Origin of the sequence: Candidatus Methylobacter favarea, from assembly GCF_902806695.1 — a bacterium.
Classification (GTDB): Bacteria; Pseudomonadota; Gammaproteobacteria; order Methylococcales; family Methylomonadaceae; genus Methylobacter_B; species Methylobacter_B favarea.
Genome location: NZ_CADCXN010000080.1, coordinates 1 through 57,671, shown reverse-complemented (window position 1 = coordinate 57,671; position 57,671 = coordinate 1). Strand labels below are relative to the sequence as shown.

General features: G+C 47.3%; 57 protein-coding genes, 1 tRNA gene and 2 pseudogenes (1 of these 60 running past the window's edge). 34 read left to right on the top strand and 26 right to left on the bottom strand.

Annotated elements, in window-relative coordinates; genetic code table 11:
* Positions 1-1,331 carry the 5' portion of a multicopper oxidase family protein gene (locus HUX64_RS12810; protein WP_174626616.1) on the bottom strand. It extends 259 nt beyond the left edge of the window, so only the first 1,331 of its 1,590 coding nucleotides appear in the window; its start codon is at positions 1,329-1,331; its stop codon lies beyond the left edge, outside the window.
* A 115-nt stretch (positions 1,332-1,446) separates the two neighbouring features.
* Between HUX64_RS12810 and HUX64_RS12805 the strand changes: the two genes are divergently transcribed.
* On the top strand, positions 1,447-1,731 hold the full coding sequence (locus tag HUX64_RS12805) for a DUF4158 domain-containing protein (RefSeq protein WP_174626615.1): 285 nt from the start codon (positions 1,447-1,449) through the stop codon (positions 1,729-1,731).
* Positions 1,709-2,368: pseudogene (locus tag HUX64_RS12800) on the top strand (Tn3 family transposase); the annotation flags it as partial. The gene HUX64_RS12805 and the pseudogene HUX64_RS12800, both read left to right, overlap by 23 nt.
* An 855-nt stretch (positions 2,369-3,223) precedes the next feature.
* Here HUX64_RS12800 and HUX64_RS12795 read toward each other — a convergent pair.
* From HUX64_RS12795 to HUX64_RS12775, 5 genes are all read right to left on the bottom strand, one after another.
* The gene (locus tag HUX64_RS12795) at positions 3,224-3,460 is read right to left on the bottom strand and encodes a hypothetical protein (protein WP_174626614.1); all 237 of its coding nucleotides are present in this window, start codon (positions 3,458-3,460) and stop codon (positions 3,224-3,226) included.
* Between the two features lie 249 nt (positions 3,461-3,709).
* Complete coding sequence (locus HUX64_RS12790; RefSeq protein ID WP_174626613.1) at positions 3,710-5,431, bottom strand: multicopper oxidase domain-containing protein; 1,722 nt, start codon at positions 5,429-5,431, stop codon at positions 3,710-3,712.
* 86 nt (positions 5,432-5,517) lie between these two features.
* Positions 5,518-5,937, bottom strand: a complete 420-nt coding sequence (locus HUX64_RS12785) for a VOC family protein (protein WP_217426529.1) — start codon at positions 5,935-5,937, stop codon at positions 5,518-5,520.
* A gap of 50 nt (positions 5,938-5,987) precedes the next feature.
* Complete coding sequence (locus tag HUX64_RS12780) at positions 5,988-6,185, bottom strand: hypothetical protein (RefSeq protein WP_174626612.1); 198 nt, start codon at positions 6,183-6,185, stop codon at positions 5,988-5,990.
* Entirely contained in the window at positions 6,182-6,445 is a 264-nt protein-coding gene (locus HUX64_RS12775) for a hypothetical protein (RefSeq protein WP_174626611.1), read from the bottom strand. The genes HUX64_RS12780 and HUX64_RS12775 overlap by 4 nt, the downstream gene beginning before the upstream one ends.
* A gap of 306 nt (positions 6,446-6,751) precedes the next feature.
* On the opposite strand from HUX64_RS12775, the gene HUX64_RS12770 reads away from it, so the two are divergent.
* On the top strand, positions 6,752-7,105 hold the full coding sequence (locus tag HUX64_RS12770) for a tyrosine-type recombinase/integrase (protein ID WP_343034405.1): 354 nt from the start codon (positions 6,752-6,754) through the stop codon (positions 7,103-7,105).
* Positions 7,106-7,226: 121 nt separating this feature from the next.
* Here HUX64_RS12770 and HUX64_RS12765 read toward each other — a convergent pair whose 3' ends face one another.
* The 6 genes from HUX64_RS12765 to HUX64_RS12740 form a co-directional block, all read right to left on the bottom strand.
* A complete protein-coding gene (locus HUX64_RS12765; RefSeq protein WP_174626610.1) occupies positions 7,227-7,703 on the bottom strand; it encodes a hypothetical protein in 477 nt (158 codons plus the stop codon).
* A gap of 240 nt (positions 7,704-7,943) precedes the next feature.
* Positions 7,944-8,936, bottom strand: coding sequence for a permease-like cell division protein FtsX (ftsX, locus tag HUX64_RS12760; RefSeq protein WP_174626609.1), 993 nt, complete (start codon positions 8,934-8,936; stop codon positions 7,944-7,946).
* A 2-nt stretch (positions 8,937-8,938) separates the two neighbouring features.
* Positions 8,939-9,595, bottom strand: a complete 657-nt coding sequence (ftsE, locus tag HUX64_RS12755) for a cell division ATP-binding protein FtsE (protein WP_174626608.1) — start codon at positions 9,593-9,595, stop codon at positions 8,939-8,941.
* Positions 9,596-9,602: 7 nt separating this feature from the next.
* On the bottom strand, positions 9,603-11,627 hold the full coding sequence (ftsY, locus tag HUX64_RS12750) for a signal recognition particle-docking protein FtsY (RefSeq protein ID WP_174626607.1): 2,025 nt from the start codon (positions 11,625-11,627) through the stop codon (positions 9,603-9,605).
* A gap of 8 nt (positions 11,628-11,635) precedes the next feature.
* Positions 11,636-12,232: a hypothetical protein gene (locus tag HUX64_RS12745; protein ID WP_174626606.1), complete on the bottom strand. Its 597-nt coding sequence runs from the start codon at positions 12,230-12,232 to the stop codon at positions 11,636-11,638.
* Complete coding sequence (locus HUX64_RS12740; protein ID WP_174626605.1) at positions 12,225-12,935, bottom strand: SURF1 family protein; 711 nt, start codon at positions 12,933-12,935, stop codon at positions 12,225-12,227. Before HUX64_RS12740 ends, HUX64_RS12745 begins: the two co-directional genes overlap by 8 nt.
* Positions 12,936-13,045: 110 nt before the next feature.
* Between HUX64_RS12740 and HUX64_RS12735 the strand changes: the two genes are divergently transcribed.
* Complete coding sequence (locus HUX64_RS12735; RefSeq protein ID WP_174626661.1) at positions 13,046-13,297, top strand: twin transmembrane helix small protein; 252 nt, start codon at positions 13,046-13,048, stop codon at positions 13,295-13,297.
* A gap of 77 nt (positions 13,298-13,374) precedes the next feature.
* Here the strand turns inward: HUX64_RS12735 and HUX64_RS12730 are convergent, their stop codons facing one another.
* From HUX64_RS12730 to HUX64_RS12695, 8 genes are all read right to left on the bottom strand, one after another.
* Positions 13,375-14,226 carry a cytochrome c oxidase subunit 3 gene (locus HUX64_RS12730; protein ID WP_174626604.1) on the bottom strand — a complete coding sequence of 284 codons (852 nt, stop codon included), beginning with the start codon at positions 14,224-14,226 and terminating at the stop codon, positions 13,375-13,377.
* Positions 14,227-14,240: 14 nt separating this feature from the next.
* Positions 14,241-14,786 (bottom strand): cytochrome c oxidase assembly protein, encoded by a 546-nt coding sequence (locus tag HUX64_RS12725; protein ID WP_174626603.1) that lies wholly within the window; start codon positions 14,784-14,786, stop codon positions 14,241-14,243.
* A 178-nt stretch (positions 14,787-14,964) separates the two neighbouring features.
* Entirely contained in the window at positions 14,965-16,575 is a 1,611-nt protein-coding gene (gene ctaD / locus HUX64_RS12720; RefSeq protein WP_174626602.1) for a cytochrome c oxidase subunit I, read from the bottom strand.
* 65 nt (positions 16,576-16,640) lie between these two features.
* Positions 16,641-18,209 (bottom strand): cytochrome c oxidase subunit II, encoded by a 1,569-nt coding sequence (gene coxB / locus HUX64_RS12715; RefSeq protein ID WP_174626601.1) that lies wholly within the window; start codon positions 18,207-18,209, stop codon positions 16,641-16,643.
* A 912-nt stretch (positions 18,210-19,121) separates the two neighbouring features.
* The gene (locus HUX64_RS12710) at positions 19,122-19,295 is read right to left on the bottom strand and encodes a hypothetical protein (protein WP_174626600.1); all 174 of its coding nucleotides are present in this window, start codon (positions 19,293-19,295) and stop codon (positions 19,122-19,124) included.
* 393 nt (positions 19,296-19,688) lie between these two features.
* Positions 19,689-20,192 carry a hemerythrin domain-containing protein gene (locus HUX64_RS12705; protein ID WP_174626599.1) on the bottom strand — a complete coding sequence of 168 codons (504 nt, stop codon included), beginning with the start codon at positions 20,190-20,192 and terminating at the stop codon, positions 19,689-19,691.
* A gap of 25 nt (positions 20,193-20,217) precedes the next feature.
* Positions 20,218-20,487 (bottom strand): GlsB/YeaQ/YmgE family stress response membrane protein, encoded by a 270-nt coding sequence (locus HUX64_RS12700; RefSeq protein ID WP_174626598.1) that lies wholly within the window; start codon positions 20,485-20,487, stop codon positions 20,218-20,220.
* A 1,414-nt stretch (positions 20,488-21,901) separates the two neighbouring features.
* On the bottom strand, positions 21,902-22,273 hold the full coding sequence (locus tag HUX64_RS12695; RefSeq protein WP_174626597.1) for a hypothetical protein: 372 nt from the start codon (positions 22,271-22,273) through the stop codon (positions 21,902-21,904).
* Between the two features lie 367 nt (positions 22,274-22,640).
* Between HUX64_RS12695 and amoC the strand changes: the two genes are divergently transcribed.
* The 3 genes from amoC to amoB all read left to right on the top strand — a co-directional run bounded on the left by amoC (position 22,641) and on the right by amoB (position 25,620).
* Positions 22,641-23,393, top strand: a complete 753-nt coding sequence (gene amoC / locus HUX64_RS12690) for a bacterial ammonia monooxygenase, subunit AmoC (protein ID WP_174626596.1) — start codon at positions 22,641-22,643, stop codon at positions 23,391-23,393.
* Between the two features lie 128 nt (positions 23,394-23,521).
* The gene (gene amoA / locus HUX64_RS12685) at positions 23,522-24,265 is read left to right on the top strand and encodes a bacterial ammonia monooxygenase, subunit AmoA (protein WP_174626595.1); all 744 of its coding nucleotides are present in this window, start codon (positions 23,522-23,524) and stop codon (positions 24,263-24,265) included.
* Between the two features lie 110 nt (positions 24,266-24,375).
* Entirely contained in the window at positions 24,376-25,620 is a 1,245-nt protein-coding gene (amoB, locus tag HUX64_RS12680; RefSeq protein WP_174626594.1) for a bacterial ammonia monooxygenase, subunit AmoB, read from the top strand.
* Positions 25,621-26,516: 896 nt separating this feature from the next.
* Here the strand turns inward: amoB and HUX64_RS12675 are convergent.
* On the bottom strand, positions 26,517-26,741 hold the full coding sequence (locus HUX64_RS12675) for a hypothetical protein (RefSeq protein WP_174626593.1): 225 nt from the start codon (positions 26,739-26,741) through the stop codon (positions 26,517-26,519).
* Between the two features lie 705 nt (positions 26,742-27,446).
* Here HUX64_RS12675 and speE point away from each other — a divergent pair.
* From speE to HUX64_RS19280, 19 genes and pseudogenes are all read left to right on the top strand, one after another.
* On the top strand, positions 27,447-28,298 hold the full coding sequence (gene speE, locus HUX64_RS12670) for a polyamine aminopropyltransferase (protein WP_174626592.1): 852 nt from the start codon (positions 27,447-27,449) through the stop codon (positions 28,296-28,298).
* Positions 28,299-28,420: 122 nt separating this feature from the next.
* On the top strand, positions 28,421-28,681 hold the full coding sequence (locus tag HUX64_RS12665) for an accessory factor UbiK family protein (RefSeq protein ID WP_174626591.1): 261 nt from the start codon (positions 28,421-28,423) through the stop codon (positions 28,679-28,681).
* A 68-nt stretch (positions 28,682-28,749) separates the two neighbouring features.
* Positions 28,750-30,258 (top strand): YifB family Mg chelatase-like AAA ATPase, encoded by a 1,509-nt coding sequence (locus tag HUX64_RS12660; RefSeq protein WP_174626590.1) that lies wholly within the window; start codon positions 28,750-28,752, stop codon positions 30,256-30,258.
* Positions 30,259-30,342: 84 nt separating this feature from the next.
* A complete protein-coding gene (locus HUX64_RS12655) occupies positions 30,343-30,582 on the top strand; it encodes a hypothetical protein (protein WP_174626589.1) in 240 nt (79 codons plus the stop codon).
* 107 nt (positions 30,583-30,689) lie between these two features.
* A pseudogene (locus tag HUX64_RS12650) lies at positions 30,690-30,983 on the top strand (type II toxin-antitoxin system VapC family toxin); the annotation flags it as partial.
* Between the two features lie 130 nt (positions 30,984-31,113).
* Positions 31,114-33,117: a DNA helicase Rep gene (gene rep / locus HUX64_RS12645; protein WP_174626587.1), complete on the top strand. Its 2,004-nt coding sequence runs from the start codon at positions 31,114-31,116 to the stop codon at positions 33,115-33,117.
* Positions 33,118-33,149: 32 nt separating this feature from the next.
* Positions 33,150-33,226 (top strand) — tRNA-Arg (locus HUX64_RS12640).
* A gap of 164 nt (positions 33,227-33,390) precedes the next feature.
* On the top strand, positions 33,391-33,609 hold the full coding sequence (locus HUX64_RS12635) for an Arm DNA-binding domain-containing protein (protein ID WP_174626586.1): 219 nt from the start codon (positions 33,391-33,393) through the stop codon (positions 33,607-33,609).
* Between the two features lie 172 nt (positions 33,610-33,781).
* Positions 33,782-35,308 carry an IS21 family transposase gene (gene istA / locus HUX64_RS12630; RefSeq protein WP_174626585.1) on the top strand — a complete coding sequence of 509 codons (1,527 nt, stop codon included), beginning with the start codon at positions 33,782-33,784 and terminating at the stop codon, positions 35,306-35,308.
* An 84-nt stretch (positions 35,309-35,392) separates the two neighbouring features.
* The gene (gene istB, locus HUX64_RS12625; protein WP_174626584.1) at positions 35,393-36,148 is read left to right on the top strand and encodes an IS21-like element helper ATPase IstB; all 756 of its coding nucleotides are present in this window, start codon (positions 35,393-35,395) and stop codon (positions 36,146-36,148) included.
* 55 nt (positions 36,149-36,203) lie between these two features.
* Positions 36,204-37,256: a tyrosine-type recombinase/integrase gene (locus HUX64_RS12620; RefSeq protein ID WP_174626583.1), complete on the top strand. Its 1,053-nt coding sequence runs from the start codon at positions 36,204-36,206 to the stop codon at positions 37,254-37,256.
* Positions 37,257-37,849: 593 nt separating this feature from the next.
* Positions 37,850-38,047 carry a helix-turn-helix transcriptional regulator gene (locus HUX64_RS12615; RefSeq protein ID WP_217426528.1) on the top strand — a complete coding sequence of 66 codons (198 nt, stop codon included), beginning with the start codon at positions 37,850-37,852 and terminating at the stop codon, positions 38,045-38,047.
* On the top strand, positions 38,007-38,435 hold the full coding sequence (locus HUX64_RS12610; RefSeq protein WP_174626581.1) for a CHC2 zinc finger domain-containing protein: 429 nt from the start codon (positions 38,007-38,009) through the stop codon (positions 38,433-38,435). Before HUX64_RS12615 ends, HUX64_RS12610 begins: the two co-directional genes overlap by 41 nt.
* Positions 38,436-38,582: 147 nt before the next feature.
* Positions 38,583-38,945 carry a hypothetical protein gene (locus HUX64_RS12605; protein ID WP_174626580.1) on the top strand — a complete coding sequence of 121 codons (363 nt, stop codon included), beginning with the start codon at positions 38,583-38,585 and terminating at the stop codon, positions 38,943-38,945.
* A complete protein-coding gene (locus HUX64_RS12600; RefSeq protein ID WP_174626579.1) occupies positions 38,837-40,078 on the top strand; it encodes a DUF927 domain-containing protein in 1,242 nt (413 codons plus the stop codon). Before HUX64_RS12605 ends, HUX64_RS12600 begins: the two co-directional genes overlap by 109 nt.
* The gene (locus HUX64_RS12595) at positions 40,075-40,269 is read left to right on the top strand and encodes a hypothetical protein (RefSeq protein WP_174626578.1); all 195 of its coding nucleotides are present in this window, start codon (positions 40,075-40,077) and stop codon (positions 40,267-40,269) included. The genes HUX64_RS12600 and HUX64_RS12595 overlap by 4 nt, the downstream gene beginning before the upstream one ends.
* Before the next feature lie 10 nt (positions 40,270-40,279).
* Positions 40,280-40,411: a hypothetical protein gene (locus HUX64_RS20130; protein ID WP_281355333.1), complete on the top strand. Its 132-nt coding sequence runs from the start codon at positions 40,280-40,282 to the stop codon at positions 40,409-40,411.
* A complete protein-coding gene (locus tag HUX64_RS12590) occupies positions 40,408-40,722 on the top strand; it encodes a hypothetical protein (protein WP_174626577.1) in 315 nt (104 codons plus the stop codon). Before HUX64_RS20130 ends, HUX64_RS12590 begins: the two co-directional genes overlap by 4 nt.
* Before the next feature lie 1,053 nt (positions 40,723-41,775).
* Positions 41,776-42,090, top strand: coding sequence for an HGGxSTG domain-containing protein (locus HUX64_RS19280; RefSeq protein ID WP_217426527.1), 315 nt, complete (start codon positions 41,776-41,778; stop codon positions 42,088-42,090).
* A gap of 436 nt (positions 42,091-42,526) precedes the next feature.
* On the opposite strand, the gene HUX64_RS12580 is transcribed toward HUX64_RS19280, so the two are convergent.
* The 3 genes from HUX64_RS12580 to HUX64_RS12570 form a co-directional block, all read right to left on the bottom strand.
* Positions 42,527-42,679, bottom strand: a complete 153-nt coding sequence (locus HUX64_RS12580; protein ID WP_174626576.1) for a hypothetical protein — start codon at positions 42,677-42,679, stop codon at positions 42,527-42,529.
* 226 nt (positions 42,680-42,905) lie between these two features.
* Positions 42,906-43,106, bottom strand: coding sequence for a hypothetical protein (locus HUX64_RS12575; RefSeq protein ID WP_174626575.1), 201 nt, complete (start codon positions 43,104-43,106; stop codon positions 42,906-42,908).
* A 17-nt stretch (positions 43,107-43,123) separates the two neighbouring features.
* Positions 43,124-43,594 (bottom strand): CRISPR-associated endonuclease Cas3'', encoded by a 471-nt coding sequence (locus tag HUX64_RS12570; RefSeq protein WP_174626574.1) that lies wholly within the window; start codon positions 43,592-43,594, stop codon positions 43,124-43,126.
* A 497-nt stretch (positions 43,595-44,091) separates the two neighbouring features.
* Here HUX64_RS12570 and HUX64_RS12565 point away from each other — a divergent pair, with 497 nt between their 5' ends.
* From HUX64_RS12565 to HUX64_RS12535, 7 genes are all read left to right on the top strand, one after another.
* Positions 44,092-44,475, top strand: a complete 384-nt coding sequence (locus tag HUX64_RS12565) for a hypothetical protein (protein WP_174626573.1) — start codon at positions 44,092-44,094, stop codon at positions 44,473-44,475.
* Positions 44,476-44,895: 420 nt separating this feature from the next.
* On the top strand, positions 44,896-45,537 hold the full coding sequence (locus HUX64_RS12560) for a hypothetical protein (protein ID WP_174626572.1): 642 nt from the start codon (positions 44,896-44,898) through the stop codon (positions 45,535-45,537).
* A 38-nt stretch (positions 45,538-45,575) separates the two neighbouring features.
* The gene (locus HUX64_RS12555; RefSeq protein ID WP_174626571.1) at positions 45,576-46,874 is read left to right on the top strand and encodes a TolC family protein; all 1,299 of its coding nucleotides are present in this window, start codon (positions 45,576-45,578) and stop codon (positions 46,872-46,874) included.
* Positions 46,871-48,028, top strand: a complete 1,158-nt coding sequence (locus tag HUX64_RS12550; RefSeq protein WP_174626570.1) for an efflux RND transporter periplasmic adaptor subunit — start codon at positions 46,871-46,873, stop codon at positions 48,026-48,028. Before HUX64_RS12555 ends, HUX64_RS12550 begins: the two co-directional genes overlap by 4 nt.
* Entirely contained in the window at positions 48,025-51,093 is a 3,069-nt protein-coding gene (locus HUX64_RS12545; RefSeq protein WP_174626569.1) for an efflux RND transporter permease subunit, read from the top strand. Before HUX64_RS12550 ends, HUX64_RS12545 begins: the two co-directional genes overlap by 4 nt.
* A gap of 9 nt (positions 51,094-51,102) precedes the next feature.
* A complete protein-coding gene (locus HUX64_RS12540; RefSeq protein WP_174626568.1) occupies positions 51,103-51,429 on the top strand; it encodes a P-II family nitrogen regulator in 327 nt (108 codons plus the stop codon).
* A 132-nt stretch (positions 51,430-51,561) separates the two neighbouring features.
* Positions 51,562-54,315: an Hsp70 family protein gene (locus tag HUX64_RS12535; RefSeq protein ID WP_174626567.1), complete on the top strand. Its 2,754-nt coding sequence runs from the start codon at positions 51,562-51,564 to the stop codon at positions 54,313-54,315.
* Between the two features lie 44 nt (positions 54,316-54,359).
* Here the strand turns inward: HUX64_RS12535 and HUX64_RS12530 are convergent, their stop codons facing one another.
* The gene (locus HUX64_RS12530) at positions 54,360-55,253 is read right to left on the bottom strand and encodes a hypothetical protein (protein WP_174626566.1); all 894 of its coding nucleotides are present in this window, start codon (positions 55,251-55,253) and stop codon (positions 54,360-54,362) included.
* A gap of 1,553 nt (positions 55,254-56,806) precedes the next feature.
* On the opposite strand from HUX64_RS12530, the gene HUX64_RS12525 reads away from it, so the two are divergent.
* Positions 56,807-57,193, top strand: coding sequence for a hypothetical protein (locus tag HUX64_RS12525; RefSeq protein WP_174626565.1), 387 nt, complete (start codon positions 56,807-56,809; stop codon positions 57,191-57,193).
* 204 nt (positions 57,194-57,397) lie between these two features.
* Here HUX64_RS12525 and HUX64_RS19275 read toward each other — a convergent pair.
* Positions 57,398-57,671 (bottom strand): hypothetical protein (locus tag HUX64_RS19275; protein WP_217426526.1); only part of this gene is annotated, 274 nt, incomplete at its 5' end.

Sequence of the window (57,671 nt, the reverse complement as noted above, 5' to 3'; positions counted from 1 at the left end):
GACATCATCATGCCCTGCATGCCGCCGTCAAAACCATTATCGAATTCGATTAATTGCAGGCTGTTGACCGGAATAATTTCATCCGGCTGAATATCGTTCATTTTATAAGAACGGCCATTTAGCAAGGCTGACATGTGCTGCATGGATAAGGCGATGGTTCTGGGATTAGCTGCATTTTCCGCATGCTTGACCTGCAGTGCAGTGATTGGGGTCAGAACCTCCGGCAAGATGTTGTGGCCTTGCTCCTTTTTGGCGACGCGGATTTTTAAGAGGGGATAGTCCGATCCTGACGGCAGGCTGCTGACAGCCATCATTCCGCCCCGCATCATGCCCATGCCCATCATACCCATGCCGCCATGTGCGGCAATATCAAACTTTAGACTGCGCAAGCTCAGCTCGGCTCCTGGCGCCCGTTTGCTAAAGTCCATCCATACTTCCAGGCGCTCTCCCGGAGCCAGCATCACATACGCATGTTGCTCGGGCTTTTCCAGCAAGCCGCCGTCAACGCCTATTACGGTAAGGGGCGTATCGTCATCCCAGGCGAGTTTATAAATGCGGGAATTAGACCCGTTTACCAGCCGAAGCCGATAAGCGCGCGTGGCCACCGGCAGGACATAATCAGGCCGCCCATTGACCATGATCCGGTCGCCCAGAAAGCCTTGCATGCGCTGCATCATGTGAGCCGAATAGAGCAGTTGGTTTTGATCGTCAAAACTGCGATCCTGAATTACCAGCGGAACGTCAAGGTCGCCGCTCGGTAAATTCAGCGCCTGCTCCTGATCATCGCTGACGATCAACAGACCCGCCAGACCGGAATAGACCTGTCTGGCGGTAACGCTGTGAGTATGGGCGTGATAAAAGTAGGTGCCGGCCCGGTTGAGTATCTCAAATTCATAGACATAGGTTTCGCCTTGATTGATTGCATACATGGGATTGCCATCCATGTTGGCGGGTACATGCAAGCCATGCCAGTGCAGAATCGATTGCGCCGGTAAATTATTATTAAGAGTTAGCCTGACTTTCTGGCCTTTTTTAAAGCGCAGGGTAGGGGCCAGATAAGTGCCTTCATTATTATCAAGCACGCCTGAAGGACCTTTTATGACCTTGCCGGTAATTTTCCAAATGCGTGTTGTTTCACCCGGGAAAATGGCTGCTTCAGCCGTGTTCTGGATCAGATCAATCTCAACGTCAGGATAAAAACCGGCAGAGGGCGCATTGACCCTGACAAATCCGCCTGGCTTCGCCGAGGCCGGAGACGTGACCGCTCCGGCGATACCCAATGCGGCATATTTTAATAGTTTTCGGCGTTGCAAATTAGTCGTCGTTTTCATCTGATTTCCCTTGATTCAATGGATATTTATGTATGGTTGCAGGTGACTTTTTATCATAATTTCCGCAACTGATGTTAACTCAAGGCGCGTTATTAAATAAGGTAATCCCTCGGCTATGCCGGGGAATTTCCAAAGGTTTGGCTATCGGCTGTGGACTTTTGACTTTCTGCCGCAGTTCGCGCGTCAGGCCGGGTCTATTGTGCGGCGTGACGTCTCGCCGGGATTTGTTGCCGTCGAGCTGCTCGCATGGCTTAACGGTCACAAAATCATTCGGCTAGGCTACACCACTCTGCAAGAATTGATCAGCAAAACGCTATCCGCCGAACGCCCGCGACTTGGCGGACTACTTGCGGAAATACTGTATGAGGAAGCCCAGCATTTTCGATATCTGGTATCGTAACATATCCGATATGGTGCCGACCGCGATGACTGGCGATATGCACAGTATTAACAAGGCGAACCTCGCTATTCTGCAATGGTTTGGATTAGGTTTTGAATCGTGATTTACCGACCTTAAAGATCAATTGCAAGTACTGTATTGCCCCGATAATCCGGCCTTGTACGAGAAGTTTTTGATTAAACCGAGCAGCGAAATCGAAATTGAAGGCATTGCCAACCAAAAACCGAATATCGATCAGGTCGCCGCTACGCTTGGTTTGAAAGAAAGGATACAAGGTAGATTGATAGCTAAGTTATGCATTTATATCCCACCAAATCCGATGCGGCGTGCAATCTTTGAGTTCGACAAGCTAATACGCAGCATCTATACACGGGGTTATCTGCGCTCCGCAAATGGAACGCAAAGTTCACCGCTCCCAAAACCGTATTGAATCCTATCCAGCTAAGCGCTGCCATCTCGTAAGTCGGGGGCAAAAAGGAATTGACTGGACACACCGCCAACGAAATCGAAAGCAGTAACCACGGCGCGGTTGATTGCCAATGCGATCATCTACTACAACTCGGCGATTTTGTCGCGACTGCTGACCCAGTACGAAGCGGGCAGCAATGTCGATGAAAGTGCTTCAGTCATTGCCATTCCTCTCGTGAAAAGCGATCGGCTGAGCTTTACGCTGGGCACTTTACATAAACTTAATGTGCTATGGCCATCACGGGATCGAAAAGTCGATACGCCCAAAATTGGTCTTACCAGCGTCGTAGCTGTCAATCATTACCCAGAACCCGTCCCAGCTATCAAAGCCCGGCTTAGAGCGGAGTGTATATGTGACTCTCCAGGTTTCTTTTGCATAGCGGAGGTTGCCTTTCCCTCACATACCAGATAAACATATCCCATGAAAATACTGTCGTCTCCTTTCGGAAAATATTTTCCCCGGCCACGCAGCTTTCCTTTCTACGGTCTCTGATTTGCGGTCCGAGGTATGTCGCACCTGAGAAGTGCGTCTTTGTTTCTCTTGGTTTGAAGGCCAACATCTGTGATCTGCTACACCTAACTGCCCGGCGGTGACTGCCGGTCTAGAAAATAGCGCTCCGAGATTTTCAATGGTTCCGGTACCGGTGGCTAAAGATTTGCCATTTAGGCCGAAAATCCGAGTGCCCGTCCCGCTAAGCCGTACACCATGCTTGGGGGAGTAGAATAATAGTTTGTACCAGTACTCCCCAAATATTTAACCGATGATAAAAAAAGCAGTTACTAGGGCGCTGCCGAGTCTCTCATACCCCACTCCTAGCCAGAGATCTGTGTTACGGGCTTCTGTCCATAGCCGTTCTTTGCCCGCCAGCCTATACCAACTTTCAAATTGAGAGCGGTACCCTCAAAAGGCTCGGGTAGCTTTGGAGGGGATCTTCCCTGAGAGAATACGCCATCCCCTCCATGAGTCATTTTGGTTCACGCCATGCTTTTATCATGCCCAGTTTTTCATTCTGAAGGTGGTGAATCATTTATGGCGCACATAGTAGGGTTGCCATGCGCGAGGACTGATAACAATGCCAAAAGTGCCGATAGTCGCGCCCGCATGTTTTCCTAATCCGAAGGATTGAAAGCAGGTGTCAGAATTCCAGAAAATAATGCGTGGTTTGTTCTCCATTGAGCCGACCGAGGCGTCGACAAAATGCAAAGCCTCGTCGTACAGCTTGGCTGCTTCCTGGAAGCGGGACACATCATCTGTACACAATCGAACCTCTTAAGGATGCATAATGGCTCAGATAAGGAGCGCGCGTGCGTCTGCTTGATTGGATTAGGGCGTAATGTTTGAATTTGTAACAAAGTTTAACAAGGCTTACACCCCTCTCCACCGAATTGTTAGGCGCGGCAGAGACATGGAACTCCCTTTTCAGCCGCATAGATCTAGCGCTCCGCCGCGCCGCATTTTGGCCAGAGCAAAAGCCCATCTTTGCCGGGAATTTGACTCGACCCCGATTTTCTACCGCTTTTTAGCAAGACCATCCCCTTTCGGGTCGCCATCCCCTGCCTCGACCAGGCCAAGTGCTCCACGGCCCACGAAGTTGAAGGCATGAGTGACGATAGGATAGAGACCGTCTTCGGCTGTGGTGAATTCGATGATTGCTCCTTGCGCGGGCGCTAGATCAACCGCCTGAGCACCATAGTGCCCACGGTTATGCGGGGTAAGGAGAACCCCTTCTTTGATCACCGTATCGAAGATGGTGCCGACAATGTGGAATGAGCTATCGACGTTGGGGCCGGTGTTCAGCACAAAGAGCCGTACCCTTTTACCGGTGTCGACCTGAAGCGGGTGATCCTTGTATTGATTGGCCACGCCATTGAAGACGACGAAGTCAGGGGCAGGCGCACCGGCCGCGGCTTTGGCAAGGTCAGTGGGTTGTCCCTGGGGTCCGAGATACCATTCGCTCTGGACCAGGGCAAACTCGTGATCTGCTTTCGGCAATCCCTCTTTGGGTTCGACGATGACCATGCCGTACAGCCCATTGGCGATATGATGCAGGGCTGGATTGCTGCCACAGTGGTACATCCAGACCCCGGCATAATCCGCATGCCATTCATAGAGCTTCTCCTCACCGGGGCTGATCGTGGTCATTTGGTCGTTCCAGGCCGTCTGACTCGCATGGAAATCGATTGAATGTCCCAACTTATTTGTAGATGGATTCTTGAGGTGGGCACGGATGGTATCCCCGACCCGCACCCGGATGACCGGCGCAGGCACCGTGCCGTTGTAAGTCCAGACATTCTGGACGAAACCCGTGGCCACCGTCATCATCTTCTCTTGGACTACGAGATCAATGTCGTGGACATTGCCGGGGAGCGCCTCAGGTGCAGTAACCTCGGAGGGACTGTAGGGCGGCGCCTTGGGATCAGGCTCGACGCTAATGGCTGCGGCCGGGCCGCTATGAGCCTCCTTTGACCCGCTGCCTGCAACCCAGATCTCCCCCTTCATCCCTGAGGGGAAATGGCCTGGCACCGAACAGATGAAGCTCATCCCGTCCGCCGGCACCTCGATCTCGGCTGAGGCGGTCTCGCCTGGAGCCGCCAGGATGACCTTGCCGTCCGGGAAGGTCATGTTGTGGGGCATGCTCCCAGTATTGATGAGTTTGATGAGGTAGCGCCCTGGCTTGGCAACGGTCAGGGTACTCGCCTGGAAGGCGAGGTCGACGGCGCGCACCTCAAGTGTTTTGAGAGGCGTTATTGGCTCACGAGCTGACGCCGCAGTGGCCGATTGAACAGGCTCAAGGGAATTGGCTTCATTAGGTTCCAGGGACTGGCAGCCAGTTAGTCTGAGAGACAGAACTGAAAGCATCAACGTTGCGAGGGTAGTACTGTGCAGGGCCTTATTGAATGCATGCAGCGCCCCGTGAAACCTTTGTCCGCGATCCGGACACACCGAATCCGGAGCCGGTCGCTTGTACACAAATGCCTGTCGTACTTTATGGTAGCTTGGGTCAGGGCCGAAAAAATTGGCGGGCATCTTGACGAGCGTCTTCACATGCTCATTAGCGATTCGCCGCCACTGTTTGTCTGCCAGCCACTTAGCAAAGCTGGGATGGCAGGTGAAGCTCTCAGCACGGACGGTGACCTCTGTGCGAAATTCAGTGAAATTTCCACCCCGGGCCTCGTCGAGAAACCAGTAATTCCCGTCCATATATGTGCTACTTTTTGTTATCACAGCCATAATAGTTACTCCGGCAACTTCGTATCGCGACCTAACGTGGAGCAAAGGAGCTGCGCGCTTTTGCGCAGTCCCGCTTGAGCGTAGGGTTATGCCTCACTCCTTGATTTCCCACTGTGGGTTCCATACGACCTCCCAGAGGTGTTGGTCAGGGTCTTGAAAGTAACCCGCGTAGCCTCCCAGAAAGTATCTTGAGCAGGTTTTACTATGACCGCATCGACCTCGACCTTGGAAGAAACATTATGTCCAAGTGGTAGCTCAGTAGCACCCGGCTTGCCAAGAGGAAGGCCGGAATCATGAGCAAGACTTTTGCGTGGCCAGATAGCAAGCTTGAGTCCGGCTTGTAGCTCAAAGAAAGCAACCGTACCATGCGCGAATTCTTTTCCGATAATGCCCTCGGTCTTGAGTTCAAGACCTTCTTCGTAGAACCTGACTGATTTTTCCAAGTCATCAACACAGACCGTGGTAACAGTACTCGTGGCTTCATGTACAAATCCTCCATTATGCATAACGCCTGAATTAAGCCGAGCCGCGAAGCGGCTTCGGCTTGAATGAATTGTTAGGCTTCGTGCGGCCGAGCAAGCAAAACCACTGAGGCGAAGAGTAGTGGTACCCCAAGTAGGCCGCAGAATAGGGCTCCGACAATGTAGTCCTTATCCTCTGCGATGTTCATAGCTGAAACCACGCTCAGGATTGTCAGCACCAAGCCAAGAGCAAGTGGTATGGCGCGGAAGAAATTATTGATGAAAGTTTTCACCAGGACCTCTTTAGTTGTTGAGATTCAACATTGTCCAGTCGGTTCTCGTGATCTTCGGATGTGTCTGACAAATCATTAATTGTGCTTTCTGCGTCAGATAGCCGGCCATCTACATCCCTTGCAACATCGAATGCTTCGGACGCCGTACTCTCTGCTGCCGCCAAGCGATTTGACAGCCGTGTTGCGCCAGAAAACACAACGGTAAGAGCGGCGACTACCAGAACTGCTGCAACCGCGGTTCTTTCAGGGGGGAATCTCATGGAACTTTCCTCCGAGGCCTAACAAATTATTATCCAGGTCTGTATATTTACACTTGAACTGTCTTGGTTGCAAACTAAAATATAGTGAAATAGACGAAGAACTTGATTGACTAGGCGGGATAACATACATTTTTGACATGATAAACAGATAGGGATAACGCATCTCGTGCTCCTACTACCTAAGGAGTTAGCTCATCAGATCAGCCGGGTAGGGTGGGCAAACAGCCTCATCGTTTGCCCACCGTTTGAATCAAAGCCGGTGGGTAGCTTAGCGCTGCCCACCCACTGGGCTGCCGGACCAGTTAGATCGCAAATATAAGAACGCCGCCAAGGAAATTTATCTGGCAGTGGTTTTTCCCTGCTCAATCGCTGACTTTTCTGCGGGAACCGCAGGAATATAAACGCTACCATATTCACGCATCGGTAGGGCAAAAAGCGATCAAACAAGCGGTAAACCATGCCAAGCTTACCAAACGCGCTTCGGCGCATTCATTCCGGCATTCCTTTGCAAGTCATATATTGCAGGCAAATTATTATATTCGCACGATTCAGGAGTTGTTGGGCCACAGCGATTTAAGAACAACGATGATTTATACCCATACCGTGCAAAGTGTTACTATTAAGCAGGCTAAGAGTGCGCTTGTTTTTGATTCCGCATGAGGCATTGATTAGAGAACTAAAAAAGTTACCTTGCGGCTAGTTGAATAGTTGTTCTTGACCGACTATAGCTATTCAAAACTTTTGAGGCTGTTTTACAGTTGAAATTGAGTGCATTAATGATTCATGGCGTCGAGTCAGATGACTTATCATACCAGCCCGACAAAGTTTTTAAAAACAGCCCGGTCCCAACACCCCAAGCGCCATTAATCAGGAAGGCGGTCAGTAGCAGAGTAGGCTGCCAGTTACCGCCAATGGGCTTGCCTTTGAGCGGCAAGACTATCAAAAGCGCGACCAGCGACGGCAGGATTGCGCCGAATAGAAATGCTGTTATCCAGTAGCTATTGCCGCGTGGAAAATTATCGTCGACTACTGCGAACAGGATACCCCAGATTCCGCCCCAGAATGCCAGCGAGAATACTGCCGGCACGCCGAATGGCTGCGTAGCTGCAAGTGAAAAAGGTGCAAATGGCGCTATGCCGGCGTTCCAGAGTAAAGCCAGCGTCAACTGATGAAAAATCAGCGTGGCAAGAAAACCGGCGGCAAAACCCTCAAACAGAGCCGATGTTGGAAGCGTCTTAAATATGTTGGTGTTAGCCATAAAAGTATCTCCCGGAAAATAAAATAGAAAATTTAAGGCTCTGCTTCTGATTAGCCGCGGCTTTAATCACAACGCATGTTACATTTATTTTTACCGGGAAAGCCGCAGTAACTGATCACTAACCAAAGCCTGTTTCCGCATTCACTATGATACGGCGCTATTTCAAGTCTATTAGATTTAATAAGGTGTTTCTAATACTTCACTAAATAATTTACACAACTCTGTTTAAATAGCAAACATTTACTCTGGTTTTAACTGCTGGAGCTGAAAACTAACCACAATCCATGAACCCGATATACTCAATAAGGATGAAATGAATAACATTGCCAGCGTTTCGGTAAAACTTAAAAACAGCATATGGAATGCGCCGTCATAAAGCTCGGAAAGTTTTTCTACAGATTGCCTTAAAATCAGCATCATTATTGTGACAATAAACCATGCTGCTACGCCCGAGAAAAAGCCTATCCAAAAACCGCTATATAAAAAAGGTCTCCGGATAAATGCGTTTGTAGCGCCTACCAGTTTGGCAATCACTACTTCCTCGCGGCGATTATACAATTCAAGCCGGATGGTATTGCCGGTAATAAACAGTACTCCCACACCCAGCAATACACTCAATAACATACCGCCGCGCCTTGCCATATCCATAAAGGATTGCAGGCGTTTAACCCACTGCATGTCCATTTGGGCAAAATCAACATCAGGTTCCTGTCTGAAATTTTCAAGCAGGTTTTCAAACTCCTGCCGGTCTTCCAGGATATTTTGCGGAATAACCTCTAGGACGATGGGCAGAGGATTTTTTTCCAGTGCATTAATTGCTGAGCCGAATCCACTGTATGTCTGAAATTCTTTCAAGGCCTGGTCTTTGGTAATTAATTTGACTTCCTGAACATCTGCCTTCTTTCTGATACTGTCTGCAAATTTACTGGCTTTTGCAGCAGATACATTATCCTTGAGAAACAGGGATATCCGGTTGCTGGTTTCCAAGTTGCCGGTCAATTGCTGAAGATTTGCCACCAGAAGATAAAAACCGCTGGCCAGGGAAATTGCAATCGCCAGCACGGTTATGGTCATTATCGAGGTGAATTTCGATGCTGCTAATCGGCCAAGGCTTGAAAACAAGGCATGGGCATGTAAATCCCGATAGGCATGCAGCTTATCAACAAAATCACCTCCTGAGGTCTGGGTTTGCCGGACCTCCTGTCTGGCTGGAGTTTTTTTAATCTGTCTCATAGTTAGCTGGCCACCAGTTGACCATGATCAAGCTTTAGGACTCTACGATTCATTTTGGTAACTAGCAAGATGTCGTGAGATGCGATTAATACCGTCACACCAACCTGCTGGAACTGTTCAAACAAAAGCATTATTTCTGCTGACAGCTCGGGATCGAGATTGCCGGTAGGTTCATCAGCCAGAATCATCGGCGGCTTGTTAACTACGGCTCTGGCAATGCCGACGCGCTGCTGCTCGCCGCCTGATAACGACGGAGGATATTTTTTTTCCTTGCCTAACAAGCCGACTTTATCGAGGGATGCCCGTACTCTGCGAGCGATTTCCGGATGCCCGTAGCCTGCTATCACTAAAGGCAGTGCTATATTATCGAAAACGGTTCTATCCTGAAGCAGTTTATAGTCCTGAAAAATTAACCCGACTTTTCTTCTTAGAAAAGGTATCTGTCTTTCTTTGGCCTGGTTCAGATTTTGACCATCCAACCATATCTGACCGCGACTGCAACGCTCAATGATAGCTATCAGTTTCAATAAGGTGCTTTTTCCAGCCCCGGAATGTCCCGTAACAAAGGCCATTTCGCCATGTTTCAGATAAAAGCTGACATTGAGCAATACATCGCCTGCATCCGGATAATACTTGCTGACATTTTCAAACTTTAACATCAGGTTTTTAGTCTTTGACAAATAAGGCGTCTATAAAGGTTTCTGCATCAAAATCCTGCAAATCATCAATACTTTCGCCAACGCCTATGTAACGAATGGGAATGCCGAACTGTTTGGCCAAGGCAAAAATGACGCCGCCTTTTGCCGTGCCGTCGAGCTTGGTTACTACCAGCCCTGTTAACGTTACGGCTTCATTAAACAGCTTTGCCTGGGACAACGCATTTTGTCCCGTACCGGCATCTAATACCAGCAACACTTCATGGGGCGCAGTTTCATCCAGTTTGCCCATGATCCGCTTTATTTTTCTCAATTCATCCATCAGGCTGGATTTTGTGTGCAGGCGTCCGGCTGTATCGGCAATCAGGACATCTGCGCCTTTTGCCTGCGCAGACTGTATGCCGTCATAAATAACCGATGCCGAATCGGCGCCGGTATGCTGGGCTACTACATGAATATTGTTGCGTTCACCCCAGACCTGCAATTGCTCCACCGCCGCCGCTCTGAAAGTGTCGCCGGCGGCCAGCATGACCTTATATCCTTGCGCCTGCAAGCGTTTGGCCAATTTACCTATGGTTGTTGTTTTACCTGCCCCGTTAACACCGACCACCAAGATTACAAAAGGCTTGTCCTGCCTTGGAATCAGCAAAGGCTTGCTGCAGGGCTTGAGTATACTCAACAATTCCTGCTTTAAGGCATTTGTTAAAGCTGCCCTGTCATTCAGTTGCTGCCGCTCTACATTTTGGGTCAGGCGCCTGATTATTTCAGTAGTCGCTTCCAAACCGATATCAGCCATTAGCAGACTGGCTTCAATTTCCTCCAGCAAGTCCTTTTTAATTTCCTTTTGACCTAAAGGAATAGCAGCAAGTGCAGCACCAAGCCCTGAGCGGGTCCGCTTTAGCTGCGATTTAAGGCGTAAGTAAAGAGATTCGGCCGTTGGCTCAACATAGATTTCTTCTGCAACTGTACTGACTGGCGCTGTTACTGTGCCGGATTTAAAAATTTCCTGGGCCGGTTCAACCCGTATGGCAGGCTGTTGTATCTCGATACCGGCATATCGGCTATAAAAACTGATGGCAATCAATGGCAGCATTAACAATGCTGAAACGGCACTATGCGCTACTACAGCCCATAACGGCATATCCAGTTTGATGCTGATAACACTGATGGCTACCTGTAAAAACAACAGGATGCTTAACCATAAACCGGCTTTTCGTACAGGTTTTGAATAGTTTGCCGAGCTTGCGTTCAGCATCACCAGTCCCAGCAGAATAAAGCTGGCCAGGGCTCCGACTCTATGCAGCGAATTTGCCGCAACCTGAGCGTCGAAGGATAATACGCCAGTGTAGCCCGTGATCAATCCATGAAATAAATCCAGGGCGCTTTGATAATCGGCTTCAGGCCACCACATGCCATTGCATTGGGGAAAGCCTGAACATGCCAGGCCGGCATGGTTTGTGCTGACCCAAATCCCCAAGGCTATTTGTAAGAATAAAATCAGTATGGCAAAAACAGTGAAATTTTTGAGGCCTGTAGTCTGCCGATTTATGTCACTGCCTGCAACTTTCTGACCAGGCAACAGAAATAGCCGGAAAAGCAGCCAGAAAATAGCCATTCCAGCTAAAAAATGACCGGTTACGATGACAGGCATGAGATTGGTTTTCACTGCTAACATACTCAAAACAGCCTGCAAACCGATTAATATAACCAAGCTCAAAGTAGCGGTTATTGCCGCGCCGCGGAATTGTTTTTGCCGCCATGAAAGCAAGCCCAGCAATAGGACAAATATAGCCAGGAGCGCCCTCAAATACCGGTAGCTCATCTGCTTCCAGGCTTTGGCAATATCGAAAGGCTGATCAGGAAATGCCAAAGCAGCATGAGTTCTAAAGTCTGCGTTATCAGTAATAATAAGCTGACCATAACAACCTGGCCAATCAGGACAGCCTGCTCCGGCTCCTGATAAACGGACATAGGAACCGAACACGACAACGATGAACGCTAAAACAACACTAAAGAGAGTTATTTTCCTAAACATTTTTTCCATTATCCGATTTGTGAAACTCTCAGCAGATGCGTAAGGTCGCTTTTAACTTTATAAGGATCGAACCCCGATTCATACTGCATCATTAAATTGCCCAACGGGTCCATTAGAAAAAGCATTCCGTCAGGGATAGCTCCTTGTCTTATTTCAGTTATTTTTTCAACCAGCGCGTCACTGGGCTTTACTTTCAATAAGAATCTGTCTTCTGGCCACCAGTGATCTGCAATTTCAGGGTCAACCTCTTTGAAAATTAAGACTATACGGCGAGTCCTGGTTAAATCCTTGCTCATCATTAATTGCAATTGTCTGGTTTTATAAATGGCTTCCTGGCATTTATCATTACAATCAGTATCAGTTATCACATTGACTATCAGCCAGTGTCCGAAAAGTTCAGCCATATTATCGGCTGAAAATTGATCAAAACCTGTTAAATCATTACGCTCAGTAGGCACCGGCGGTGTTATTAGCTGTCCCTTATTGGTTCTGCCTGTTAAAATTTCAGGGTTTTGTCTTATACCCCAGGCAATTAGAAAAGGGATAATGGACATGCCAAAAATACCCAGAATCAATAGGCGGTTTTTTTTCTGTTGATTAGCCATCTTTCTTTTTAAAACTGTACCAAATAAAAATTATCGTTAGCGTCAAAGCCAATGCAAACCATTGAATCGCATAGGCAATATGTTGTTCCGGCAGCATGAGGGTGGTTGTGCGCCATTCGCGTTTAAAGCCGTTGGGCAAGTGTTTGTCAAGCTCAACCTGAAATTGAAATAAGGGGTAACCCAACTTACGGGCCAGAATATTACTGTCAACTACCTGTACTACTGACGGCCAGGTAGAGGTTGGTATTCCAGCCCCTGCCAATTTAATACCTACGCGAGGAAAACTATTAATTCTTCCGGTGATAGTTGCTTGCAACTTTTTTACCTCCACATTTGGTAAAACCGATCGATCCCGGTTTAAAGGAATCCAGCCTCTGTTCACCAGAACTGCCTTGTCTGCGCCCTCCAATACCAAAGGCGTCATAACAAAATAGCCAGGCTTTCCTTCGCTGACCTGGTTGTCTATTAAAAACTGATGGGCATTATCATAATGTCCCTTAACTTCTACTTTTCTATATCTTAGCGTTTCGGGATTATCTTCAGAAACCGGCGATAAATGTAAGACTTCAGATGCAGCCTGCCGCTGTTCCAGTTCCAGAAATTCACGCTTTTCTTCCGAACGTCCCAACTGCCAGATTCCCAAGGCGATCAGCAAAGGCAGTAGGCACAGATAAGCTACAGTTGGAACTAATTGAAATTTCATAAGGCAGTGTGTGAATTTAATAAAGTATGCATTTTTTTTCTTTAATCTCTTGGCACAACGGCATGAATAACCGAGAATACAGAGAAAATCTTCTTTTACGCTTATTTTTCATGATAGTTAAAATCATCGTTATTATTACTTTTTTTCTGATAATTATCAGCCTTGGCTCGGCGCTGTTTCATCTGGTAAAACACAAGAGTCAGGAGCACTCTGAAAAAACAGTCAAGGCGCTGACTTTGCGTATCACTCTCTCCCTTCTTTTATTTATTTTTATTATTATTGCATTGGCTACGGGGCTTCTTAAACCTCATGGGCTGGGTGTGCATATGCAAAGACCAGTATCCACTGACAGGACTAAATAACTTGGAATTATGCTGCACAGTGACAAAAAAAAAGCGCTGCCTGTCAGGCAGCGCTTTTTTGGGAATTACTTAAAAGTTTACATTATATAAACAAAAATAAACAAGCCTAACCATACTACGTCAACAAAATGCCAGTACCAGGTTGCCGCTTCAAAGGCAAAATGGTTTTCCGGTTTAAAGTGACCTTTCCAGCTGCGGAATAGAATAACACTGAGAATTATAGCTCCTACACAGACATGAAAGCCATGGAAGCCGGTTAGCATAAAGAACGTAGATCCATAAATACCGGAACCTAAAGTCAGGCCCATTTCCGTATAAGCTTCATGATACTCATAGGCCTGAAAAGATACGAACAAAAAGCCCAATATTACCGTCGCAATTAATCCTTTAATTAATTGATCACGTTTATTGGCAAGCAAGCCATGATGCGCCCAAGTAACTGTAACACCGCTGCTGAGCAGGATTAAGGTGTTCAGAAAGGGTATGCCCCATGCTCCCATAGGCTCAAAATCACCGCCTACCTTGCCGGGCCCATTAGTGGGCCAGGTTGCATCAAACGCAGGCCATAACAACTCTTTAGTGGCGCCGCCGCCCAGCCATGGCACCGAATAAGTCCGCGTATACCAAAGTGTGCCAAAGAAGATGCCAAAAAACATGATTTCGGAAAAAATGAACCATAACATGCCCATACGGTAGGAAACACCGACTTGAGCATTGTACATACCGGACTCACTTTCAGTTGATTGCAGCGAGAACCATCCGGCCAGCATAATCACAAATATTATCAGGCCAGTAATCATCATGGTTGTACCCGCGGATGAACCATTTAAATAATTGGCAAATCCAGCCAACAGTATTACTAAACCACCGGTTCCAATGATTGGCCAGGTGGCTTTAGGCGGAATGTAGTAAGTTTCATTTGTAGACATAACCTTCCTCTTAATTATTTTTTCACTGATCTTTCAGTATTGTCAAAAAACGTATAGGCGAGCGTAATTGTTTTATATTGTTTCGGTAAATCAGGATGCACCACGAAACGCACGGGCATGGTTTTACCTTCCCGTGCTTTAAATTTCTGCTCTGTAAAGCAAAAACACTCGGTCTTTCTAAAATATTCGGCGGCTACTCCGGGAGAAATACTTGGAATAGCCTGAGACACCATACTCTTATCAGTCCTGTTTTCTGCATAAAAATTCACGGTATAATATTCGCCCGGATGAATTTTCATTTTTTTCGTTTCTGCACGAAACTCCATAGGTGCTGAATTATTCAGCGATGTCACAAATTCAACAGTTATTTCCCTGCTTTTATCGACAGGATAAATAACCTCATTGACGGCCGCGGAGTCAGTCTTTCCGTTAAGTCCTGTCAGGTTACACAATACATCATAAAGTGGAACGAGCGCGTAACCAAAACCAAACATTAGGAGCGCAATCATCACCAGTTTACGAGCCAGCCTGGTATTTTTTTGACTAACACTTCGGCTCATTGAGAAACCGCTCTTATTACTGCAAATATATAAATTATGATTGCTATAATCACCAGAATTACGGCTGTCAGTATGTTTTTCTGTTTTAAGTTCATTCCTATTTCCGATACCTTGACGGCTGCGCAGCTAAGGTACCTTTGAGTGTTTTATTTCCTTATCCAGTACCTGTATAACTCTCTTAAATATGTTCAGTCGGTATGACTGTGGGCGGAGTGGTAAAACTATGGTATGGAGGCGGTGAGGATAATGTCCACTCCAGGCTATGTTTGGCGGCATCTTCCCATACTTCATTCGTTACTTTTTCACCTGTTCCTCCTTTAATTGTATCGATAACGATATACAGGAACAGCAATTGACTGGCTCCGAATATAAAGCCGCCAATACTTGAGATCATGTTCCAGTCAGCAAATTGAACAGCATAATCAGGAATTCTTCTGGGCATACCTGCCAATCCTAGAAAGTGCTGGGGGAAAAACAAAATATTTACTGATACCGCCGACAACCAGAAGTGCAACCGGCCGATTCTTTCGTTATACATATGACCCGTCCACTTGGGCAGCCAGAAATAGCCGGCAGCCATCAATATGAATACCGAGGCGGGAACCAGGGTGTAATGAAAATGGGCAACAATAAAATAAGTATCGTGGTATTGGAAATCAGAAGGTGCAATAGACATCATCAAACCCGTAAAACCGCCTATCGTGAACAATACGACGAAAGCAATTGAAAACAGCATCGGCGTTTCGAAGGTCAGTGCCCCTTTCCACATAGTCGCTGTCCAGTTAAATACTTTTACGCCTGTAGGAACGGCAATTATCATAGTGGCGTACATGAAAAAGAGTTCGCCTGCAATAGGCATCCCGACCGTAAACATGTGGTGCGCCCAAACAATAAATGACAAAAATGCAATTGAAGCAGTCGCATAGACCATTGAGCTATAGCCAAACAAAGGCTTGCGAGCAAATACCGGTATGATGGTAGAAGCCACTCCGAAAGTTGGCAAAATCATGATGTAGACTTCCGGGTGACCAAAAAACCAGAAAATGTGCTGGTATAACACCGGATCACCACCGCCGGCGGCATCGAAAAAGCTGGTATTGAAGAATTTATCGGTTAACAACATCGTCACTGCGCCTGCTAAAGACGGCATAACGGCAATCAACAGGAATGCAGTGATCAGCCAGGTCCAGACAAACAGTGGCATTTTCATTAAGGTCATGCCGGGCGCGCGCATATTAAAAATGGTTGCGATGATGTTAATGGCGCCCATAATTGACGAGATACCCAGCAAATGCACCGCGAAAATTGCAAAAGGTAATGCCGTGCCCGTTTGCAGCATCAGAGGAGGATACATAGTCCAGCCGGCAGCAGGCGAACCCCCTTCCATGAATAATGTGCTGGCCAGTAATAGAATGCCGGCTACGAGCATCCAGAAACTCATGTTGTTCATGCGCGGCAACGCCATATCGGGGCCGCCAATCATTATCGGTATCATCCAGTTGGCCAAGCCCACGAATGCCGGCATGACAGCGCCGAATACCATCACCAAGGCATGCATGGTAGTCATGGAATTGAAAAACTGGGGATTGACAAATTGCAATCCAGGTTCAAATAATTCAGCACGTATAATCAATGCCATCGCGCCGCCAACAAAAAACATTGCCAGCCCAAATACCAAATATAACGTACCAATGTCTTTATGATTGGTGGTAATAACCCATCTTAGTAAGCCCTTGGCAGGTCCGTGTTCGTGATGATCATGCTCATGCTCAACTACAATAGCAGACATACTTTATACCTCAAAATAGAGAAATGATTAAATGCTTAATTAAAGAAAAATTTAATACATAATTATTAATCGCCATCATCCTTTGCAGTAGGCAAGTCTTCTTGCAGAGCTTGAATTGCTGAAGGCTGTATAGCATCATTCATTGAATTACCCAGTCTATTACGGGTATAGGTTATGACAGCCGCAAAATCAGTGGGATTTAACACCTCGCCAAATGCCGGCATCATGCCTTTCCCTTTCAAGACCAGATTTACCTGAGCATTAATGTCGCCGGTAACTACCGGGCTTCCTGTCAACGCAGGAAACATAGGCGGCATGCCTCCGCCTCCAGGTTGATGACACGAAACGCAATTTTTGGCATACACGGCTTCTCCTTTAGTAATCAGCTCCTCTTTAGATAACTCTGCAACAGGAGTTATCTTAGCTTCCGGCAAAGTTGGTTTTGCTGGAGCGGGTGTTACGGGAGTTACTTTAGCAGGCGCCGGCGGCGGAGTTGAAACATCTGCTTTTCCTTCAGGCAGCAGTTTTGCAATCTCCTTAGACTGTATTTCATCGCCCAGCTGATTACCTAACGCATTCCTGGTATAGGTAATAACTTGAGCCAATTCATCCGCTTTCAATATTTTACCAAATGCCGGCATTATGCCTTTGCCATGCAGGACAAAATTTGCCTGCGCATTAATGTCACCCGTTACTACAGGGCTGCCTTTTAAAGCTGGAAATGCTCCTGGCACCCCTTCGCCATTAGGCATATGACAGGAAGCACAATTTGTGGCATACACAGCAGCTCCCTTGGAGACTAATTCCTCATGGCTTTGAGCGCTTAAATCAGCTCCTTTTTTTGCTTCTTCCTTGGCCTTTTTCACCCAGGCATCGAAGTCAGGCTGATCCATTGCCACAACCACGATAGGCATAAAACCATGATCCTTGCCGCAAAGCTCTGTGCACTGACCACGATAAGTACCCGGCTTATCAACTGAAGTCCATGACTCATTTATAAAGCCTGGGATGGCATCTTTTTTCCAGCCTAACGCGGGAACCCACCAGGAATGAATTACATCAGATGCAGTAAATACAAAACGGATTTTCTTTTTTATGGGAATGACTAATGGTTTATCAACATTCAGTAAATAATGAGGCACTGAACGCGGATCAATACCCGAATTTATCTGACGCGCTTTGTTACTGGCCTCATCAAGATTACTGAAAAAATGAATCCCGCTATCAAGATAATCATATTCCCATTTCCATTGCCAGCCGGTTACCTTGATAGACATGTCAGAATCTTGCACATTATTCAGGTCAATCATCGCTTTGGTTGCCGGGACAGCCATACCGACCAGGATTAAGGTGGGAATGATTGTCCAGATAACTTCAACGGTGGTATGTTCATGAAACTGCGCAGCTTCATGTCCTTTCGATTTGCGATGATGATATATCGAATAAAACATAGTACCGAACACGCTGAGGCCCACGAACACACAAACCCATAAAATCAGCATATGCAGGTTATAAACCTCATTACTGGCTTGAGTGATTCCTTTAGTTAAATTTAGCGTATATTCCGCATTAGCTGTCTTTAAGCCTAAAGCCATCAAGAACAGACATGCGAGCAGTTGCTTGGTTTTCTTCACGGAGCAGCCTCTTCGGTAGTAGTTATAAACTCTTCTGTACATTTGATCTTGTAAAAATTTCAAGACGAGGCTAAGTTCCTCTTTATTATTTTAGTTATGCTACGAAATTGTCAGTACAAGTTAATAATATAATTTTAACTCATGGCGTCTTTATACGCTAGAAATCTATGGAATTTTTAGGCTATATGAGTATTTTCTCAGGTAATATAACATGTCTTCTCTTAGGGGCTTTATTACAAAAGGAAGCTGAAATGTATGGCTGGAATTCCACGGTTTCAGCTATCAACATTAGGTTTTAAGAATAATGGTTTATATTGGAAGTTTTCTTTTTGAATAAATCCACTCAGTGTTATGTTATAAAGAAATTATTTATTTCAGTATTAGGCCTTCTGGGAGTCGCATTTTGCACTACATCCTCATAATGTTTCGCTAAAGAATAAATAATACATGTTTATCAGGATAGAGATAGAACACAGTGGGAAAACCATAAATGGATTGCTAACGATATCACTTTCTGAAAAACCAATGATACTAGAACTTATGCGGCAAGATTAAGTGCTTACAGTGGACGACTCGATGGCAGTGTTAAGGGCGCCTTATCTACTAGAAGTTAAAACCCTCGTCACGCGTGCATCTAAATCGGGATGTGGAAGCATGAAGTCTTTATTAATGGATATAAGCCGTTATCCCACTTCTTAAATCCAGCCTCGATTATTAAAGTTCTTTCAGAGCAATAAGTTAAGACCTTAAAGTTGATGCCTTATATTAAGCCTGTGTGTATTTTAATCATCATTATTGTTGTTGGGTAAAGTAATGGGCATCTATACTACAATTTTTAGAATTTCACTCTTTATACCTGATTAAATGATTGCAAGTCAGGGCCCAATAGCGACAGCTGGCGCTATTTCTGCTTTAGCGTTTCAATAAACTCCAGGGCAACGGCAATAATTGGTCACTGCTTCTATTGGCCCAGGTGGGGAGTTTTTCCAGCCTGTCTTTCAGCCCGCTCAGCCGGATAAAGGCCGTTGAACCTGGCAATGCCCGCCCTGGGCCAGGGTGAAACAGGACAGATTCATGTGGTCTCAAGGCCGATGGCTGTCAACTTACGGCAGAAGATCGAGCACTCTGCTCATCATCAATCCTCAGAAGGCCTAGCGAAGCGCTGCAGTCAGTCGACCTCGGCAGCCTGCCGCTGAGTCTGACTGAGCGCAAACCCAGTATTACTGACCTTGAATCAGCCCAAGCTCCGCCCTTCCCCGCAGCAGCTTAGGGTTGCCCAACCTGAATGCAGATCTAGCCCAATGCCAAGGACAGGTGCAGCAGGGGGAAAATATTTGTTAAATGGCACGGTTGGGCACTTACATTAACTAATAGTGCATGTGTATCTGGTCTTTTTCAATACAATAAATATCGTTTTTCTGATTTTATCTTCTATTTTTACTTTCCTATTTTTACTTTAAAAATCTTTAGACCATATAGCTAATGTTCTTGAGTTTTATTTTTTTTCTTTAGCATTTTAGTCATCAACATCTCTTTGAGTTCGGCAATTTCAGCGCCTAATGCATCGGTATCAAATTTAGCTTTTTTTACTTTCGTAAATATTTCATTCTGCTCTTCCCCTACATGGTGATTTACATATTCACCAAGAACTTTCACCTTGGCGTCATACATAGGATCTTCGACATCCATTGATTGGATTTGGGCAATAAGATCCTTAGCGGTGGCATGCTCGACATTTGCTTCATTGATCAGATCATCATCCCCGATTGCTTTACGGGCGGCCGGATAGAACAGTTCTTCTTCAACTTTTGCATGCACCGTAAGCTCATTGCAGATTTCAATAGCGACAGCTTTTTTTGTTTCTGTATCTTCTCCATCTTTCAGTTTTTCGTACTCTTTAAACAGGTTTTTTACTTTCTTATGGTCCGTTGTCAGTAGGTCAATGGCATTTGTTTCCGGTTTTGCTTTTGATGTCGTTGTCATCTTTATTCCTCAATAATAAAAGTAACTAGCGCGCTCTACCGCGCCGGATGAGATTTATAATACCCAGTAAAAGGATGGCTCCAATAAAAGAAACGATTAATGATGAGAGACTAAAATTATCCTGGTTAATAGTGCTTGACCCCACGAGAGGTGAAACAAGCCATCCTCCGACCAAGGCGCCCACTATGCCGACAACAATATTTAGAAAATAGCCTTGCTGCGCATCCGTTTTCATAACAATGCTTGCCAGCCAACCTATGATTCCGCCCACTAGGATCCAAATAATAAAGTTCATTTCATGCTCCTTTTCTTAAATTTTAAAGGCTGAGTATAAATCAAAACTTTTTCGTCGATCTGCGTACTTAAGTACGGGGTTTATCAGCACGCCGAAATTGTCCAGTCATTGATGCTCAAAATATTTTACATCTTCTTCAGAGCGAGTATTTACGCTCATTAAAATTCCACCATTTTTAAGGCCCTCCTCTATATTTAACACGTTCTTAGGCAATGCCAGCAGGCGCAATCCTCTCACCCCTCTCACACTTCCACCTGTGGTTCCTATACGCCATTATCAAATTCCCTGCGGACAAAGGATGAATGTTACCTTACCACCTCCAATCATGTTACCTATTAGTCCTCCAATCCCGGCACCGCTCTGGCTAATTGAACAAGGGTAGAACTGTTAGCTGAAAAGTGGAGTTTATGAAAATTATCCGCCATGACGAAGCTGAGATCGGCTGTACCATAACTCCGCTCAAGCAATGATTTATAAAGTATATTTACCGGTTTCTTCGTGTTGAAATAGTCCTGTAAGTAATTTCTAACTGTTTAGGGATAATAAGTGATTCATATAAATTCCCTTCACCATGAAAATCCAGTTATTTGGCAAGGGAGTAAGTTATCATCAAATAATGCTTGAAAACGAGATAATGCTTAAAAACAAGGCCTGGTTTTTATGAACCCTATCGTTATCTCCTTCAGCTTCTTACAGCTTAAGGACTACCCGCAAGTAATGCAGCTTGCTTTTATTCCGTAAGCTACTATTTTCTCAGCCGTGTATAAAAACTCTATTAAGGGAGTCGACGAGAAAAATACAAAATTATAATACGTAAAATTTAATATTACCGTCGGTGCGGTGCCGAACAAAAGCATACTGACAGAAACTCCGGAAACGGGACATTTTTTCGAGCTTGGTTATATAGTAATATTTATTTAAGAATATGTAGTGGTTAAGCCCTGAAAGAGTAAATAGGAATTTAAGAAGAGAAGCAGTTGTAAAAGCAGTTAATGGCGGCGTATTTTCCCACTTCTCGGTAAATAGCGAATTATTTCGATAACATTAAATCTTACTGCTGTTTTTAACCTTAATGGAGAGATTGGTATATTTAAATGCAGCATTTCTGCATGGTTAGTGCCCATTGTTGTCCCCGGGCTAAAAATAACTGTTGCTCAAGGTACACTATTTATGACAGGCATGAGCAGTAAGAATCAGTCTTGGGTTATTGGCGGAGGAAATAGCAGTTGGCAGCATGTATACCGCCGAACCGATAATACGGATATTAAACTGTTTTGCAGGAAGGCAAATGCAGCTTTGATTCTATGAGCAATTAAACCGGAAGGAAGGTCACGTAATTATTGATTGATTCTTTTCACAGAAAAAAGCAGTTCTGCTATCGAACATTAGAGGGCGGAGTATCTTTAAATAAAGATCAGTTTATGTTATCTAACCCGGATAACCCTTCTATTGACCAATTATCAAAATCAGCAACTCCCTTTTCATCGTCCCCATTGTGATACGTAATTCGGCATACATATTTTTTAGTATTTACCTTATTATTAAGGTCATCGGTAATGTCAATTTCTGCATTTATCACATATTGATAATTTCCCAGGCTCCAGGCTTTAATGGGTTTTTCATGGAAACTAACTGCTAGATTTGAACCCAGTTCGGATTTAATATAATTATTGCAGTGCATGAAAGCCAAGTCAGTTAGGGGAGTAGATACGGGTAACTGGCTTCCCTGATCTTTACTATCAACAAGAAATAAATCTGATTTAATAACGTCCAGAACCAGAGGCATTATGATCTTTTGAGTTAACAAAATTACAATAGCAAAGCCTGCAATCAATATTAAGAGTGAATATTTCTTCATATACAAAGGTGGGACACAACATAAAAAAATGGAAAATTTAGCAATTAATAATAACAGAATCAATCTTTTAAATGTAGTTAATTTTGGCCGTCAAAGCAGGGGTTAAAAAATATTTAAAGGAAGGAGGATTTTGACTTGACAAGGTAAATTGAACTGGTAGACTGAATACTCACTAAATAGACTTAGTGAGTATTCAGTTCTTAAAATTCATTAAGAAGAATAAATAAAACGGATTTGTAACTATAAACTCCTGGCCAGATTTGGTTGGGGATTTGATAATTTTTAGGAGGTAGAAATGGCAGCTACAACTGAATCAGTGAAAGCTGATGCTGCGGAAGCACCGCTGTTAAATAAAAGAAATATGTTTCTGGGCGCAGCACTCTACATAGTGTTTTACGCTTGGGTTCGCTGGTATGAAGGTGTCTATGGCTGGTCAGCTGGTCTAGACTCGTTTGCACCCGAATTTGAAACATACTGGATGAACTTTCTTTATATTGAGTTTGTTTTGGAAGTTTCAACTGCCGGTATTTTGTGGGGATATCTCTGGAAGAGCCGGGATCGTAAAGTGATGTCAATCACTCCAAGAGAAGAGTTAAGAAGGCACTTCACTCACTGGATTTGGCTGATAATGTACGGCATCGCTATTTATTACGGTGCTAGCTACTTTACAGAGCAAGATGGAACATGGCATCAAACAATCGTTCGTGATACTGACTTTACACCAAGTCATATTATCGAATTCTATTTGAGCTATCCTATCTACATCATTACTGGTGGTGCAGCTCTATTATATGCAAAAACAAGATTGCCTACTTACCAACAAGGTCTGGCTCTTCAGTATTTGGTAGCCATAGTGGGTCCTTTCATGATTCTGCCGAACGTGGGCTTGAATGAATGGGGTCACACTTTCTGGTTTATGGAAGAGTTGTTCGTTGCTCCTTTACACTATGGCTTCGTATTCTTCGGATGGGCAGCTTTAGGTGTATTGGGTGTTCTGAACATAGAATGCCAGGCAATAGCTAAGCTTCTGAAAAAAGACTTGGCTTAAATAAAACAAGAAAGTTGACTGTATAATAACTATCTCCTCTCTGCTTCGTCTGTTTTTTACGACGAGGCAGTAAAGCAGGAAGATTAGTAATTAATAAAAATAATTTAAATCCTTTAGGAGGTAAGCTAATGAGCGCATCTCAATCAGCTGTAAGGTCACGAGCTGAAGCCGTCAAGGTTTCACGCACATTTGACTGGATGATTACTTTTACATTGTTCTTCGTTATATTGGGTGGTTATCATGTTCATTTCATGTTAACTGGTGGAGACTGGGATTTCTGGACCGACTGGAAAGACAGACGTCTATGGGTAACTGTACTTCCAATCGTGGGTATCACTTTCCCGGCCGCTGTTCAATCAATTCTGTGGTATCGTTATCGCCTGCCTTTTGGAGCGATTCTTGCGGTTTTAGGTCTGCTCTTTGGTGAATGGGTCAACAGATACCTGAATTTCTGGGGCTGGACATATTTCCCGGTTAATTTTGTATTCCCATCAAACTTCATGCCTGGCGCTATTGTTCTTGATGTTATTCTAATGCTGTCAAACAGTATGGTATTAACAGCAGTGCTAGGGGGTCTGGCTTATGGTTTGTTATTCTATCCTGGAAACTGGCCTATTATAGCGCCATTACATGTTCCTGTTGAATACAATGGTATGATGATGACATTAGCAGATTTACAAGGTTACCACTATGTAAGAACGGGTACACCTGAATATATCAGAATGGTGGAAAAAGGTACACTAAGAACATTCGGTAAAGACGTTGCTCCAGTGTCAGCGTTCTTCTCAGGTTTTGTGAGTATCATAATTTATTTCTTGTGGCATTTCTTTGGCAGATGGTTTGGAAGCACTGCTTTCGTAAAGGCCGCATAAGAACTAAATTGGTTTTACAAAAATAAAAAGACTGGTGGTGGCTAACTAAAGTATAAAGTCACCGCTCGATACTCAAAAAACTATAGATTCTCTATTATAGAGGAGGATATATGAAAATATTAAAAGACAAGGTTACTAAATTATCCTTTGTCGCACTGCTGATGGCTGTTACAGCAGCGATGGTTTACACACCAACGGCATCTGCTCATGGCGAAAAGTCTCAAGCCGCTTTCATGCGTATGCGGACGATTCACTGGTTTGACTTAAACTGGTCAAAAGAAGTATTAGCTGTTAATGATACTATGACCATTTCAGGTAAATTCCACGTTTTCGCTGGATGGCCAGAAACCGTTGATAAGCCAGATATATCATTCCTGAATATCGGCATTCCTGGCCCTGTATTTATTCGTGCAGGCTCCTGGATCGGTGGTCAGTTGGTTCCTCGTTCAGTATCGCTGGAACTGGGTGAAACTTATGAGTTCAAAGTATTGCTAAAAGCACGTCGTCCCGGTGACTGGCATGTTCACACGATGATGAATGTTAAAGGTGGTGGTCCAATCATCGGTCCCGGAAAATGGGTAACTGTAACTGGCTCAATGAGTTCATTTACAAACCCGATTACCACATTGACCGGTGAAACCATTGACTTGGAAACATATAATCTTAGCAATGTTTACTTCTGGCATGCTTTCTGGTATGCGCTTGGTCTGGCTTGGTTAGCATATTGGGCTCGTAAACCAATGTTCATTCCACGTTTAATCGCTGTAGAATCAGGTAAAGCTGATTCGTTGATTACTCCTACAGACAAGAAAGTGGCATTAGCTTTCGGAGTAGGTGCTATCGCGATCGTTGCAATGTCAATGAGCACAACTAATCAGCGGTATCCTGTAACAACACCTCTGCAAGCTGGTTTGTTGCGCGGTATGAAGCCTATCGAAATGCCAGCTACTACAATTGCTGTGAAAGTTGATGATGCTACTTATCGAGTACCAGGTCGTGCTATGCAAATGACGCTGACCGTTACTAATAATGGTGATTCAGCTGTTCGTTTGGGTGAGTTCAATACTGCCGGTGTTCGTTTCCTGGATTCTAAGGTTGCTGAAGATACAACTGGATATCCGGATGACTTATTGGCTGAAGAAGGGTTGACTGTTAGTGATAACAGCCCACTTGCTCCAGGCCAAACAAGAACGATCCAAGTAACTGCATCTGATGCTGCATGGGAAGTTTACCGTTTAGCTGACTTGATTTATGATCCAGACAGCCGTTTTGCTGGTTTGTTGTTCTTCTATGATGAAGCTGGCAATCGTCAAATGGTTATGGTAGATTCTTCATTAATTCCAACATTTACCTAAATTAAGTGCACAACTGATATCTTTTAGTATCAGTTATTGGAATTGTAACCCTCATTACCATCCGGTAATGGGGGTTTTTTTTATTAAACATAATCTGATTTAATTGTTAAGTTACCTCAACAATATTAGAAACGGATACCCCAGAAATATGACTCGACATTTTTCCTAGACAGAAAAATATTACGAATTGACAATCTCATGTCTTATTAACTACTGACATAAATTTAAAAAAGTACTATAACTTCCTGGGAAATAAGTTATCTGGCTCAAGTTCAGCGAAAAATTATTTTAAATATACTTATAAATTACCCAATTGTAGACACTTTTAAAAAGTGCATCGTCACTGAAAGAACTTAATGAATATTAGGAGTTGTTAGCTTAAAATTTAAATTAGTTAAAATGTAATATTCGGCTTTGAGCGAAGAGTGCATAAATCATACTTTACATAATTCGCAATTAATTAAAAGTCGAGTTAATTCTCTAAATCTCGTAGTCAGTGTTAGCATGCCAACTTTTTCCTCAATGAGAGCAAATCAATATCCAGCACGTCAATCGCTTTAGCAGTAGAAATTTTACTTTCACGACGCAAATGCAGATCAGTTTTTTTTGAGATAGATGTTCACTACCGCATTTTTAGCGCAATAAAACAATTTTTAATACAATATGGCAATCTGTTTGGCATCACGGTTGCTATTGACTCTGCATACCTATTGATGAATACGTTTCTCATAGCTATGTTTTTATAGCCATGCTTATCTTGTCTAAACCTGAAGATCTGTTCTTATTTCACTGAACCCTTTTTTTAATTTCAAAAATGGTGCTCAAGTTTGTAGAACAGCTGTTCAATTTACAAGAAGAGCTTTGTACATAACAGGGATTAAGGGAGTGTTTGACGGTCATCGGCAATACGCCATTACCGGCACACGGCGGGTTTCCTGAAGCGCAGGCAAACCCCCAAGGGTTTTGTCCCAGTCGCCGCTGGCAACCCCACCCGTGCACCAGGCGCAGAGGCTGAGATTAACCCGGCATCGGCCTAATCGCCCCGGTTGCGGCAGTGGCCCGAGGCCGCCTGGCTTCAGCGCAGCCAAGCCAGGCGGCCTAAGTTTTATGGTCCCGGCCATAACAGCTGATACTGGTGTTTTCAAGTGCATAAAAAACACGCTTTTTGTTCAAAAACCAGCCCATCCATTTGTCGCCCCGCTAACTCCGACTCAGCCAATCTTAAGGTTAAGCAGTATTATGCAATTTAAAATCCACGGTAATTTTTAACCTTTAACCGAATGCCGCGGCTCGCGCTTATAAAAGACTTTGCTTTATTCAACCGTCGACCGCGGGCTTGTTGCCGGAAAAGATAAGTCGGATAAGGCTCGAGCGCGGCTTATTCCTAGGCTAATTCAGCAAGGAATGGCTGGGTTGCTTTAAATTTCCGCCAGGGATGTCTCAGGTTTGGTATAGGTCTGGAATAACTTTCATAAAGTGGTGCTTGACCCATGCGACCTTCACCGCTGTTCCCTGGCAAAGCTCGCGGCTGGCTTTTTAAATAGGTAGCATTGATTGGCTGTTGGACAAGGGGCTTGCCTGAGTCTTGGCGAGCGGAATCACTGACTCTCTGAATTAGCCGTTGTAGACCTTTGGTTTTTCATGACTCATCGGGACTCGCTCTTTGTTTACAAGTATTTTGAGCAATGAGTCCGAAATAAGGTAGCTACATTACTCTGGACTTTTCTGTGGAGACGAAAAAAATAATTTCTTCCTCTATGCCGTCAAACGCCGAAGTCTAATATAATGGTTTCATTTTTTATTCATTTATTTTCAGGAACACACTAATGAATCCGACGCAGTGGTTTACCGAGAAAGTCCCAGAGGCTGAATCAGCTTTTTCGTTAAAATTTAAACAAAAGCTGCACGAGGAGCAGTCGGATTACCAGTTTATCGAAATCTATGAAACCGAGGGGTTCGGTAATTTGATGGTAATTGACGGCTGCACGATGCTATCAACCCGTGATAACTTTTTTTACCACGAGATGATGAGTCATCCGGTTTTGTATACGCATGCTGATCCGAAAAGAATCTGGATTATCGGCGGCGGCGATTGCGGCACTTTAAAGGAAGTCTTAAAGCATCCATCGGTTGAACAGGCCGTGCAGATTGATATTGATGAGCGCGTCACACGCTTGTCCGAGATTTATTTCCCGGAATTATGCGAGTCCAATCATGATCCCAGAGCCGCGCTAAAATTTATTGACGGCATTAAATGGGTTAAAGAGGCGAAACCTAATTCGGTCGATATTATTATCGTTGACAGCACCGATCCAGTCGGTCCGGCTGAAGGCTTATTTAGCGAGGCGTTTTACCGGGATTGTTACAACTGCCTGTCGGAAAACGGCATGGTCGTTCAACAAAGCGAATCGCCTTTATATCATATGAAATTGATCAGCGAGATGCGCAAGGCCATGAGCGCGGCTAGTTTTGGGCATTTGCAGACCTTGTTTTTCCCGCAATGCCTGTATCCTTCCGGCTGGTGGAGCACCACCATCGCCGGTAAAGTTGACCTGACCCACTTCAGGGAGCAGGATTCGGCTAATAAATCGTTTGATACGGCTTATTATAATGTTGATATCCATAAGGCTTCTTTGGCGCAGCCTGAGTTTTTCAAAAAGGCGTTTGCTTCAAAATAAGCATTATTTTTAGCAAATTATCGCCTGAGGCAGGAGGTCGCCCCACTAAAATCCCGTAGCTACGGTTGATGGGTTGCGCTACACTAACCTAGTTTACAACTGTTTAATAAAGTGAGATTGCCATGTTTGATCCTAAATCTATTGATGATATTGCCAATCGCCTGGCCGGTGCTCTTCCGCCAAGTCTGAATAGCCTGAAAGAAGAAGTTGAGAAAAACTTCCATGCCATTTTGCAGAGTGCCTTAGGCAAACTGGACTTGGTGACGCGCGAGGAATTTGAAGTACAAAAACTGGTTTTAGCCAAAACCCGTTCAAAACTGGAAGACCTTGAGAATCGCGTTAGCGATATCGAGCGGCAGATGCTTAATAAAACTGAAATGTAAAGCCTGGTTTATTGTTGAGGCAATGACATTCGCTTAAATATATTGCCAGACGCCGACCCCGAAATGCAATGGCTTTAGCTGTTGTTTATAGCCGCGGCCGCTCCGGTGTAGATGCTCCCTTAGTGACCGTCGAAGTTCACGTGGCTAACGGCTTGCCTTCGATGAATATTGTCGGCTTGCCTGAAACTGCGGTTAAAGAAAGCAAGGATCGGGTACGCGGCGCGCTGTTAAATTCGCGTTTCGAATTTCCGGCACAACGCATTACCATCAATCTGGCGCCTGCTGACTTGCCCAAGGAAGGCGGCCGTTTTGACTTGGCTATTGCCTTGGGGATTCTGGCTGCATCGGGGCAGATTCCTACGGCTAATCTTGATCACTATGAGTGTATTGGCGAGCTTTCACTAGGCGGAGAATTACGCCCTGTCATTGGCGTTTTGCCCATCGCCATACAGGCCAGGAATAACCGGAGAAAACTTATTCTGCCCAGAGAGAATACCGCTGAAGCGGCATTAGTTAAAGGAATTGAAATTATTCCCGCCGCGCACTTACTGGAAGTGTGCGCCCATCTTGGCGGGCAGAAGCTGATCCAGACCGAGTTTCAGCAAGCCGAACAAAGCAGCCAAACAGCCGATATAGATTTTGCCGACGTGCACGGGCAATATCATGTTAAAAGAGCTTTCGAAATTGCCGCAGCCGGGGCGCATAATTTATTGATGCTTGGTCCGCCCGGCACCGGTAAATCCATGATAGCTGCGCGTCTGCCGACCATATTGCCGCTGTTATCGGAGCAACAGGCCCAGGAAACGGCCGCCATCGCATCGATCAGCGATCAGGGACTGGATGTGGCCAACTGGCTGAAGCCGCCCTATCGAGCCCCGCATCACACGGCCTCGGCAGCGGCCCTGGTCGGCGGCGGCAGCAACCCGCGACCCGGTGAAATATCGCTGGCGCATAACGGCGCTTTATTTCTCGATGAACTGCCGGAATTTGACCGGAAAGTGCTGGAAGTATTGCGCGAGCCGCTGGAGACCGGTCATATCACCATTTCACGCGCCAACCGGCAGGCTGATTTTCCGGCCCGGTTTCAACTGATCGCGGCCATGAACCCTTGCCCTTGCGGCTATCTGGGCGATGCATCGGGCCGCTGCCATTGCACCTCGGAACAAGTCATGCGTTATCGGGCCAGAGTGTCCGGGCCATTGCTGGACCGCATTGACATGCATCTGGACGTGCCCAGAGTATCTCATGAAGTATTGCGCAAAGGCTCGCCCAACGGCGAAGAAAGCAGCGAGAAAATCAGGGCTCGCGTGGTGGCCTCAAGAAGCATCGCCGTATCGCGCAGCGGCAAAGCCAACTCAGCGTTAACCGCCAAGGAAGTTAAACAACTCTGTTTGCTGTCCGAGCAAGGCCACCGGCTGTTAGAGCAGGCCATGGACAAATTCGGCCTGTCGCATCGAGCCTATCACCGGATTTTAAAGCTGGCGCGGACAATCGCTGATCTGGCGCAATCGGAATCCATTGAAATATCCCATTTAAGCGAAGCGATTGGTTACCGTAAACTGGACAGGAAAACGTAATTTCAGACAGGGTATGTTTTATTCAATACACCTGAGATATCAAATGCAATAAACTGCACTAGCGCGTAAACGGAGAATAAAACTATGCAAGCCATCAAACAATATACCGACGTAATAAACGGCAGTATCCGGATTGATCTGCCTAAAGACTTTATTGCAAAACGGGTAGAGTTAATTATTTTACCCGCTGACGAAGAGCCGCCTTTACCCGGATATCAGAATGCTTCTGACTTTGAGCAATTTTTGCTTGATAATCCGGAAATGTCAGATGATGAATATCAGGCAATAGAAGAAAAACGACAACATTTTAAAAAATGGAAATGATTTGCCTGGATACGAATGTGCTGATTGCCCATAAGCGAGCCAGGAAAGCTGACAAAAATAAAACGGTTCTATATCAGCTTACCTAGCAATCTTACCGTTTTGCTGTTTCCAGCATTACCGTCTATGAGCTATTGCGGGGAGATAATCAGGACGAAGATCAATATTGGAAGATGATGTTTGCAAATATGAATATCTTGTCTTTCGATGCGGCTTGTGCCCGGCAAGCCGCCAAGATCTACCAGGACTTGAAGCAAAAAGGGCTGTTAATAGAGGCCGAAGATTTATTGATCGGCGCGACTGCATTACAGCACAGCTTAAAACTGGTATCTGCTAATACCCGGCATTTTGCAAGAATTGAAGGTTTAGAATTACTTTCTGCCGAACAAATTGGCGCAGCTTAAAGCAGGGCAACCGCAATAAGTCCGGAGCTCCTGCAAGTCTGTGTACTTCCGCTCACTCGTAGCGAGGACTCCGGGACAACAAGAAACCGGCTTAACATCTCCATAAGCTTATCAATTTAATAACCTATTAATGTCCCAATTAAATCCCCAACAACAAGCCGCCGTGAAGATGATTGATCATCCGCTATTGGTGCTGGCCGGAGCCGGCAGCGGCAAAACGCGGGTTATTACCGAAAAAATTGCCTACCTGGTAAAACAGGGCGTGCCGGCGCGCAATATTGCCGCCGTAACGTTTACCAATAAAGCCGCCCGGGAAATGAAAAGCCGCGTCTCAAGACTGCTGGACGACCGGCAAAGCCGCGGGTTGCGGATATCGACTTTTCATGCGTTGGGGCTGGATATACTGCGGGCGGAATATAAAACACTGAGCTATAAGTCCGGTCTTACGCTGTTTGACGAGCAGGACAAACATACGCTGCTGCGCAACCTGATCAGCCACGGCACCAAGGATTGCGATATCGATAATCTTGACGGCTATGCCCGGCAAATCGGGCAATGGAAAAATGCCTTTGTTACGCCGGAACAATCCTTGGCCCTGGCAGCAGCCGAGCAATATCCGGCGGCGCATCTTTACGCGGACTATACCCGCAGCCTGAAAGCCTATAACGCTGTTGATTTTGACGATCTGATTCTGTTGCCGGTGCTGCTGTTTCAACAACATCCCCCGATTCTGGAAAAATGGCAGAACAAAATCCGCTATTTGCTGGTGGATGAATACCAGGACACCAATATCACCCAATACCAGCTGATCAGATTAATTGCCGGAAGTCTGGGCCGGTTTACCGTAGTTGGCGATGATGATCAGTCTATTTATGCCTGGCGCGGCGCGCAGCCGGAAAATCTGGCGCAACTGCAAAAAGACTACCCCCGCCTGCAAGTCATCAAGCTGGAGCAGAATTACCGCTCCACCGGCCGCATCCTCAAGGCCGCCAATCGGCTCATCGCCAACAATCCCCATGCCTTTGAAAAACGGCTGTGGAGCGAGCTGGGCTACGGCGATGCGCTACGGGTTTTAAGCCACAAGGATGATCTGATTGAAGCCCAGCAAATCGTATCCGAAATCATTCATCATAAATTCAAAACCGGCAGCAACTATCAGGATTATGCGATTTTATACCGCGGCAACCACCAGTCCCGGTTGTTCGAAAAAGGCCTTCGCGAAAACAATATTCCTTATTTTATCAGCGGCAGCACGTCGTTTTTCGCCTATTCGGAAATCAAGGATATTCTGGGTTATCTGCGATTATTTGTTAATCAGGACGATGATGCGGCATTTTTACGCATTATCAACACCCCGAAGCGGGAAATCGGCCCGCGCACTCTGGAAAAGCTCGGCGCGTATGCCAACGAACGGCATATCAGCCTGTTTGCCGCCAGCACCGAGTTGGGGCTGAGCCAAAAGCTCTCGGAAAAATCAATACAGCGTCTCAGGAAATTCAGCAACTGGATAGTTGATACGGCAGACCGTATTGAGCGCGGCGATACCTTTGGCGTTATCGAACAGGTCATCGATCAAATCGATTATCAACAGTGGTTAAGGGAAAACAGCAAAACCAGGGAATCAGCCGAGCGCAAAATGAAGAATGTAGTCGAGCTGATCGACTGGCTTAAACGCATTGCCGCCAAGGACACGAACGGAGAAAAACCCCTGGCTGAAATTGTCGCCAAAATCATGCTCATGGATGTCCTGGAAAGAAGCCGGCAGGAAGAAGCCAGCGATCAGGTCAGCCTGATGACCTTGCACGCGGCAAAAGGCCTGGAATTTCCGCATGTATTCCTGATCGGCATGGAAGAAAACCTCCTGCCGCATCAAAACAGCATAGAAACCGGCAACATAGAAGAAGAACGCCGCCTCGCCTATGTCGGCATCACCCGCGCCCAGCGCACCTGCACATTCAGCTATTGCACGCACCGCAAACGCTACGGCGAAGTCTCCGAATGCGAACCCAGCCGGTTTTTAAACGAATTGCCTGCCGATGACCTGGAATGGGTCAACAAAAAACAGCTGGACCCGGAAGTTAAAAAAGAGCGAGGCAAAGCAAGCCTGGCGAGTTTGAGAACAATGTTATCGTAATTGCCGGGCTGATCGGTTAAAATACGCGCCACGCGCCCGTAGCTCAGCTGGATAGAGCGCAGCCCTCCGGAGGCTGAGGTCAGAGGTTCGAATCCTCTCGGGCGCGCCACCAGTCGATTCAAACAGATTCAACTACGTCCACAAACCCGTAAGTTACAAGGCTTAGCGGGTTTTTTATTGTCCGGCATAGTGCGATAGGGTACATTGACATCCGCCTATTACAGGGGTATATTTCAGGGGTATATGCCATTAACCGAAAGGAGATACCCCAAAATGCTCTCAGATATCGCCATCAAGAATGCCAAGCCGAAAGACAAACCGTATAAAAAGTCCGTTGGCAAAGGCCTGTTTCTTCTGATTAATCCCAACGGCTCAAAATACTTTAGGTTTAAATACCGGTTTGGGGGTAAAGAGAAAACCCTGGCCTTGGGCGTCTATCCTGAAACCTGCATATTCTGGCGCAACCTGAACACCCATTCTGAACCAATCTGAACACCTATTCTGATTTAACTTGAACACTGATTCTGGTTTCAAGCTGAACACTTTTCTGGATTTTCCAGAATCGGTGTTCAAGTTGCCGGAATGACTGTTCAAGTTACCAGAATCCCATCTAACGCATTGTTTATCAAACCAGACTATCCTTGCCGCTTTTTGTGGGAAAGATATGTCAGCGAAGAGAACAGCAATGCGAAAATTAAGAGAAGTACTCAGACTCAGCTACAGCGCCGGATTAAGTATCCGGAAAATCAGCGTCGGCAGCATTCAAAACATCTTAAAACGGGCCGAACAGCTGAATATATCCTGGCCGCTACCGGAGGATTGGAATGATCAGACTTTAGCCCTGAAGTTTTATCCTCGTTCGGATGTCCTGCCTTCAGCCAAATTCCAGGAACCGGTATGGACAGACGTTCATCTGGAGCTGAAGAAAAAAGGCCTGACCAAACAGTTGCTCTGGGAGGAATATACCCGGCACTATCCGAATCGTTGCTATAGCTACTCACAGTTCTGCGCCCGTTATGCCGACTGGCTGAAGAAGCAAAAACGCTCCATGCGGCAGACCCATCGTGCCGGTGAAAAGTTGTTTATCGATTACGCCGGACCCACAATGTCAGTAATCTGTGCCGCAACCGGTGACATACGCACGGCGCAAATCTTTGTGGCGGTGTTAGGCGCCTCCAATTACACTTTTGCCGAGGCGACCTGGAGTCAGAGTCTGCCGGATTGGTTAGGCAGTCACGTGCGGGCCTTTGAATTTTTCGGCGGTACACCCGTGATGCTGGTTCCGGATAATTTAAAAAGCGGGGTGAATAAAGCCTGTCGCTACGAACCCGAACTCAATCCCGGTTATCAGCAGTTGGCAGCTCATTATGCCGTTGCCGTGATGCCTGCCAGACCTTATAAACCCAAGGATAAAGCCAAGGCTGAGGCCGGTGTCCAACTCGTTGAGCGCTGGATTATGGCCAAACTGCGCCATCACGCTTTCTTTTCTTTGGCGGAGCTGAATCAGTGTATCCGCGCCTTATTGACCGAACTGAATCAGAAGCCTTTCAAGCAAATGCCAGGCAACCGTCAGCAGTGGTTTGAAAAACTCGATCAACCGGCCTTGTCACCGTTACCCAAGCATGCTTATCAATACACGGACATCAAAACCGCCCGTGTGAATATCGATTATCACCTTATCTACGACCAGCACCTCTACTCGGTGCCGCACCACTGCGTGGGCGAACAGGTTGAGCTGCATGCCGGCGATAAACTGATTGAGGTCTACTTTCTTAACAAGCGTATCGCCACTCATGTCCGCAAGTTCTATCCCGGCATGACTACAGAGCCAGGGCACATGCCGGAACAGCATGCCCTGCATCAGCAATGGACGCCCGGACGCTTAATGAACTGGGCACAATCGATAGGGCCTGAAGTACTCAAGTGGGTGAAGGCCCAATTACAGCGTAAAGCGCATCCTGAACAAGCGTACCGCATCTGTCTGGGCTTATTGAATCTCAACCGAACCTATCCAGCTGACCGCTTGAATCAAGCCTGTGCAATTGCCAACAAGGAAGCCCTGTTCAAGTTGAAAAACGTGAAAGCCATTTTGCAAAGCAACCGGGATAAGCTGCCAACAGCTTCGCCAGTGCAGTTTTCGTTATTGCCTCAGGACCATGAAAACATTCGTGGCGCCAAGAGTTTCCACTAACCCCTAAAGAGTTGAGCAAACAGGGTCTGCATCACCTTGATTTTGAAGGCACTGAATGCTCAATTTTAAATACAGGACTTTAACATGATTGAACATACTCTCAGCCAACTACGGCAACTAAAACTAAGCGGCATGACCTCGGCGCTGCAAACCCAACTGGAACAGCCTGGCACTTATGAAGGTTTAGCCTTTGCCGAACGTCTGCAATTATTAGTCGATCACGAAGATCAGGAGCGCAATCAGCGTAAACAGGAACGCTTGATAGGAACTGCTAAATTTAAACTCAAGGCGCATGCCAAAGACCTTGATTATCAGCCCGCCAGAGGCTTACAGCCGTCACAAATGGCGTCGCTGCTGATGTGTGATTGGCTAAAAAAAGCCCAGAACCTGTTGCTGACCGGCCCTTGCGGCACGGGCAAAACCTTTATTGCTTGCGCACTCGGTCATCAAGCCTGTCTGAAAGGTTACAGCACCCGATATTACCGCCTTCCGCGTCTTATCCTCGCATTGACACAAGCCAAGGCGGATGGCAGCTACAGTAAATTGCTAAAAGCCATCGCCAGTCTGGATTTACTGATCATTGATGACTGGGGCCTGGAACCTTTAAATGCCGCCACCCGAAATGACTTGATGGAAATTATGGATGATCGCTATGAGCAATCGGCAACTGTCATTATCAGTCAGTTACCAACAGAACAATGGTATCAAGCTATTGGTGACAATACCTTAGCCGACGCCATTTTAGATCGGCTGATGCACAACGCCCACCGGATTAATTTGAAAGGCGAATCGATGCGAAAAAAAATGAATTCCTTGACCCAAGTTGAACACTTGGAGTAAAAATTCACTTCCACCGATGCGTTAGGTTTTAGGTGTTCAAGTTCGGCCAGAATCAGTGTTCAAATTAATCAGAATATGCAAAACCGGACTGAAAGCGGCCAGAGATCAACGGGACACGGCAAGAAACCAGATTGCCGAAGGGCGAGATCCCAGCATACTCCGCAAGATTCAAAAGGCCGGCAGCATTGAAAACACTTTTGATGCGATTGCTAAGGAATGGCTGGATAAAAAATGCAATGACAAAAGCGACAGGCCCACGCGCTTGCTAGGTTATGTTTTGCCCTGGCTGGGGCAACGGCCCATAGCGGACATTATGCCAAGAGATATTTTGACGTGCTTGCGGCGCGTTGAAGATCGCGGAACGGCTTACTCAGCGCATAAATCCTTACAGGCTTGCGGCCAGGTGTGGCGCTATGCTGTGGCCACTGGGCGGTGTGACCGTGATATTACTCAGGACTTGAAGGGCGCATTAGGTACAGCGAATAAAGAGCATTTCGCCGCCCTCACCGAGCCGAAACAGGTTGCCGGGCTGCTTCGCGCGATAGATGGCTATGAAGGCTCATTTCCAGCCGTTTGCGCCCTGAAACTTGCGCCCCTGGTGTTTGTGCGCCCTGGCGAACTGCGCTCGGCAGAGTGGCAGCATATTGATTTGGATCCCAGAGAATGGCGTATTCCTGGCGGGAAGATGAAAATGAGGCTGGATCATATTGTGCCTTTATCAAAACAAGCGGCTGACATCCTTGCCGAGCTGCAGCCCTTGACCGGGCGCGGCAAGTTTGTTTTCCAGTCAGAGCGTACGCACAGCGGCGACAGGTGCATGAGTGAGAATACTCTGAATGGGGCCTTGAAACGCCTGGGCTATGGTAAGGACGTTATGACGGCGCATGGCTTTAGGGCTATGGCAAGAACGATTTTGGATGAAATATTAGGCTTCCGTGTTGATTTTATCGAGCACCAACTGGCCCATACCGTGAAAGACCCCAATGGCAGGGACTACAACCGCACGGCCCATTTAGTTGAGCGTCATCGGATGATGCAAGCCTGGGCGGATTATCTGGACGCTCTCAAGGCTGGCGGCGTGATCGTCACGTTCAAGAAAAACAACTGATGCCGAAATTGTGAAATACATTGTCAACAAACATGAAACACAAGATACTGGTCAGTCAATGCGTACAGGCCACTATCCCTTGTGGATAAGATCGCCAAGTCATTGATCGCAAAAGCCAAGGCTGAAATAGATGCGATTTGAGCCGCGTTTATTGGTAACCCATAGTAGGATACAGAATAAATTCAGTACGCAAACGCATTGTAGAGACTATTTATTTGCGTAATTTGAGCGATACGTCTTTATACATAGCTGTCCGTGTGCCAAGCTTTGAGTGCTATTGAATTTTGCGATAAGCATAAAAAAGCCCGCCACGACACCCATCATGGCAGGCCATTTTCAACAATTTACAACACCAACATTTCCCGCGCTTAGGACGCGGTTTAATTGCACCATGACCTCCGCACTACGGTGGTTTTTTATTGCAACAGGCTCCAGTACTAAAGGATCCTGTTAGATTAACCTAGCATATAACTCAGTAATGCAAACAAAATGTATACGCTATCGTATTATTTTGAACAACATTGCACAGTTGCTAGATTTCTCCGCCGCAATAAAACCCGCCCAATGTGCATAATTTTTAAGAATTTTGGATTATGCAATCATCAAGAAATAAAAACGTATTACGCATCCCCGCAACATGTAAAAAAATGGGAATCGGACGCAACACCCTCTACGCCCTGGTAAAAGCCGATAAATACCCCAAGCCCATTCGATTCTCAGAGAAGAGCGTCGGCTTTTTGGAATATGAGCTTGACGACCGGATCGACGCCAAAGCCGCTGAACGTAAATAAAAAAAGCCCGGTTATCACTATCATGACCGGGGATTGCAATTCAAAATATCAGAAAACCGTGCGTATTATAACACCAGATAAATGGATTGCACCCCCGGCGAGGAAATTGCCAAATGTCAAAATAGATACCCTACTGTCACGCCTGGAGAAAGTCCACAAGACGGGCGCCAACAAGTGGCTCTCATGTTGTCCAGCTCACAACGACAAAAGCCCCTCGCTAGCGATTAAGCTGGCCGATACCGACAAGGTTTTACTACACTGCTTCGCGGGGTGCAGCGTTGCCGACATTGTTGCTTCAGTTGGGCTAACGCTGGCTGATCTGATGCCTGAAACGCCGCAGAGGGCTACAGTCGGCAGAAAGTTAATGCCCCAAATTCTCAAAATGTGAACTCTTCGATCTGGCCGTATTTGAGTCCCTCATTCTATCGGCAGCGGTTCGTCAACTAGTTAATGGCGACATTCTCAGCCCGGACGACTTGAGCCGCATTGAGCAGGCCGAAGATATCATTAGCAACCTGGCAGTGGAGTGCGGAATATGAGACACCCAAACTTTAGTAAGCTGGATGCCATCCGCGACGCTACATTAAAAGAGATTCGCGCCAAAAAAGCCAAAAAACCGAAAGTATCAACTTACAAAACAACCGAGAGCGACGCTCAGGTTAGCTCTGGCCAAGCTGAAGAAGCGCTTGGCTATATCTTTGCGCAGGCGGCAAACCGCGCGAAAAGAAGAAAAGCGCAAAAAATGAAAAACAGCCAGCTTCTGATATTCACGGTGCTACCGAGGCTACCGTGGCTACCGCCAATGCTGGCGGGGTCTGTAGCGGTAGCACCAATAAAAATGAAGGTGCTACCAGTGCTACCGGCGGCAAAGAGTCCGGGGCAAAACTTGAAGTTATAGAAATACCGCAGCGGCCTTGCTATGGCGTTTATGAGTCGTTTGTAGCGTTTCAAGGTAGTGAAGATAAAAAGCGCCGGGGCGTTTACTATCACGGCCTGAAAGTGAATAGTAAAGGCGAAGAAATGCTCTTTGACGAGTATATCTGCGATCCGCTTTATATTGACGCGGGCAGTTGCGACAGTAGCGATAAAAACTTCGGTCTGTTGTTACGCTTTATCAACCAGCGCAGGCGCTGGGCAAAATGGCTTATGCCGCTGGATATGCTGGCCGGAGGCTGTGAAGAATTGCGGGCTGAATTGCTAGGGCAAGGCTTAAAGATCGATCACCATAAGCGCGGGCATTTGCCGAATTACTTGCAGTCGCAGCGGCCTAAAAAGCGCCTTGAGTGTGCGTTAAAAGTGGGCTGGCATGGCAATGTATTTGTTTTGCCTGATCAGGTCATCGGCAGGCGCGACGATATTTTTTTCCAAACCGATCATGCCGTCACCGCTGAATATGCACAGCGCGGCAGCCTGAAGGACTGGCAGCAGCATATCAGCCGGTATTGCACGGGTAACGCAATGCTTCTGTTTCAGGCCAGTGTCGGCTTTGCCGGGCCATTACTGTATAAATGCCATATCGACTATGCCGGTTTTCATATCTGGGGCGATAGCTTTCAAGGCAAAAGCACCGGGCATAAAATAGCCGGGTCGATCTGGGGCGGGGAAGGTTTTCGCAAGTCCTGGCGGGCTACCAGCAACGGCCTGGAAGCCGCAGCTGTTTTATATAACGACAACCTACTGGCGTTAGACGAAATGGGCGACTCTGACGCGCGTGAAGTCAACCAGGTTATTTATGCCTTGGGCAATGGCACAGGTAAGCAGCGGGCTAACGTGCGGGGGACGGCGCGGCATGTCCACAAGTGGCGCATTGTTTTATTGTCAAATGGCGAAAAAACCTTAGAGAGTCATTTTCAAGAGAAAGGCTTGCCGGTTTTAAAGCCGGGCAGTCCGTACGCTTGTTGCAGATCCCCGTATTCGGGCGCTATGGCGCGTTTGACGATCTGCATGGCATGGCGGACGGGCGGCTGTTTTCTGATACCTTACAGAAAAACGCAACTGACTTTTACGGCGTGGCGGGCATTGCTTTTTTGAAAAGACTGGTTGCTGATCCGCAAGACTTCGGCGCTTTGCTAGAAGAGTCTCAGAAAGCATTTGTTACTGACGGGCTGCAACCGCAAGAGCTATGGGTGGCGCGGGCGTTTGCCCTGGTCGCTGTGGCGGGCGAGCTGGCGACGGAATACGGGATAACCGGCTGGCCTGAAGGACGCCACCGTCGGCTATGATCAAAAGCGCGTGATCGAAGCCTTGATCAAGGCGGGCTGGTTGAGCCGCGACACTGAAGCGGGCAAAAACCAACGTCAGCATAAAATACAGGGCAGCAATATCCGGCTGTATGAAATTACGCCGGTTGAGTCGCGCCAATGAGCCTAATTGAATTGTTTCAGCGATACCAGCCACCTGAAATAACAACTTCAACGCCAATTGGTAGCACCGGTAGCACGTCAAAAAAACAAGGTGCTACCGCTACAGGCCGCGTCATTGCTGACGGTAGCACGAGTAGCACCGGTAGCCCGCGAAATACTGCAAACAAAATAAAAAATGAGCTTGCAGCCAACAGACTCAGCCTGGCAGATGAAAAGGAAATCCTGGCTTGGCTTGCCAGTATCGAGGAAACCGATCAAACAATCATCAATGAAACCACAACGCAATGCCATGAGGATCCTGCCGCGCGGTAATACTTCCTGACAAGGGCAAAGGAAGCAGCCGAGCAGGAAGCCGCTGAGCTGCAAGCCAACATTCGTGCTTATACATATCAGAACACCGAGAAGCCCGGTCATGAGTTAATCATCATCATGCCTAACACCACCTTGCAGGAAGCCGAGTCCAGTCTGCGAAGGCGGTTTTGCAGTACCTTCATTTCGGTAAATGAATAATCGGCATGGCGTCAAAAGGAAATGGCAAAGGAGCAAAAGTAACCACATGCCCGGCCATACTGCTGTATAGTCGGGACTTTCAACGCGCAAAATCAATCAGCCGAAAACTTCAGAAAACTTAACATTCGCAACAAAAAAGAAACAATCAAATGCCTAGCGTAATTTCATACCAATTCACGATAAGCCACGCCTACCAAGGCGTACAGAGCGGCATAATAAGTGATATAGGCATTATTAACCAAGCCGCACAGATTACTTCAATTAAATGACTATGCATGATTGAGATAACATTATGAAAACCCGAACCGAAATTGAAACCACCAAGGCCGCTTTTTACGGCTGCCGTATGCCCTGGCGCGTGAGCTGGGGCCAGGCGCAACAACTGACGACTTCGTTGGTATCCTGGCGTTAATGCTTCATACGATCTTGACGCAAAACGGTTCGCTTGGCTTGGGCGAGGCGCTGCACAATTGCGAGGTCTTTAGCGAAGGTCTGAAGGCATTAGTGATGGACAGCCAATAGGGGGGTCAAAACCTGGCTGTTAATGGCTACCTTTGTCCGCCTCCAGGTTTATTCTTACCGGTAAAATTTTTAATACTAAAAGCCCACAGCGGCAGGGGCGGGTCAGAACCCTACAGAACTGAATGGCCTTTGCGCGCCCCAAGTCTTTTTTCTCATATGCAAAATTAGCCAATTAAGGCCCCAAATAAGCCCGAAGCCCTGATAAAGTCCGAAAGCCTGCCATGCATGGTTTTTGCCCAAAGAATTTTTAAAACGGAAATTATAGAAATCAGCCGAGCCAGTGAGTACGCTAAAATGGCATGAGATAGCATCCATCAAGCAAATATCCAGGTCATGAGTACCCCAGAACAACGAAAACGGCTAAAAGAACATCGTCTGCGATCACAGGCTGCCTTTGCCGAATGGTGGGAACGCGATGATGATTATCCACCGCCAAAACACGATCCCCTGCCTAACGATCTGGCTGACCTAGTATGCGGCGTAAAAACTCAGGCCGGGACGCCGTGCAAACAGAAAGGGGTTTATGACAATGGCCGCTGTAAATGGCACGGCGGGTGCAGCACGGGGCCTAAAACGGAAGCAGGAAAGAAACGCTCCGCAATGAATGGCCGCTGCCCCAAGAAAAAGCGAAGTCATACAGGTTGTTAAAAGTTAACATTTGAAATAAAAAAAGCCGTAAAAAGTTGCCAAGCCGGGGGTACAGGCGCAACCTCGGTTTAAGCGAAGTCATACAACCTAAGAAAACCTCACATTTGAAATAAAAAAAAGGCTGTAAAAGGTTGCGCTGCCGTGCCTCCAGACGCAGCACCTTGGCTTAAGCGAAGTCATACAACCTGCAAAAACCGGTAATTCAAAACAGAATAAAACGCCTAAAAGTTCCACAATTGTAGAACCTTTGGAAGTCACCCAACCAACCTTAAGCCATTGATACTAATAGGCAAGCCGGTATCAAATAAGAACTCTGAGTTCGCTTTTGAGCCTGGCAAATATGCTATTTATGGCGTTTTTGAGCAAAACTTTTGTGAGCAAAACTTTTTGTCATAGGCAGGGGGGTATTGACGCATATAATTTCTTACTTGTTCACCTAGTCTTTCTGCTTTTGCAGATGTTTACGAAGCAGCCTTGCAAAAAACACGTGATGACTATCGTAGTCGGCGGAGTGCTGAGAGTTTTGATAAATTCCGCACCCGGACTGTTCAAGGAAACGGTATAAGTCTTTTCTGTCGCTGTTCGTCATGGCAGTTATTCTTTTAGTGAAAAGAAAAACTATAGTCACGGCTGAGGGCTTGGTTATGATATTTATCGGCATGAGTGGCGTTTACTATCACTGAATTAGATAAGCTATAGCCCGATAAAAAGCATTAGCCAAATACGCATAAGGCAGAGCAACAGCGTATCAATGGGGGATTTATGTGGGCTATATTTGAAAAATGAAATTCAACAATCCTTTAATATAGCGGCTTTCAGATGATTATGTGGCTCCTCTCACGCCACTGCCGCAAAATTCTCCAGCACTCCGCCAGCAACGCCAGTACATTAAGTTTTAAGCTTTGTTTACGCGTTATTTTGCCTTGTTCATCACCGTTAAAATGTGCCCCCGTGACGATAAAATCAGCATTGACTAAGGCTGAAAATAAGCCCCGTACATCTAGCATATTGTCCACACGTGCTTCGGACTCGCCTAAAAGCGAGTTGAAAAGTCGCGTTTGCGGTTTTTCACAAAAAAACCGTCATGATTTAATCGCTCCTCTAGCAGCGCTATATTGGTTTCGCTTAGGGTCAAGCCTTGGGGGTGATATGTGACTAACGATTTTGGATTCAATTTTTGTAGGTCTTCTTTTTGCAGACTTTGTAAACCAATATGATGACCTTGTATTGCGATAGCTGCGGCACAAGCTCCAGCTTTTTTGATGGCTAAGAAAGTGCCTTGTGACCAGTGGTCCAAGCCATTATCCAAACCTTTTAAGCGGTTTTGAAATTTATCACCATATTTACCTAAATCGTGCAGAAGCCCCGCAAGCTTGCTTTCTTCTTCTCCATGCCAGCCGAAAACATACTGTCCAGCCAATTCAGAAACACTTTCTAAATGGTTTTTAAGCAAATGCCATTGCCTGCTTTTCTTGTTTGCGCTATGCGCATAATATTTGGTCATCGTATTAGCTGTCAGAAGATTTGATGAGCATCAAGTGATTACTAAAATCAAACGGCACAGGAATCTTCACTGTCGAGTGTGTCCATCCGCTCTTTGTACTGTAGCTTGCTAAAAAAATTGTTCGAGTTCCTGATCGGTCATAAAAAAATTATTCATAATGCTTTTCAACTGCCGGCATTTTTCGCGATATGATAGAAAAGTCCCGAGATGTCAGAATAAGCGGGGATTTGCCCGGATGATTTTATAGTCCTCGCCTGAGCCGGATTGAAAAAATCGTTGGTAGATCAGCAAGCTGAAGCTATCGCAATTTTTTAATTACTACTCTTTAAAACGTTAAGGATAGCAATTAAATAGCGATTTTAAATGAATTAGCCCTGAAAATTCATCCGGGCATCCGGCCAGGCAACACCGGCTGGAGGAGTTGCTGAACAATGATTCGGGGAGGAGGGATTTTTCCGAACCTATTCATAAAAAATAACTGCACGAGAGGTTTAACGATGAAAGCACATAAACTGTTCTGGATACTTGTTTTGACGATTATCAACAGCAATATTTGGGCTTATGGCGGCAGCAGCAGTAGCAGCCAAAAAGCCTGCGCCAAACCGCGATTTACCGAATTTGTCCCGGCTGAAAAAGCAGAGATGGCGGCGCAATCGGCTTTTTCTTTTACAGCATCGCCCAATACTAATCCTGATAGCATTAAGGTTGCGATAAAAGACCAGCCCGTGGATGTTAAAGTCACGCCTAAAGCTCAGGGTTTTCAGGTAAGCGGCACGCTTCCCGATAAATTAAAGGGGGGCTATGCCAGAATCAATATAAACGCCGAGGGTCACAATAAATGCAAAGGCAGCGGCGGCTGGCTGGTTAAAATTGCTGAATAATAAGAAATAAGCTTTTGGCTATCCGTAGAGTATCAATCACCCTGGCCGGATTGCCATAGGGATTATTTTGCTGGAGCATGAGTTAGTTTATCCAAAAGTCCGGTAAGGCCGTCATGGCGCCTGGTCTGCTCCACTTGAGGAGAAGCAGACCAGGCGCCATGATGGCAATCTGTTGTTATGTCCGGTTAGCATCGCAAGCTGTTATCAAACTTCTGCTGTTTATGTCTTGTTTTGATTTGTGCCTGAAAGATGAGATTAAAATACGGAATTTGCTGGGCTATTGAATATATTTGCAGGGAGCGTCGTCCGTTTTTAGTTTTTGCTGACGATTAAAGGCTTCCGTTTTTTATCATCGCCCCGCTTCTGTCATAATTCTCTATCTACTGACAATCATTCAAATTTTTCAAGGCCTCCATCAAGATGAAATACAGCCGTTTCTTCGCCACAATCATTCAACAAATCATCTTGGCGCTCCTGGTTTTCTATGCCATTAACACACCGGCAGATGAAGACTGGATCTATCACCAGGACAGGGACAGAGCAACCAATGCGGCTTACAGCTTTGCCAGATCGCCTCTACCGCGGCATGATCTTTACGACGAGATCCGGCTGGAAATCGTTTGCAAGGAAAACAAATTACAAGCTGTCATTGATACCGAAACCTTGATCACTTCGCAGGACAGAACCTTTAATCTGGAATATCAGATCGATAAAAACCCCGCTGTTACGATTCAAATGCGGACTTTCAAGGATTCCAAGCGCCGCGCCTATACCAAAGAATACGCCAAACGCATCGCTGATGATATATTGACCGGACAAGCCATTTTTATTCGTATCAATACCCTGATCGGAAGGGTCTTATCCGGATCAATGCCGCTGACAAATGCTGCAACGCCGATTAAGCGGGTATTTACCGATTGCGGTATTGAACTGTCAGAGAAAAATGCTGATGAGACAGCCTATAGCCTGGCCGATTTTGAGCAGGACTTCAGTAAACTTTCAACAGAGCAGCAACAGCAAGTGCTGAATAAGATTCAAAAAATAATGATGGAAATACGTTAATTTTGACTTTCCCGCCTCCTTCCTGGGCGTAAAGAGAAATGCACTTACAATTCTATTTAAAAACTTTAGTTTGCCTGGTTTTAGCTCTATGGACGCTGGCACTTCGAGCGGAAATTACTCCAGTTGCAGAAAGTCGTTTAGCTCTTACTGAACAGCAGGCCATTGCGTTGTTTTATCAGCGCAATCTCGATCTGATTGCGGCTAGTTTCAATATTGACACCGCTCTGGCTCAAGAGATTATCGCCGCCGCAATTCCAAACCCGAAGCTCAGTTTTACCATTTCCTCACTGAGCAGTGAAATGTTTAAAAAGGAAAACAGCCATCAGCCGCTGCCTGCGGTATCGCCGCAGATTGAACAACTCATCGAGACAGCGGGCAAGCGCCACTTGCGCATAGAAAGCAGCGAACTGGCTACTGAAGCGGTAAATCTTGACCTGCAGGATATATTGCGGGTACTTACCAATGCGGTGCGGCGCGCTTATTACAATCTGCTGCTGGCGCAAAAAACTGCCGAAGTGGCAAGTAATAATCTTGACCGGTACCGGGAAATCCTGCGTGTCAATGCCGTCAGGCTCAAAGTCGGCGATATTGCCGAGACCGGCTTTACCCGCATAGAGGTCGAAAGCCTGAAAGCGCAAGGCGATCTGGATCAGGCTCAGTCAGCCTTGAACCGCGCGCGCGCCGATCTGCTGCTGCTGCTGGGCTGGCCTGAAAACAGTCTGGAAATTTTCGCTATGGAGTCTTGGCCTGAGGCGAAGCCACAAATTGCGCAAGCGGGGCAGGAACAATTAGTCAGACAAGCCCTGGAGCGGCGGCCCGATCTGCAAGCCGCGCGGCTACGCATTCAGCAGGCCGGGAAAATGCTCACTCTGGCTCAGCGGTTGGTCATTCCCGATGTTACAGTTAGCGGCTTTTACCAGCGCGATCCCGGTAATTTCTTCACCAACAGCGGCGGAATCGGCATCAGCGTGCCGCTGCCCTTGTTTTACAAACAGGAAGGCGAGATTTCCAAGGCTCGGGTCGGATTGAATTCTGCCGAACTGGCGTTAAGGCAAATCGAGCTGAATGTGCAGGCGGAAGTCATGAAAGACTTGTCGGCCTGGCGCAGCGCGAACGCCATCGTTCAACGCTTTGAGGAATCGGTGCTTAAGCGCATCGAGGCATTACGCAAAGCGCAGGAGTTCGCCTATCAAAAAGGCGCCGTGGGCTTGCTGGACTTGATCGATGCCGAGCGCAGCTACAAAGCGATGATGCTGGATTATTACACGGCCCTGGCAAATCGCAGCAACGCCTGGGCGGATTTGTTGATGGCTTATGGAGAAGAAATCAAATTATGAGTATGCGGTTTATCAATTCAATCCGGCTGGCCGCCAGCCTTATGGGTATGTTTCTGCTGGCCTGTCAACCCCAACATAATATACCGGCGCGGCCAGCCAAAGCGCTTTCCACGAATGAGGTGGTGCTCGGTCCTGAATCGCCCAAGCGCGGCTATATCAAGGAAGCTGTCGTGGAATTGACTCCGCGCCCGCTTATGGACCCGGTAGCGGGCAAGATCGCTTATGACGCATTACGAACCGCCAGAGTTTCTTCGCCTGTGGCCGGACGAGTGATAGGTTCCATCGCAAAGACGGGCGTTCTTGTTCAGGCAGGCGACACCCTGGCGGAACTGGACAGTCCGGAATTGGGGCAGGCGCAGTCGGCCTATACGGATGCCTTGTCGGATCTGGAGTTGGCCAAGCATGCTTTCCAGCGCATGCAGGAACTCTATTTGCACGGAATCGCGCCGCGCAAGGATCAGGAACAAGCACGGGATAATTTGACGCGTGCTCGCAGCGAGGCCGAACGGGCCCATCTTAAATTAGCGAATCTCGGTGTCCGGAGCGGACGCATGGATAACCGTTTCGTGCTGCATGCGCCTCTTGCCGGGACAATCACCGAAAGCAATATTAATCCTGGCATGGAAGTCAGGCCCGATCTGCCAGCGCCACTATACGTTATCTCTGATCTGAGTAGTCTGTGGCTACAAATGGATATTTTCGAAAAGGACATCAGCCTGATTCATAAAGGCGCGCAAGTGCTCGTTCAGGTGCCGGCCTATCCTGGTGAAAGCTTTCAGGCGACAGTCGCCTATATTGGCCAGATAGTGGATGAAACCACGCGCACGGTGAAAGTGCGCTGCGTCTTGGCCAATGCCGATATGCGGCTGCTGCCTTCCATGTATGCCTCGGTCGAACTGCAAAGCACCCCGAATGATCTGGCTGTGGTTGTGCCTTTGACCGCGCTGTTTACTGAAGATGAATCCGACTGGGTATACATCGATGCCGGCGATTATCATTACCAAAAGCGGCTGGTCAAAGCAGGTTTGCGTCTCAAGGGCAGAGCCGTGATTCTGGAAGGCATAAAGCCCGGCGAGCGTCTGGTGGTTGACGGCGCGCTGCTGCTGCGCACCGAACAGGATTCCGAGCAGCAGACCGGGGAAGATCAGTCGTGATTCAAAAAATAATCGCCTTCTGCCTGCAACAGCGTCTGCTGGTTATCGGCGCAGGCGTGCTGCTGGCCGTCGCCGGCGTGTTATCCTTCGAACGTCTGTCGATACAGGCCTTCCCCGATGTGCAGAATGTTTTCGTGCAAGTAGTGACTCAATATCCGGGCCAGGCGCCGGAAGAAGTGGAAAAACTGGTCAGCCTGCCCATTGAAAAGGAAATGAACGGCTTGCCGCATTTGATCAATATGCGGTCAGTCTCCATTTTCGGCTTGTCTGTGGTAACGCTGACCTTTGATGATGACGCCGAGGATTATTTTTCCAGGCAACAAGTGCTGGAGCGTTTACGGGCTGCCAGCCTGCCGGCCAATGTCGCCCCCTTGCTGGGCCCATTGACGACCGGCGTGGGCGAGATTTACCGCTACCGTATCAAAGCGCCGACTGTTCCGCTGGTCGAGCAGCGAGCCTTGCAGGATTGGCTGATCGAACGCACCTTGCGTTCTGTCCAGGGCGTGGCTGACGTGGTGGCGTTCGGCGGCGGGATCAAGCAATACCAGGTGCAGGTCGATCCGGACAAACTGAAAGACTTCAAACTGACGCTGCCGGAAATCTATCAGGCAATCGCCGCCAATAACGCCAATACCGGCGGCGGTTATATCGAGCATGGCTATGAAGCCTTGGTAGTCCGGGGCGCCGGTTTACTGAAGTCCGCTGATGAAATCGGCGACATTGTCGTCGCCAGCAGGGATGGCGTACCCGTATTTATCAAAAATATCGCCGAGGTGGTGATTGGTCCCCAGCCGCGCAACGGCATTGTCGGTTACAACAACCGGGACGATATCGTCGAAGGCGTAGTATTGCTTATTAAAGGCAGGGATGCGCTAGAGGTGTTAAGCGGCGTAAAGGAGAAAATAGAATACCTCAATGACCACGGCTTGCCCGAAGGCGTTAAAATCTTCCCCATTTATGACCGCACGGAGCTGGTGCGGCACACCGTCCATACCGTGGAACACAACATGCTCGAAGGCGCGGCGCTGATTTTAGTGATTCTGATTATTTTCCTGCGCAGAATGTGGGCTTCGATGGTAGTTATTCTGGTCATACCGTTGTCGCTGCTGTTCGCTTTTATGCTTATTGATGCCGAGCATGTTTCTGCCAACCTGATTTCTCTCGGCGCGATCGACTTCGGCATTATTGTGGATAGCGCGGTTGTGCTGGTGGAGGCGATCATGGTCAAAGTGACGCTGGAAATCAGCCGGCAGGCCAGCGTTGCGCATATGCGCCAGTCGCTGCTGAGCACGACGGTTGAGCTTGGGCGGCCTATCCTGTTCTCCAAAGCGATTATAATTATCGCTTTCCTGCCCATTTTCACCTTTCAGCGCGTCGAGGCGAAAATATTTTCGCCCATGGCTTTTACCCTGAGCTTCGCCCTGCTGGGTTCGCTTATTCTCACTTTGACTTTGGTGCCGGTGCTGTTGAGCTACCTGCTCGGCCCCCGGCTCACCGAGTCGCACAATCCTCTGGTGCAGGGAATGGAGCGGCGGTACCTGGGCCTGCTGGAGGCCGTTTTGCGCCATCCCCGCAAATTATTCATGGGCGCAGGCGTGCTGCTGGCTTTATCGCTAGCCTCTACTTCCTTAATCGGCACCGAGTTCATGCCCAAGCTGGATGAAGGCAATATCTGGCTGACGATTACCTTGCCCACGCCGATTTCCCTGACCAAGGCCAAGGCGCTGGAACGGGACGTGCGCGGGCGCTTGCGGGAGTTCAGCGAAGCCAGGTCGATTCTGACGCAATTGGGGCGTCCCGAGGACGGCACCGATCCCAAAGGCTTTAATAACCTGGAAATCCTGATTGATCTCAAGCCGAAAGATACCTGGCGTTTCGGCGATAAGGACGAACTGGTGGAAGCGATGCAAAAGCGGCTGGCGGTATTTCCGGGCCTGCAGTTCAATTTCTCCCAGGTGATTCAGGATAACGTGGAAGAGGCCATTTCCGGCGTCAAAGGCGAAATCGCCATCAAGATTTTCGGCGAGGATCTTAAAGTTCTCCAGGAAAAAGCCAATCAGATCACCCGTATTTTGCGCTCCACGGAAGGCGCTACCGATGTGGCGGCGGAGCAGCAATCCGGGCTGGCCCAGGTGGTTGTTAATATAGACCGGGCCAAAATTGCCCGCTACGGCATCAATGTTGCCGATGTTGAAGACGTGATATCGATGGCGGTAGGCGGTCAGGCTGCTTCGCAAATGCTGGAAGGCGAGCGCCGTTTCGACATTACCGTGCGCTTGACCGGTGCAGCGCGCGACTCGGTGGGAGCGATTGAAGACCTGACGGTATTATCCGCGGCCGGCAGCCGCATTCCCTTGGCTGAGTTGGCGGCAATCAAGGTCAATCAGGGCGCTTCCCGAATCAGCCGCGAGGATAACATGCGCCGCATTGCGATCAAGTGCAACCTGATAGGCCGCGATCAGGGCAGTTTCGTCGCCGAAGCGCAGAAAAAAGTCGCTCAACAGATTGTACTGCCGCCGGGCTACAGGATAGTCTGGAGCGGCCAGTTTGAAAATCAGCAGCGGGCGATGAAAAGGCTTTCATTTATTGTCCCGGTCAGCCTGATCCTGATTTTCGTCCTGCTATTCTGGGCCTTCCAGTCTATCAAGAGCGCAGCATTGATTGTGATGAATGTGCCTTTTGCGATGATCGGCGGATTGGTGGCTCTTCTGCTGACCGGCATCCATTTGAGCGTGTCAGCGGCGGTCGGATTTATCGCCTTGTTCGGCATCGCCGTGCAGAACGGGGTCATTCTGCTGACCCAGATTAATCATCTTCGGCGCGAAGGCATTCCATTGCACGAAGCCATTCTGCAGGGTTCCGTCAGCCGCTTGCGGCCGGTAGTGATGACAGCGCTGATGGCGATACTGGGGCTGTTGCCGGCGGCGCTTTCCACCGGCGTCGGCTCGGAAACGGCCAAACCTTTCGCGGTCGTTATAATCGGTGGACTTATTACCGCAACCTTATTAACCTTGACCATGTTGCCGGCACTCTACCGCAATTTTGAAGAGCAACACGAAACCTGAGGCCTCGCCATGAAAGAAATTCGCGCCTATATCCAGCCCTTCATGCTGTCCAAGCTCACCCAGACACTGCTCGAGATACCGAATTTTCCAGGCATGAGCGTATCCGATTGTGAAGGCTTCGGGCGTGCAAAGGTTATCGACAAACAGGACTATACGCCGTTCGTACCGAAAAAACGTATCGAAATTTTCGCTCCCGATGAACTGGTGGAAAGCATTTTCGATGCCGTTATGACTATCGCCAATACCCATCAGCATGGCGCCGGCAAGGTTTTCGTTATTAACGTTGATGAAGGCGGGCGTATCTGTACGGGCGAGCGGGGCAATGAACTGGCTTGAAGATAATAACCGGGAAAGGATGTATCTTGCCGGTTCGCTGAAAATTTAAAATCAATGCCTGATTCATCTTCTGAATACCGCAAATCTCCAAAGTTTTCCGGCCTCATAAATTAATAGAGAAGAAAATACTTCGTGCAAAATCACTCCACCTCTTATTTAGTCGGCATCGACCTGGGTACAACCCATACCGTTGTAGCTTTTGCCAGAGCCGATAAAACTGATCCGGAAATACAGATTTTTCAGATCGAGCAGCTGGTTGCGCCGGGACAAGTCGCGGCCAGGGCTTTGCTGCCGTCGGTGCGTTATCATCCTGCGGAAGGCGAATTATCGGCGGCGGACGTCAGTTTTTCTCCAGCGGGCGAAGCCGCTGTTATAGGCGAGGCTGCGCGCCTGTTAGGCGCAAAAACCAAAGGCCGGTTTGTTGCCAGCGCCAAAAGCTGGCTATCCCATCCGTCGGTTGATCATGGCGCTGAAATCCTGCCCTGGGGCGGCAGCGAAGAAGTCAGCAAGGTCTCGCCGGTAAACGCCAGCGCCAGTTATCTGGCCCATATTCGGACGGTCTGGCGGCATCAATTTCCGGATGCGCCTTTGGAAAAGCAGCCTGTCGTAATTACTGTGCCCGCTTCATTTGATGAAGCGGCACGGTCCTTGACCCTGGAGGCTGCGCGAATTGCAGGGCTCAATAATGTCCGGCTGCTGGAAGAACCCCAGGCGGTTTGTTATGACTGGTTAAGACGCAATGCAGGCAATATTAAACAGGCGCTGGCTGATGTTCATCTATTGCTGATATGCGATATCGGCGGCGGCACAACTGATTTGACCCTGATCAAGGTTGAGCACGGCGGGCCGGAGCCAAAACTAACCCGCATTGCAGTCGGCGATCATTTAATGCTGGGCGGGGATAATATTGATCTGGCGCTTGCTCATCTGGCGGAAAGCCGTCTGACTCAGGGTGAAAAACGCTTGTCCGCCGCTGATTTATCGCAGCTGATTGAACAATGCCGGCTGGTCAAGGAACGCCTGCTTGCCGAAGATGCGCCGGAGCATCTAAATGTCACCTTGCTGGGCGGCGGCTCCCGGCTTATCGGCGGCTCCCGTTCCGTGTCCCTGAGCAGGGAGGAAGCCAAAGCCATTGCGCTGGATGGCTTTTTCCCCTTGTCCGGTATTGATGATTTGCCCGATCGAAAGCGCAGCGGCATGGTTGAGTTTGGCTTGCCTTATGCGGCTGAACCGGCGGTCAGCAAACACCTGGCTGCCTTCTTGAAATTGCATAAAGACTCATGCCGTGAAGCTTTACAGGGAGCGGGCGAAGTGCCCGATGCTCTTCTGCTCAATGGCGGCGTGTTCCGAAGCCGGCCTGTTACCCGAAGAGTTGTCGACCTGATCAGTTCCTGGCGTTCCAAAGCGCCGGCATTGCTTGAAAACAAACACCCGGAGCTGTCCGTCGCTTTGGGCGCGGTAAGCTACGCCATCGCCCGGCGCGACAAAAAAATCAAAATCGGCGGCGGCGCGGCGCGCAGTTATTTTTTGCTGATTGATACCGGTAATTCAAGTCAGCAGCAAGGCGTCTGCATCTTGCCCAAAGGCAGTGAAGAAGGTGATGAGGTTATTCTGAAGGATCGGCGTTTTGCCTTACGTTTAGGCATACCGGTACGGTTTCATCTGGTTTCCCTGTCAGGGGACAGCGAGTTCAAAGCCGGCGATGTAACAGCTATTACCGATCTGTTTCATTCCCTGCCGCCTCTGGCTGTCGCTCTTGAAGGCGATGAAAACAAGCCGAATGGGGAAGCCATAGTCCAGCTGGCGGCTGCCCAGACCGAAACAGGCACGCTTAAAATCCAGTGTGTTTCCGTTGCGGACAGCAATCAGCGCTGGGATGTTGAATTTCAGATCAGAAAGAAAGGAGCTCTGCAAGCGGAGGCGGGATTGCCTGCTCAATTTCCGGCAGCCGCCGAAAAAATACAGGCAGTTTTCGGCTCAAAATCCAGGCAAATTGATCCTAAAGCGGTAAAAAACCTGCGCTCTGATCTTGAAAAAAAATTGGATAGCTCGCGAAATGACTGGGAAACGCCCTTATTAAGAGCTTTGTTCACCGTCCTGCTGGGGGGCTTAAAATACCGCCGCCGCTCGGATGCGCACGAACGCGTCTGGCTGAGTCTGACCGGTTTTTGCTTGCGGCCCGGTTTTGGCTACCTGGTGGATGACTGGCGCGTTGAGCAGCTTTGGAAAATCTATCCGCAGGGCATACAGTTTGTTAATGAAACCCAAAACTGGACAGAATGGTGGACGCTGTGGCGACGCATTGCCGGGGGACTGAATGTGCAGGCGCAAGAGCAAATTTTTGCCGATATTGCCATATATATTAATCCGGCCGCAGCAAGGCAAGCTGGTATGTCCAAACAAATCAAAAATCGCGGCTATGATGACATGGTTCGTCTTGCGGCCGTCCTGGAACGGCTGCCTGTCAATAAGAAAATACAATTGGGGGAATGGTTGTTGAAACGTCTGCAAAAAGCCAGCGAACCCGATCAAACCTGGTGGGCGGTAGGCCGCATCGGCGCGCGCATTCCCTTCCACGGCAGCAGCCATAATGTGATCCCCGCCGGCATTGCCGATAAATGGCTGGAACAGGTTCTGTCTGAAGACTGGAAGAAAATACCACAGGCGGGATTTGCCGCGACGCTCATAGCGCGTATGAGCGGAGACCGGGCCAGGGATATCGATGAAATAAGGCGCCGGCAAGTCATCGAAAAACTCAAACTGGGCAAAGCCCCGTCATCCTGGACAGATATGGTTGAACACGTTAAGGAACTCGATGAAAAAGAAGAGAAGCAGATTTTTGGAGAAGCCTTGCCGCCAGGATTGAAGCTGATCAGGACATCCTAAACTGTTCAATGGCTCAGGATTGCAGAATGACCCTGCTCTTGCATTTATACGGTTTTCTTGGGAAAAGGTGCCAGAATGAAATCAGCAAACAGACCGCAGACAATACCGAACGGTAAATAACCCGCATAGCCGAGGAAGGGCATTTCAAAAATTTCAAAACGTTGCACATAGGGAACGCTGTATTTCCAATAGGCAAGACTGTGTGAATTCCACATTTCCCAGAATATCCCGCACATTAAACCGGCAACTGCCAAAGTCCATATGCGCCGCCAGTCTCCGGCTTCAATATCGCTCACTAGAGGCGGTTTTTCGGTTAAGGATTGTAATCCTACAATCAATAATATCGGAACCAGCCACATCAGGAAAAACAGGCTGCCAGGCCACATGCCAAGCGCAGTGAGACCCAGCGCGCCGGCGCTTATTAAAGCCATAGCCAAACCTTTCGAAACCGGAATGTTCAGCGGTTTAAAGCGATTCAAATCAGCGCTGATTTGTGGAAAGGTATTTACCCATTCAGCCGTACCGAGCACGGCCGGTAACACCGTTGAGAACGGTAAAGTGGCAAAAATAACATAGCGTTCCGGCCCTAAGTCTGCTGTGCCGATATAATACCAGTTCTCAATAAAACGATTAAGGTACTCGAAGCTCCACCATAAAATTGCGCTCACGAGAAATAACGCCAAATAATGCTGCGTGTGATTGATCAACAGACACTTCCCGGTGCGGCGGTAAGACAAAGCATTAATGACCAGAATATAACTTAGCCACAGCGGGGTAAACGTAAATTCCTGAAACGGCTCGAACCACGCAAAGCGGTTCCATGCCAGTATCCAGGAAATAATCATAAGGGCTACCCCCAGCCATCCCCACCGAGGAAAAGGATATTTTTCCCGCTGTTCAGGCAAGGGCTGTTTTTTTGAAAAAATAATCTTACTCAAAAAAGGCCTGAGGCATAACATGACAAAACCGGCTATTAAAAAAAAGGCCGCCCAGGAAAAAGGAGGTGATTGGGGTTGCACCGGGGCAGGGAGAAACGTCAAATAAGAACTCAGTGGCTTGTCAGTTAGCCAGACGCCCAGCAAAGGGCAAATAATCAGAATGATCAGGTAAGTTAGCAGTCGCCACAACCCTCGCCATCTTGTCGTCATAGGCACTATATAAAGTTGATTGTCCTTACCTTTTTGAAGCCGAAGCCTATGCAGAGATAGTCTTGCCCGGGCTGAAATAACACGAAGGAAAGACGCTGTTATTCAAGCCAATTGCTATTTCAAATCCAATTACATCACTTTTCTTCATAACAATGCAATTATGGTATTACCTCATTCGATGGAAACCAGCAAACCTTACATATTATGTCTGATATTTTCAGCATACATCATTCGGATGTCCGGATTTTAACCGGTTAATGGATAATAAAGAACCCTGGGCGAAATGCCTACCTATCTCTGACTCGTATAGCTAGCAAACAGGACCTTTGGAGCGCCAGGCCGAATACCTGTAAAAACTCTGCGCTTGATCTGACCGCTTCAAAACGAGTCATTATGGAAGCCGGCCCTGATCCATCGCAGCCTATCCAATCCGAACCGGCCAGTCAGATTTATATTTGAAATTGCATAACGGGGCAGCGGGATAGCGCACTCAAAATCAGCAAGTGCGGAGTCATTCGGCAAGCTTTTAATCCGAGGTTACAGGCCCGCCTGCATAAAAGCTTTTGCAGTGCAGATCAGGGCAATTTGAATTGAGCATCTGGTAAATAATTGCTCCGCTATTATTCTTTGCCTTGAAATGACCCAAGCCATCAATATCTCCTCCCATCTGCACACAGGGACTCCAGTCTTGAAATTGAAATGAATCTGCCTGGCGGTGAAGCCTGCGCCAAGATTTAGCTGGGTTTTTATGCTGGAGCTTTCAAGAAACAGCGCGCCTTAACGGCAGTCGGCGATGCCGCGCAGTGTGCCGGAATGAATTTGGTCATGTTCGCCGGCATGCCGGCTATAAAACTTCACGTTGGGATGAACCAGGGGCGCCCCGCGCAGGCTCAACGGTCCGTAGGACGCTGTCCCGGCGTTATAGCCCAATGTAGCGCGCGTATCCGGATAAAAGCCGAAAATGTAGCGGTTTAGCGTGTTTTCGGAGCCGCAGGTCTTTGCCAGCGCATTGACGTAGCCAGTCTGGAGGCAGGCGCTCAGTCCGCGGATAGCGTGTCTTGCGCTAATGAGGCAGGATAATTTTTAGACCACATTTACTTCTGGCTGAATAAACAAATTTTAAACTTACTCTTCCGGCCATTCGAAACAATCCATTGTTTATTCAGCCATTTCCGGTGCATAATCGACTTCGATGCCGAGTTATAGAACAGTGTTTTTAAGTCGGGTGTATTCCAGTAGTGCCTGGACAGTCGTCAAGTTCCGATAAGGGATCTAAAAGGCGTGGGTACTTCCCAATCGCGTGGGCAGAGGAAATTTCCGTAGTTAAGGTAAGGTATGTGAACATGAAAAAAATAAATCTAGCTGCAATATTATTGGGTTTATCGGTATTTACAAGCTCAATTTATGCTGATATCACTCTGAATTCCAAAGAAGAAATAGAGGGTACATGGAAGCTGCAATACACCAAAAACTCTTTAACCGATAAAGAACCCAACCAGAGGGAAGATACCTGGATATTTAAAGATGGCAAAGTAACGATGATACATATTCCGCGCGAAGGGGGATATTATGATCAGGCGCCCATAGATTACGAAATAGAAAACGGTAAGTTAAAAATTCCTCTTTTGGGCAGGAGCAGATTTGAGCTATTTTCCTTAGTGGAAAAAGACGACAAGAGTATGACCCTCAAAGGAAAATTCGGAGACTATTATTTCTTTACTAAAAAGTAGCAGTTTACCTATCAGATAAATGAGGAGGCTAAACGGGTGTCTTACTGGATTGAATCACTCCAGTAAGAACTCTTCAGAGCTCTGCAAATGAAGAAGCGTTAGGTTGCACGTCTGCCTGAAGGCTTGGAAATGCCGATATCAAGCCGGTAAATCCATCGACTGGCGCTTGCCCACGAATAATGCTGGTATTAAATTGAAGCGCTTTTACCCATAATTATTCAGCTTGATAAGCTGATAGTTGGGATAAGAAGAAAATAAATCGTTCTGGAGAAGTTTTACAGCTTGTGGCATTGTAAGTGCCCAACCGTGCCATTTAACAAATATTTTCCCCTGCTGCATCTGGCATTGGCCTTGGGCGGGCTCTGCATTCAGGTGGGGCAACCCTAAGCTGCTGCGGGGAAGGGCTGCGCTTGGGGCTGATTCAAGGTCAGTAATACAGGCTTCGCGCTCAGTCAGACGCAGCGGCAGGCTGCCGAGG

What these genes read in the sequence shown, in the direction of transcription:
- HUX64_RS12525 (WP_174626565.1), top strand. Translation starts at nt 56,807, where the DNA reads ATGAAAAAAATAAATCTAGCTGCAATATTATTGGGTTTATCGGTATTT.
- ftsE (WP_174626608.1), bottom strand. Translation starts at nt 9,595, where the DNA reads ATGTTAAAGTTTGAAAATGTCAGCAAGTATTATCCGGATGCAGGCGAT.
- HUX64_RS19280 (WP_217426527.1), top strand. Translation starts at nt 41,776, where the DNA reads ATGAGTACCCCAGAACAACGAAAACGGCTAAAAGAACATCGTCTGCGA.
- speE (WP_174626592.1), top strand. Translation starts at nt 27,447, where the DNA reads ATGAATCCGACGCAGTGGTTTACCGAGAAAGTCCCAGAGGCTGAATCA.
- ftsX (WP_174626609.1), bottom strand. Translation starts at nt 8,936, where the DNA reads ATGAGACAGATTAAAAAAACTCCAGCCAGACAGGAGGTCCGGCAAACC.
- HUX64_RS12745 (WP_174626606.1), bottom strand. Translation starts at nt 12,232, where the DNA reads ATGGCTAATCAACAGAAAAAAAACCGCCTATTGATTCTGGGTATTTTT.
- HUX64_RS12740 (WP_174626605.1), bottom strand. Translation starts at nt 12,935, where the DNA reads ATGAAATTTCAATTAGTTCCAACTGTAGCTTATCTGTGCCTACTGCCT.
- HUX64_RS12605 (WP_174626580.1), top strand. Translation starts at nt 38,583, where the DNA reads ATGAGACACCCAAACTTTAGTAAGCTGGATGCCATCCGCGACGCTACA.
- HUX64_RS12560 (WP_174626572.1), top strand. Translation starts at nt 44,896, where the DNA reads ATGAAATACAGCCGTTTCTTCGCCACAATCATTCAACAAATCATCTTG.
- HUX64_RS12695 (WP_174626597.1), bottom strand. Translation starts at nt 22,273, where the DNA reads ATGCCTCTGGTTCTGGACGTTATTAAATCAGATTTATTTCTTGTTGAT.
- ctaD (WP_174626602.1), bottom strand. Translation starts at nt 16,575, where the DNA reads ATGTCTGCTATTGTAGTTGAGCATGAGCATGATCATCACGAACACGGA.
- HUX64_RS12660 (WP_174626590.1), top strand. Translation starts at nt 28,750, where the DNA reads ATGGCTTTAGCTGTTGTTTATAGCCGCGGCCGCTCCGGTGTAGATGCT.
- istA (WP_174626585.1), top strand. Translation starts at nt 33,782, where the DNA reads ATGTCAGCGAAGAGAACAGCAATGCGAAAATTAAGAGAAGTACTCAGA.
- HUX64_RS12705 (WP_174626599.1), bottom strand. Translation starts at nt 20,192, where the DNA reads ATGACAACGACATCAAAAGCAAAACCGGAAACAAATGCCATTGACCTA.
- HUX64_RS12775 (WP_174626611.1), bottom strand. Translation starts at nt 6,445, where the DNA reads ATGAGATTCCCCCCTGAAAGAACCGCGGTTGCAGCAGTTCTGGTAGTC.
- HUX64_RS12615 (WP_217426528.1), top strand. Translation starts at nt 37,850, where the DNA reads ATGCAATCATCAAGAAATAAAAACGTATTACGCATCCCCGCAACATGT.
- HUX64_RS12765 (WP_174626610.1), bottom strand. Translation starts at nt 7,703, where the DNA reads ATGGCTAACACCAACATATTTAAGACGCTTCCAACATCGGCTCTGTTT.
- amoA (WP_174626595.1), top strand. Translation starts at nt 23,522, where the DNA reads ATGAGCGCATCTCAATCAGCTGTAAGGTCACGAGCTGAAGCCGTCAAG.
- HUX64_RS12550 (WP_174626570.1), top strand. Translation starts at nt 46,871, where the DNA reads ATGAGTATGCGGTTTATCAATTCAATCCGGCTGGCCGCCAGCCTTATG.
- HUX64_RS12590 (WP_174626577.1), top strand. Translation starts at nt 40,408, where the DNA reads ATGAGCCTAATTGAATTGTTTCAGCGATACCAGCCACCTGAAATAACA.
- HUX64_RS12725 (WP_174626603.1), bottom strand. Translation starts at nt 14,786, where the DNA reads ATGAGCCGAAGTGTTAGTCAAAAAAATACCAGGCTGGCTCGTAAACTG.
- HUX64_RS12635 (WP_174626586.1), top strand. Translation starts at nt 33,391, where the DNA reads ATGCTCTCAGATATCGCCATCAAGAATGCCAAGCCGAAAGACAAACCG.
- HUX64_RS12570 (WP_174626574.1), bottom strand. Translation starts at nt 43,594, where the DNA reads ATGACCAAATATTATGCGCATAGCGCAAACAAGAAAAGCAGGCAATGG.
- HUX64_RS12730 (WP_174626604.1), bottom strand. Translation starts at nt 14,226, where the DNA reads ATGTCTACAAATGAAACTTACTACATTCCGCCTAAAGCCACCTGGCCA.
- HUX64_RS12565 (WP_174626573.1), top strand. Translation starts at nt 44,092, where the DNA reads ATGAAAGCACATAAACTGTTCTGGATACTTGTTTTGACGATTATCAAC.
- HUX64_RS12790 (WP_174626613.1), bottom strand. Translation starts at nt 5,431, where the DNA reads ATGGCTGTGATAACAAAAAGTAGCACATATATGGACGGGAATTACTGG.
- HUX64_RS12580 (WP_174626576.1), bottom strand. Translation starts at nt 42,679, where the DNA reads ATGACGAACAGCGACAGAAAAGACTTATACCGTTTCCTTGAACAGTCC.
- istB (WP_174626584.1), top strand. Translation starts at nt 35,393, where the DNA reads ATGATTGAACATACTCTCAGCCAACTACGGCAACTAAAACTAAGCGGC.
- HUX64_RS12665 (WP_174626591.1), top strand. Translation starts at nt 28,421, where the DNA reads ATGTTTGATCCTAAATCTATTGATGATATTGCCAATCGCCTGGCCGGT.
- HUX64_RS12700 (WP_174626598.1), bottom strand. Translation starts at nt 20,487, where the DNA reads ATGAACTTTATTATTTGGATCCTAGTGGGCGGAATCATAGGTTGGCTG.
- amoC (WP_174626596.1), top strand. Translation starts at nt 22,641, where the DNA reads ATGGCAGCTACAACTGAATCAGTGAAAGCTGATGCTGCGGAAGCACCG.
- HUX64_RS12805 (WP_174626615.1), top strand. Translation starts at nt 1,447, where the DNA reads ATGCCGGGGAATTTCCAAAGGTTTGGCTATCGGCTGTGGACTTTTGAC.
- rep (WP_174626587.1), top strand. Translation starts at nt 31,114, where the DNA reads ATGTCCCAATTAAATCCCCAACAACAAGCCGCCGTGAAGATGATTGAT.
- HUX64_RS12540 (WP_174626568.1), top strand. Translation starts at nt 51,103, where the DNA reads ATGAAAGAAATTCGCGCCTATATCCAGCCCTTCATGCTGTCCAAGCTC.
- HUX64_RS12735 (WP_174626661.1), top strand. Translation starts at nt 13,046, where the DNA reads ATGATAGTTAAAATCATCGTTATTATTACTTTTTTTCTGATAATTATC.
- amoB (WP_174626594.1), top strand. Translation starts at nt 24,376, where the DNA reads ATGAAAATATTAAAAGACAAGGTTACTAAATTATCCTTTGTCGCACTG.
- HUX64_RS12555 (WP_174626571.1), top strand. Translation starts at nt 45,576, where the DNA reads ATGCACTTACAATTCTATTTAAAAACTTTAGTTTGCCTGGTTTTAGCT.
- HUX64_RS12785 (WP_217426529.1), bottom strand. Translation starts at nt 5,937, where the DNA reads ATGCATAATGGAGGATTTGTACATGAAGCCACGAGTACTGTTACCACG.
- ftsY (WP_174626607.1), bottom strand. Translation starts at nt 11,627, where the DNA reads ATGTTTAGGAAAATAACTCTCTTTAGTGTTGTTTTAGCGTTCATCGTT.
- HUX64_RS12675 (WP_174626593.1), bottom strand. Translation starts at nt 26,741, where the DNA reads ATGGCCGGGACCATAAAACTTAGGCCGCCTGGCTTGGCTGCGCTGAAG.
- HUX64_RS12655 (WP_174626589.1), top strand. Translation starts at nt 30,343, where the DNA reads ATGCAAGCCATCAAACAATATACCGACGTAATAAACGGCAGTATCCGG.